Source organism: Citrobacter sedlakii NBRC 105722 (assembly GCF_000759835.1).
Taxonomy (GTDB): Bacteria; Pseudomonadota; Gammaproteobacteria; order Enterobacterales; family Enterobacteriaceae; genus Citrobacter_A; species Citrobacter_A sedlakii.
On record NZ_BBNB01000009.1, the window covers coordinates 1 to 55,965 of the forward strand.

At 54.1% G+C, this 55,965-nt stretch carries 57 protein-coding genes (1 of these 57 only partly in view); 20 read left to right on the forward strand and 37 right to left on the reverse strand.

Features of this window, described 5'->3' with window-relative positions:
• Positions 1 to 740: 740 nt before the first annotated feature.
• Positions 741 to 1,691 (forward strand): winged helix-turn-helix domain-containing protein, encoded by a 951-nt coding sequence (locus CSE01S_RS12855; protein WP_042289089.1) that lies wholly within the window; start codon positions 741 to 743, stop codon positions 1,689 to 1,691.
• On the forward strand, positions 1,663 to 2,136 hold the full coding sequence (locus tag CSE01S_RS12860) for a hypothetical protein (RefSeq protein WP_042289092.1): 474 nt from the start codon (positions 1,663 to 1,665) through the stop codon (positions 2,134 to 2,136). Before CSE01S_RS12855 ends, CSE01S_RS12860 begins: the two co-directional genes overlap by 29 nt.
• Before the next feature lie 53 nt (positions 2,137 to 2,189).
• On the opposite strand, the gene CSE01S_RS12865 is transcribed toward CSE01S_RS12860, so the two are convergent.
• The 12 genes from CSE01S_RS12865 to flgB are packed head-to-tail and all read right to left on the reverse strand — an operon-like array spanning position 2,190 to position 11,938.
• Positions 2,190 to 3,197, reverse strand: coding sequence for a hypothetical protein (locus CSE01S_RS12865; protein WP_052406295.1), 1,008 nt, complete (start codon positions 3,195 to 3,197; stop codon positions 2,190 to 2,192).
• A gap of 5 nt (positions 3,198 to 3,202) precedes the next feature.
• On the reverse strand, positions 3,203 to 4,117 hold the full coding sequence (gene flgL / locus CSE01S_RS12870) for a flagellar hook-associated protein FlgL (protein WP_042289093.1): 915 nt from the start codon (positions 4,115 to 4,117) through the stop codon (positions 3,203 to 3,205).
• A 21-nt stretch (positions 4,118 to 4,138) separates the two neighbouring features.
• Positions 4,139 to 5,509 carry a flagellar hook-associated protein FlgK gene (flgK, locus tag CSE01S_RS12875; RefSeq protein ID WP_042289096.1) on the reverse strand — a complete coding sequence of 457 codons (1,371 nt, stop codon included), beginning with the start codon at positions 5,507 to 5,509 and terminating at the stop codon, positions 4,139 to 4,141.
• A 3-nt stretch (positions 5,510 to 5,512) separates the two neighbouring features.
• Positions 5,513 to 5,902 carry a rod-binding protein gene (locus CSE01S_RS12880; RefSeq protein WP_042289098.1) on the reverse strand — a complete coding sequence of 130 codons (390 nt, stop codon included), beginning with the start codon at positions 5,900 to 5,902 and terminating at the stop codon, positions 5,513 to 5,515.
• Positions 5,902 to 6,993, reverse strand: a complete 1,092-nt coding sequence (locus CSE01S_RS12885; RefSeq protein ID WP_167333861.1) for a flagellar basal body P-ring protein FlgI — start codon at positions 6,991 to 6,993, stop codon at positions 5,902 to 5,904. Before CSE01S_RS12885 ends, CSE01S_RS12880 begins: the two co-directional genes overlap by 1 nt.
• An 11-nt stretch (positions 6,994 to 7,004) precedes the next feature.
• The gene (gene flgH, locus CSE01S_RS12890; protein ID WP_042289104.1) at positions 7,005 to 7,670 is read right to left on the reverse strand and encodes a flagellar basal body L-ring protein FlgH; all 666 of its coding nucleotides are present in this window, start codon (positions 7,668 to 7,670) and stop codon (positions 7,005 to 7,007) included.
• Between the two features lie 26 nt (positions 7,671 to 7,696).
• The gene (gene flgG, locus CSE01S_RS12895) at positions 7,697 to 8,482 is read right to left on the reverse strand and encodes a flagellar basal-body rod protein FlgG (protein ID WP_042289108.1); all 786 of its coding nucleotides are present in this window, start codon (positions 8,480 to 8,482) and stop codon (positions 7,697 to 7,699) included.
• 20 nt (positions 8,483 to 8,502) lie between these two features.
• Positions 8,503 to 9,234, reverse strand: coding sequence for a flagellar basal body rod protein FlgF (locus CSE01S_RS12900; RefSeq protein WP_042289109.1), 732 nt, complete (start codon positions 9,232 to 9,234; stop codon positions 8,503 to 8,505).
• Positions 9,234 to 10,424: a flagellar hook protein FlgE gene (gene flgE / locus CSE01S_RS12905; RefSeq protein ID WP_042289111.1), complete on the reverse strand. Its 1,191-nt coding sequence runs from the start codon at positions 10,422 to 10,424 to the stop codon at positions 9,234 to 9,236. Before flgE ends, CSE01S_RS12900 begins: the two co-directional genes overlap by 1 nt.
• Before the next feature lie 34 nt (positions 10,425 to 10,458).
• A complete protein-coding gene (gene flgD, locus CSE01S_RS12910; RefSeq protein ID WP_042289113.1) occupies positions 10,459 to 11,136 on the reverse strand; it encodes a flagellar hook assembly protein FlgD in 678 nt (225 codons plus the stop codon).
• A gap of 2 nt (positions 11,137 to 11,138) precedes the next feature.
• The gene (gene flgC, locus CSE01S_RS12915; protein ID WP_042289114.1) at positions 11,139 to 11,564 is read right to left on the reverse strand and encodes a flagellar basal body rod protein FlgC; all 426 of its coding nucleotides are present in this window, start codon (positions 11,562 to 11,564) and stop codon (positions 11,139 to 11,141) included.
• A gap of 23 nt (positions 11,565 to 11,587) precedes the next feature.
• Positions 11,588 to 11,938: a flagellar basal body rod protein FlgB gene (gene flgB, locus CSE01S_RS12920; protein ID WP_042289116.1), complete on the reverse strand. Its 351-nt coding sequence runs from the start codon at positions 11,936 to 11,938 to the stop codon at positions 11,588 to 11,590.
• Between the two features lie 78 nt (positions 11,939 to 12,016).
• On the opposite strand from flgB, the gene flgA reads away from it, so the two are divergent.
• The 5 genes from flgA to CSE01S_RS12945 all read left to right on the forward strand — a co-directional run bounded on the left by flgA (position 12,017) and on the right by CSE01S_RS12945 (position 15,540).
• The gene (gene flgA, locus CSE01S_RS12925; protein ID WP_042289117.1) at positions 12,017 to 12,805 is read left to right on the forward strand and encodes a flagellar basal body P-ring formation chaperone FlgA; all 789 of its coding nucleotides are present in this window, start codon (positions 12,017 to 12,019) and stop codon (positions 12,803 to 12,805) included.
• A 131-nt stretch (positions 12,806 to 12,936) separates the two neighbouring features.
• On the forward strand, positions 12,937 to 13,209 hold the full coding sequence (gene flgM, locus CSE01S_RS12930; RefSeq protein ID WP_042289118.1) for a flagellar biosynthesis anti-sigma factor FlgM: 273 nt from the start codon (positions 12,937 to 12,939) through the stop codon (positions 13,207 to 13,209).
• A 2-nt stretch (positions 13,210 to 13,211) separates the two neighbouring features.
• Positions 13,212 to 13,649 carry a flagella synthesis protein FlgN gene (locus tag CSE01S_RS12935; protein ID WP_042289119.1) on the forward strand — a complete coding sequence of 146 codons (438 nt, stop codon included), beginning with the start codon at positions 13,212 to 13,214 and terminating at the stop codon, positions 13,647 to 13,649.
• Positions 13,650 to 13,682: 33 nt separating this feature from the next.
• The gene (locus CSE01S_RS12940; protein ID WP_042289121.1) at positions 13,683 to 14,444 is read left to right on the forward strand and encodes a hypothetical protein; all 762 of its coding nucleotides are present in this window, start codon (positions 13,683 to 13,685) and stop codon (positions 14,442 to 14,444) included.
• 43 nt (positions 14,445 to 14,487) lie between these two features.
• Entirely contained in the window at positions 14,488 to 15,540 is a 1,053-nt protein-coding gene (locus CSE01S_RS12945; protein ID WP_233422706.1) for a CDP-glycerol glycerophosphotransferase family protein, read from the forward strand.
• Positions 15,541 to 15,579: 39 nt separating this feature from the next.
• On the opposite strand, the gene CSE01S_RS12950 is transcribed toward CSE01S_RS12945, so the two are convergent.
• From CSE01S_RS12950 to CSE01S_RS12995, 10 genes are read right to left on the reverse strand one after another with little or no spacing between them, the layout of a single operon-like run.
• A complete protein-coding gene (locus CSE01S_RS12950) occupies positions 15,580 to 16,002 on the reverse strand; it encodes an FAD synthase family protein (RefSeq protein WP_042289123.1) in 423 nt (140 codons plus the stop codon).
• A gap of 3 nt (positions 16,003 to 16,005) precedes the next feature.
• Positions 16,006 to 16,953, reverse strand: coding sequence for a hypothetical protein (locus tag CSE01S_RS12955; RefSeq protein ID WP_042289125.1), 948 nt, complete (start codon positions 16,951 to 16,953; stop codon positions 16,006 to 16,008).
• 26 nt (positions 16,954 to 16,979) lie between these two features.
• Positions 16,980 to 18,383 carry a glycosyltransferase family 2 protein gene (locus CSE01S_RS12960; protein ID WP_072014996.1) on the reverse strand — a complete coding sequence of 468 codons (1,404 nt, stop codon included), beginning with the start codon at positions 18,381 to 18,383 and terminating at the stop codon, positions 16,980 to 16,982.
• Positions 18,384 to 18,388: 5 nt separating this feature from the next.
• Positions 18,389 to 18,832 (reverse strand): flagellar export protein FliJ, encoded by a 444-nt coding sequence (gene fliJ / locus CSE01S_RS12965; protein WP_042289127.1) that lies wholly within the window; start codon positions 18,830 to 18,832, stop codon positions 18,389 to 18,391.
• Positions 18,833 to 18,841: 9 nt separating this feature from the next.
• Entirely contained in the window at positions 18,842 to 20,161 is a 1,320-nt protein-coding gene (gene fliI / locus CSE01S_RS12970; RefSeq protein ID WP_042289130.1) for a flagellar protein export ATPase FliI, read from the reverse strand.
• Positions 20,148 to 20,906 carry a flagellar assembly protein FliH gene (fliH, locus tag CSE01S_RS12975; RefSeq protein WP_042289133.1) on the reverse strand — a complete coding sequence of 253 codons (759 nt, stop codon included), beginning with the start codon at positions 20,904 to 20,906 and terminating at the stop codon, positions 20,148 to 20,150. The genes fliI and fliH overlap by 14 nt, the downstream gene beginning before the upstream one ends.
• A 3-nt stretch (positions 20,907 to 20,909) precedes the next feature.
• Complete coding sequence (locus tag CSE01S_RS12980) at positions 20,910 to 21,947, reverse strand: flagellar motor switch protein FliG (protein ID WP_042289135.1); 1,038 nt, start codon at positions 21,945 to 21,947, stop codon at positions 20,910 to 20,912.
• Positions 21,919 to 23,604: a flagellar basal-body MS-ring/collar protein FliF gene (gene fliF, locus CSE01S_RS12985; RefSeq protein ID WP_042289137.1), complete on the reverse strand. Its 1,686-nt coding sequence runs from the start codon at positions 23,602 to 23,604 to the stop codon at positions 21,919 to 21,921. The genes CSE01S_RS12980 and fliF overlap by 29 nt, the downstream gene beginning before the upstream one ends.
• A 10-nt stretch (positions 23,605 to 23,614) precedes the next feature.
• Positions 23,615 to 23,983, reverse strand: coding sequence for a flagellar hook-basal body complex protein FliE (fliE, locus tag CSE01S_RS12990; RefSeq protein WP_042289139.1), 369 nt, complete (start codon positions 23,981 to 23,983; stop codon positions 23,615 to 23,617).
• A gap of 19 nt (positions 23,984 to 24,002) precedes the next feature.
• Positions 24,003 to 25,037 (reverse strand): sigma-54 interaction domain-containing protein, encoded by a 1,035-nt coding sequence (locus CSE01S_RS12995; RefSeq protein ID WP_120714920.1) that lies wholly within the window; start codon positions 25,035 to 25,037, stop codon positions 24,003 to 24,005.
• Positions 25,038 to 25,550: 513 nt separating this feature from the next.
• Between CSE01S_RS12995 and CSE01S_RS13000 the strand changes: the two genes are divergently transcribed.
• The 7 genes from CSE01S_RS13000 to CSE01S_RS13030 are packed head-to-tail and all read left to right on the forward strand — an operon-like array spanning position 25,551 to position 31,849.
• Entirely contained in the window at positions 25,551 to 26,432 is an 882-nt protein-coding gene (locus CSE01S_RS13000; protein ID WP_042289143.1) for a flagellar motor switch protein FliM, read from the forward strand.
• Positions 26,425 to 26,823: a flagellar motor switch protein FliN gene (fliN, locus tag CSE01S_RS13005; protein WP_042289145.1), complete on the forward strand. Its 399-nt coding sequence runs from the start codon at positions 26,425 to 26,427 to the stop codon at positions 26,821 to 26,823. Before CSE01S_RS13000 ends, fliN begins: the two co-directional genes overlap by 8 nt.
• Positions 26,820 to 27,575 (forward strand): flagellar type III secretion system pore protein FliP, encoded by a 756-nt coding sequence (gene fliP, locus CSE01S_RS13010; protein WP_042289147.1) that lies wholly within the window; start codon positions 26,820 to 26,822, stop codon positions 27,573 to 27,575. The genes fliN and fliP overlap by 4 nt, the downstream gene beginning before the upstream one ends.
• 2 nt (positions 27,576 to 27,577) lie before the next feature.
• Entirely contained in the window at positions 27,578 to 27,850 is a 273-nt protein-coding gene (gene fliQ / locus CSE01S_RS13015) for a flagellar biosynthesis protein FliQ (protein ID WP_042289150.1), read from the forward strand.
• A gap of 6 nt (positions 27,851 to 27,856) precedes the next feature.
• Positions 27,857 to 28,630, forward strand: a complete 774-nt coding sequence (fliR, locus tag CSE01S_RS13020) for a flagellar biosynthetic protein FliR (RefSeq protein ID WP_042289153.1) — start codon at positions 27,857 to 27,859, stop codon at positions 28,628 to 28,630.
• Positions 28,630 to 29,766: a flagellar biosynthesis protein FlhB gene (flhB, locus tag CSE01S_RS13025; protein WP_042289156.1), complete on the forward strand. Its 1,137-nt coding sequence runs from the start codon at positions 28,630 to 28,632 to the stop codon at positions 29,764 to 29,766. Before fliR ends, flhB begins: the two co-directional genes overlap by 1 nt.
• Complete coding sequence (locus CSE01S_RS13030) at positions 29,753 to 31,849, forward strand: flagellar biosynthesis protein FlhA (protein WP_042289157.1); 2,097 nt, start codon at positions 29,753 to 29,755, stop codon at positions 31,847 to 31,849. Before flhB ends, CSE01S_RS13030 begins: the two co-directional genes overlap by 14 nt.
• 100 nt (positions 31,850 to 31,949) lie before the next feature.
• Here CSE01S_RS13030 and CSE01S_RS13035 read toward each other — a convergent pair whose 3' ends face one another.
• Positions 31,950 to 32,939 (reverse strand): lysozyme inhibitor LprI family protein, encoded by a 990-nt coding sequence (locus CSE01S_RS13035; protein ID WP_042289159.1) that lies wholly within the window; start codon positions 32,937 to 32,939, stop codon positions 31,950 to 31,952.
• Between the two features lie 168 nt (positions 32,940 to 33,107).
• On the opposite strand from CSE01S_RS13035, the gene CSE01S_RS23105 reads away from it, so the two are divergent.
• Positions 33,108 to 33,365, forward strand: a complete 258-nt coding sequence (locus CSE01S_RS23105) for a hypothetical protein (RefSeq protein ID WP_131729050.1) — start codon at positions 33,108 to 33,110, stop codon at positions 33,363 to 33,365.
• 408 nt (positions 33,366 to 33,773) lie between these two features.
• Complete coding sequence (gene hemP, locus CSE01S_RS23620) at positions 33,774 to 33,842, forward strand: hemin uptake protein HemP (RefSeq protein ID WP_072014999.1); 69 nt, start codon at positions 33,774 to 33,776, stop codon at positions 33,840 to 33,842.
• A gap of 273 nt (positions 33,843 to 34,115) precedes the next feature.
• On the opposite strand, the gene CSE01S_RS13040 is transcribed toward hemP, so the two are convergent.
• On the reverse strand, positions 34,116 to 36,716 hold the full coding sequence (locus tag CSE01S_RS13040; protein ID WP_042289161.1) for an autotransporter outer membrane beta-barrel domain-containing protein: 2,601 nt from the start codon (positions 36,714 to 36,716) through the stop codon (positions 34,116 to 34,118).
• A 474-nt stretch (positions 36,717 to 37,190) separates the two neighbouring features.
• On the opposite strand from CSE01S_RS13040, the gene CSE01S_RS22370 reads away from it, so the two are divergent.
• Entirely contained in the window at positions 37,191 to 37,409 is a 219-nt protein-coding gene (locus tag CSE01S_RS22370) for a SymE family type I addiction module toxin (protein ID WP_316244975.1), read from the forward strand.
• 392 nt (positions 37,410 to 37,801) lie between these two features.
• Here CSE01S_RS22370 and CSE01S_RS13045 read toward each other — a convergent pair whose 3' ends face one another.
• Complete coding sequence (locus CSE01S_RS13045; protein ID WP_042289163.1) at positions 37,802 to 38,566, reverse strand: lipoprotein YafT; 765 nt, start codon at positions 38,564 to 38,566, stop codon at positions 37,802 to 37,804.
• A 416-nt stretch (positions 38,567 to 38,982) separates the two neighbouring features.
• Positions 38,983 to 40,842, reverse strand: coding sequence for a bifunctional glutathionylspermidine amidase/synthase (gss, locus tag CSE01S_RS13050; RefSeq protein ID WP_042289165.1), 1,860 nt, complete (start codon positions 40,840 to 40,842; stop codon positions 38,983 to 38,985).
• Between the two features lie 195 nt (positions 40,843 to 41,037).
• Between gss and yghU the strand changes: the two genes are divergently transcribed.
• Complete coding sequence (yghU, locus tag CSE01S_RS13055) at positions 41,038 to 41,904, forward strand: glutathione-dependent disulfide-bond oxidoreductase (RefSeq protein ID WP_042289168.1); 867 nt, start codon at positions 41,038 to 41,040, stop codon at positions 41,902 to 41,904.
• A gap of 68 nt (positions 41,905 to 41,972) precedes the next feature.
• On the opposite strand, the gene hybG is transcribed toward yghU, so the two are convergent.
• From hybG to CSE01S_RS13100, 9 genes are all read right to left on the reverse strand, one after another.
• Positions 41,973 to 42,221 carry a hydrogenase maturation factor HybG gene (hybG, locus tag CSE01S_RS13060; protein ID WP_042289171.1) on the reverse strand — a complete coding sequence of 83 codons (249 nt, stop codon included), beginning with the start codon at positions 42,219 to 42,221 and terminating at the stop codon, positions 41,973 to 41,975.
• A gap of 18 nt (positions 42,222 to 42,239) precedes the next feature.
• Positions 42,240 to 42,581, reverse strand: coding sequence for a hydrogenase maturation nickel metallochaperone HypA (gene hypA, locus CSE01S_RS13065; protein WP_042289173.1), 342 nt, complete (start codon positions 42,579 to 42,581; stop codon positions 42,240 to 42,242).
• Positions 42,574 to 43,062 (reverse strand): hydrogenase-2 assembly chaperone, encoded by a 489-nt coding sequence (hybE, locus tag CSE01S_RS13070; protein ID WP_042289175.1) that lies wholly within the window; start codon positions 43,060 to 43,062, stop codon positions 42,574 to 42,576. Before hybE ends, hypA begins: the two co-directional genes overlap by 8 nt.
• Positions 43,055 to 43,549: a HyaD/HybD family hydrogenase maturation endopeptidase gene (locus tag CSE01S_RS13075; protein ID WP_042289176.1), complete on the reverse strand. Its 495-nt coding sequence runs from the start codon at positions 43,547 to 43,549 to the stop codon at positions 43,055 to 43,057. The genes hybE and CSE01S_RS13075 overlap by 8 nt, the downstream gene beginning before the upstream one ends.
• Positions 43,549 to 45,252 (reverse strand): hydrogenase 2 large subunit, encoded by a 1,704-nt coding sequence (gene hybC, locus CSE01S_RS13080; RefSeq protein WP_042289179.1) that lies wholly within the window; start codon positions 45,250 to 45,252, stop codon positions 43,549 to 43,551. Before hybC ends, CSE01S_RS13075 begins: the two co-directional genes overlap by 1 nt.
• The gene (gene hybB / locus CSE01S_RS13085; RefSeq protein ID WP_042289182.1) at positions 45,249 to 46,427 is read right to left on the reverse strand and encodes a Ni/Fe-hydrogenase cytochrome b subunit; all 1,179 of its coding nucleotides are present in this window, start codon (positions 46,425 to 46,427) and stop codon (positions 45,249 to 45,251) included. The genes hybC and hybB overlap by 4 nt, the downstream gene beginning before the upstream one ends.
• Positions 46,417 to 47,403, reverse strand: a complete 987-nt coding sequence (gene hybA / locus CSE01S_RS13090; RefSeq protein WP_042289184.1) for a hydrogenase 2 operon protein HybA — start codon at positions 47,401 to 47,403, stop codon at positions 46,417 to 46,419. The genes hybB and hybA overlap by 11 nt, the downstream gene beginning before the upstream one ends.
• A gap of 2 nt (positions 47,404 to 47,405) precedes the next feature.
• Positions 47,406 to 48,524: a hydrogenase 2 small subunit gene (gene hybO, locus CSE01S_RS13095; protein WP_042289187.1), complete on the reverse strand. Its 1,119-nt coding sequence runs from the start codon at positions 48,522 to 48,524 to the stop codon at positions 47,406 to 47,408.
• A 189-nt stretch (positions 48,525 to 48,713) separates the two neighbouring features.
• Complete coding sequence (locus tag CSE01S_RS13100) at positions 48,714 to 50,291, reverse strand: methyl-accepting chemotaxis protein (protein ID WP_042289189.1); 1,578 nt, start codon at positions 50,289 to 50,291, stop codon at positions 48,714 to 48,716.
• Positions 50,292 to 50,794: 503 nt separating this feature from the next.
• On the opposite strand from CSE01S_RS13100, the gene CSE01S_RS13105 reads away from it, so the two are divergent.
• Positions 50,795 to 53,395 (forward strand): autotransporter outer membrane beta-barrel domain-containing protein, encoded by a 2,601-nt coding sequence (locus tag CSE01S_RS13105; RefSeq protein ID WP_042289190.1) that lies wholly within the window; start codon positions 50,795 to 50,797, stop codon positions 53,393 to 53,395.
• Positions 53,396 to 53,474: 79 nt separating this feature from the next.
• On the opposite strand, the gene yghX is transcribed toward CSE01S_RS13105, so the two are convergent.
• Positions 53,475 to 54,362, reverse strand: coding sequence for a YghX family hydrolase (yghX, locus tag CSE01S_RS13110; RefSeq protein ID WP_042289192.1), 888 nt, complete (start codon positions 54,360 to 54,362; stop codon positions 53,475 to 53,477).
• Positions 54,363 to 54,443: 81 nt separating this feature from the next.
• Here yghX and CSE01S_RS13115 point away from each other — a divergent pair, with 81 nt between their 5' ends.
• Positions 54,444 to 55,484 (forward strand): aldo/keto reductase, encoded by a 1,041-nt coding sequence (locus tag CSE01S_RS13115; RefSeq protein WP_042289196.1) that lies wholly within the window; start codon positions 54,444 to 54,446, stop codon positions 55,482 to 55,484.
• Positions 55,485 to 55,557: 73 nt separating this feature from the next.
• Here CSE01S_RS13115 and CSE01S_RS13120 read toward each other — a convergent pair whose 3' ends face one another.
• Positions 55,558 to 55,965 carry the 3' portion of a TIGR00645 family protein gene (locus CSE01S_RS13120; protein WP_042289198.1) on the reverse strand. 90 nt of this gene lie beyond the right edge of the window, so only the last 408 of its 498 coding nucleotides appear in the window; the start codon falls outside the window, past its right edge; it ends in the stop codon at positions 55,558 to 55,560.

Here is a 55,965-nt window from a genome sequence, read left to right on the forward strand (position 1 = left end):
AGACGCCATAGATGAAGCACTGGTGAAAATAGAAAGGGACATTGTTTTCTCCTTGGGTGACCTGTCCGTCAGGCACTTTCATTGTTACTGGAAGAGTAAAACGGCCTTTTGACGGAAAAATTAAATTTTATTTTTAATCCACCTTTACATCCCGCAAGAAAAATATTTCGCCTATCTGATAAGCCTTGCTAATAATAGTAAGGGAGTTCTTCATCATTTTTCTAAGACGACTAAAAAGCGCAGAATCAAAATATAAGGCGACACAAAAAACAGCAAACTTAACCACTATTTTCGATAACCGTTTCCACTCCTATAAAACCCTTTTATTCCGTAAGGTATAGATTTATTCCATGAACATAGGATTCACATAAATACGACCTTTTTTAACATCAAGATCTTTTAACTATTGGAGTTAACTTTTGTCTAATTTTCTTAATCAGCGGCAAGATTTTTTACTACCAGAGGTGTTGCGCATCACACTTTTATCGCGTAAAAAGAGGCCATGGAAAAGATTATTCCTAGAGCTGACGACACGGGGAAAGGGGTAATCTTCCGCTTTTGTTCAAAGTTTATGCGTAACTTTTCGCAAAGAATAACTTATTCCTTTCTTGCTTTTTTGCATAAGCGGCAATTCATTATAACCCCCGGCTTGCCATAACAATTAAATAACACAGCATTGAACTTAAATTATGACAATACAAACTGACTGAACGGGAATGGTCACTACCATCAACTAATCGATGAATAAACGCTACTGCTCTGTAAATAACTGGCTGATTGATATTCCTTCAGGATCGATCCTCCATTTAACAACCGGAGAAAAGAAGCGCCTTGGTGAATATCAGCTCAAGCTGCTGGATATTCTGATGCAGGATGCAGGGAAAATCTTCACACGTGAAGAATTGACTAACCTGGTTTGGGAACGGCGTGTTATCGGTAATAACAGTCTTCCCAATGCTATCCATGCATTACGTACCGCGCTGGAGGATGACGGCAAACAGCAAAAAATTATCAAAACGATACCCAAAAAAGGGTATTTGCTGGAGCCGGAATATTGCCGCGTAATCGAGAAGGAAGAGAGTGAAGTTAATGAATCTACGCAAGATCCAGCTGAGCGAGAGACGGAAGAGGAAAACAAACCGGCGGTACCTGAAGACAGGGTGAATGAATCCGCCGCTATGCCGCCAGCGCCAGAAACACCGGCTCAGGAAGCCACCGTTCCTGTCGCTGCGGCGGCGCTGCCGCGCGCAAACCGGACAACCTTTGTACTGTTCGTGGTGCTGGTCATCGTCTGTACCACGTTGCTGACATGGTGGGTGGTGAAGCGTCAGGAGAGCGGAAACCTGACGGCGAAAGAGGTACAGCCTAACGTTTACAGCAATATTCATATTTACGCGATTGAACCGTCCGGCGATCTCTCCTACGGCGCGGAGAACCTGTACAGCAAACTGAAAGCCTCGCTCTATACCCTGAACCAGCAGATTAAAACGCAGTCTGTGACGATGACCGTCTATTTCAGCACCCGAAATTTCATGCTGAATTATACATTTGCGCTGAGCAGCCCCTGCGATAAGCAGCAGTTGGTGATGGCGGTTTATCAATGGCGGCTCGATGCAAACCAACTCAACAATCTGATCCTGCGCGAAACCCGGAGAAAGCTGAATGAAATGGCTATTTGTACAGAGAATTAATCTGCTGCTGAGCATCGCCATTCTCATCGTGGCGGTCTCGCCTTTTGTCTGGAACGCGCTAACATCACCAAGAATGATGCGCGGCGCCAACGTTGAAGGCACGTTTCAGATGGGATTTTATGATTTGAAATCGCAGAGTAAAGAGACTTACGACGCGCACCTGAAAACAACGCGGGGCACGATTCTGATCACGCTCATCAGCCCGAACGATAACCAGTTTGTGCTGAAAGGCACCTTTACCCCGACGCAAAGGCGAAACAACAGGCTCTATTTTTATCTGACGCCGATTTACTACAGCAAGGCGCAGAACCTGCTGATGGTCGACAACCTGGTGGATCAACTGATGCACACCATCTTCTGGATGGAGCCGCTTTCGCTGGGCGATCAGCCGCTGGTGGTCGGGGAAAGCGGGTCAATCTTTCTTTATCCACTGAGACGCTCATAAAGAAAGGTTTTTTCCCCCTGAACGACGCCTCCCCCGACCCGGAGAGGCGAGTTTTAGCCCAGCAAATTCTTCACCGTCGCCAGACGCACATTCGCCTGCGCGCCCAGTGCCTGTGAAAGCACGCTAAAGTTTTTCGTACCGCCGGCCAGCGCATCCCCCAGCCCACGCGCCGTCTCCAGCGCCTGCTGCGGCGTGAAAACCGCCGCCATATCGTTGATACGCGACGCCACACGATCCTGCTGCTGGCGCAGTCGGCTGCGCTGGCTGGTGATGTGCTCCAGAGTATTTTGCAGCTTTGCCGGCCCTTCCCGCTCGCGGCCTGCGGTCAACGCCAGCACCTCATCGCTGCTGGCGGTTTCCGCCTGCGGCGACAGCAAGGTAAAAGCATCGGCCGGATAGCGCCCCCCTTCACCGCGTACTGTAAGCTGCTGGCTGACGCGCCCCCAGCGGCTTTCATCCACGCTAAACAGCAATTGCCCGCTCCCGCTCTGCCGGGCGTGAATACCCAGCCGTCCCAGGCCAATATTCAGCTTCGTCAGGATCTGGCGCGGCGATGCTTCTGCGGGCAGCGACACGGCGCTCATTTCACGCTGGCGGCCGCCAAGACAGAACACCAGCGTCTCACCTTCGGGGTTACTGAGGAGTTTCTCACTGCCTGGCAGCGTAAAATTCACGCTGCTTTTATGTTCCAGCGAAGGCATGAGATGGCGATCGACCGTCCCCCCGGAAAGCTGCGTACGGCGGGTTAAGTGCTTTTGCAGCGCCGCCGCCTGGGCGGAAGCATCGCCGCGCAGGGAGGATTGGCGCAGCTGAAGCAGTTGTGTTTCCGTTTGCGCCAGATAACTGTCCGCCTGCTGTACCGCCGTCAGTTGCTGGTTAAGCTGCACGTTATAGCGCATCGGGCGACGGGAAAGCAGCGCCGACTCCGGGAACGCGCTGCGCGAAGAGACCGCTTCCGGCATGCGAACACGGGTAACGGTCTGTGGGGCATCAATAGTGCCGCGTCCGGCAGTGGTGGACGCGGGGGTCGTCAGCGACGAAGTTTTTAAACCAACCTGCATCGTGATTACATCATACTGAACAGATTAAGCTGACTGACCATGCTGTACGTCTTGTAGCTTATCTGCATCGATTGCGCGTAGAGCTGAAGATTGGTCGTCGCCGTCACTTCATCCGTATCGCCTAATTCACTGGCCAACTGGCGGTTCGCCACACTGACGTCCGTATGCGCGTCGCCGAGCAGCGTCAGACGGTTCTGGCGTCCGCCGAGGTCAGTGAAAATACTGGAGACGCGATCGCGCGCGCCCTGCACTGAGCCGAGCATGGCGTCTATCTCATCTTTATAGTCCGCGTAGCTGGCGTCCGGGTCCTGCATTTTTGCGCTAAGGGCTTTCAGATCGTTCAGCACCTTCAGATCGTTACCTGAGCCGGAAAACGCCTGCGCGACGTTGGTATTTTCGGTGATGCTCACGCCGTTGGCGACCTGCGTTTCACGCGTGCCGTCGTTGCCGCCGTAAACGTATTGTCCATTCTCGTCCAGAGTGACGGTTTTGCTGTCGGTTTTGGTGCCGGAAAAGAGATAGCTGCCATTTTCATTTTTGGCATTCATTGATGCCACCAGCGAGTCGATCATCGAGTCGATTTCCGCGCCGTAGCCCGCCATATCTTTCTGGCTGTGGGTGCTGTTGTTGGCCGACAGCAGCTTATCGTTAAGCGACAGAAGCTGATTATTGAGCGCGTTGACGTTCGACTCCTGAATCGCCAGCGCGCCGCTCAGGCGTTTGATATTGCTCTGGTACTGGGTGATCGCTGATTCTTCGCGGTTGAGCTGCACCAGACGGCTGGCGGCCACCGGGTCGTCGGAAGGCACGTTAATGCGCTTCAGCGTGGAGACCTGCTCCAGAAGTTTGCTCAGGCGCGTGCCGTTAGTGCCCATCTGTGTCAGCATGGCGTTGGAGTTATAGAGGCTGCTAATACGCATTGTTAATCATTCCTGTCGCGCTTAAAACATGCTCATCAGATCGGAAAAGATCTGATTACCGGTAGAGATAACCTTCATATTCGCCTGGTAAGCCTGCATGTAGATCTGAAGATTAATCGCTTCTTCATCCTGGTTTACCGCGCTGAGGTTATCGCGCTGATTCTGCGCCTGCTCGCGCACGGCGGCGGCGGCATCCATCTCGGTGGTGCTCTGGCGGCTGGCGATACCGATGGTGGAGATAATCGCCGCGGCCCCTTCGCTCAGGCTCATGTTGCCCATACCCGGAATAGTGGTTTTTTTGTTTTTCAGCTCAATCAGCTCGGCCAGATTGTCGCTGTTGCCGGGCTCATCTTTCGCGCCGGAGAGCGCCAGCTCTTCCGGGTTTAAGTCATTGACCTGCAACATTCCCGCCGGGTTAGACGGGTCAAAAGTGAAGAGCGCTTTCCCTGGATTGCCGTTCAGATCAAACCCCTTTTGCAGTTGATCGTTAAACAGGTCCGCCACCGTTTCCGCCATGCCCTGCACCGAGTCTTTCATCTGCTGCAGCGTGCCAGTTTCATAGTCGTGCAGCGCGCCGAGCTGGCCGCCAACGGCAGGGTCGAGCGAAAATTCGCTGGTGGAGAACTTCAGCGCCAGCGTCGAATTACCGTTCGCATCCTGACCGACGCGCAGTTGGCCGGCTGTTTTGCCGCTAACCAGCGGCTGGCCGCTGGCGAGCGAAACGGTATAGCTGCCGGATTTATCCTCCGTCACCTTCACGTCCGCCAGCGTACTGAGGGTTTTCACCAGCTCATCGCGCTGATCGCGCAGTACGCTGCTGTTACCGCCGGTCGAATCCATATCGGCGATCTTTTTGTTGTAGTCGGCGATGCTGCCGCTGATGGTGTTGATCTGATCGACCATCGCGCCGCGCTGAGTGGTAATCGACTCTTTCTGGCTGGTGATAAAGTTATTCACGCTGTTAAAGCGTGTGGCGAGGGCCCCCGCCTGATTGAGCAGTTGCTGGCGCAGTGCCGGAGATTCCGGCGTCTGGGTCAGTTCGCTCAGGGCATTGATAAACTCATCGAGCCCGTTACCGAGGCTGGTGGTGTCGGAACCCACCACTTTTTCCAGCGACGTGATGTACTGATTTCCCGTCTCGTAATAGCTGGCCTTGTTACCGGTCTGCCACACCTGATTCACCAGATACTGGCTGGAGATACGCCGAATGCTGTCCACCTGGACGCCGTTCCCCGCACTCATTCCCGCCTCACCCATCGGTCCGATAGCGCTTTGCACCGCTCCCTGGCGGCTGTAACCGCTCACCATCCAGTTGGCAACGTTCATCGAGGTTACGTTCATGCCGATCTGCGCGGCCTGAATGCCGCTGAAGGCAATATTAATCATACTCATGGGTTACTCCTGTTCACGCATGACCGGGACAACGGGCGTGCTGAGTTCTTTTGGCTGTCCTTTTAAAGCGACCAGACTTCCCGCATCCTTAAGCGGCGCTGTCGTTTGCGGTGAAAGCTGGCTGATAATCATCTGTGCGATGCCGGTGCTGCGCTGCGACGCGAGCTCAGAGGCGAGCTTATCGTCATAAAAATCACGCATCATGCGCTGCTGTTTGCTGTTGAATGGATTATCTTCCCCCAGCACATCGGCGGCTTTACGCATCTGCGACAGCATAGAGCGCAGCATCAGCGCTTCGAACTGCTCCGCCGCCTGCTCCAGGTTTTGCGGTTTCACCTGCCCGGTGATGTCGCCGGGCAGAATGGCACTTTGACGGGTAATAGCATTCAGCATCAGATGACCACCAGTTCAGCGTCCAGCGCGCCTGCTTCGTGCAGCGCCTGCAAAATCGCCATCGTGTCATCCGGCGCGGCGCCGAGGCTATTGATGGTGTTGACAATACTGCGCAGGCTAGTGCCCGCAGGGATCATCACCATCTGGCCGCTACCGCGGTTGACGTTCACATCGCTCTGCGGCGTCACCGCCGTTTGCCCCTGGCTGAACGCCCCCGGCTGACTCACGTTCGACGACTCACGAATGGTAACCGTCAGGTTGCCGTGGGAGACGGCGGCGGCACGCACCACTACGCCATCGCCGATCACCACCGTGCCGGTACGGGCGTTAAACACCACGCGCGGCGGCTGCTTCCCGGCGTTGATCTGCACATCTTCCAGCGTCGACATAAACGCCACGCGATCGCCTGCGCCCAGCGGCGCGCGAACGGCGACGTTGGTGGCGCTCTGGGCGGTCGCGGTGCCGGAGCCAAAAGCGCTGTTCAGCGCGACGGCAACGCTGTTGGCCGTTTTAAAGCTCGGGCGCTTGAGGTTCAGCATCACCACCGGCTCCTGCTGGAAATCGGTCATCACTTCACGCTCGACGGAGCCGCCATTCGGCACGCGTCCCACGGTCGGTGTATTGATGGTCACACTGGAGCCGCTATTGCCTTCGGCTTTCACCCCGCCGACCACCACATTGCCCTGCGCCAGCGCATAGACTTCACCGTCCGCGCCGCGCAGTTGGGTCAGCAGCAGCGTACCGCCGCGCAGGCTTTTCGCATCGCCAATCGAGGAGACGGTGACGTCAATGCTCTGCCCACGCGCATAGCCCGGCGGCAGCGTCGCGCTGATGGCGACGGCCGCGACGTTTTTCACTTTCGGGTCGATTTTCGCCGGTAGCTGAACGCCAAACTGTCGCAGCATGTTGGTCACCGACTGGCTGGTGAATTTGACCTGGTTTTTATCCCCGGTGCCGTCGAGCCCCACCACCAGGCTGTAGCCCACCAGCTGATTGCCGCGCACGCCCTGAATATCGACCACGTCGCCCAGGCGCTGGGCCATCGCCCCCATGCTCCAGATGAGCAGGCAAAAAAGTGCCACTTTACGCATTACGGACTCCATTAGATCGGAAACAGCGGGTGGTTGAAGACGCGCGTCAGCCAACCAGCGGAATTGGCGTCGCTCAGCGCGCCGCGTCCGGAATAGGAGATGCGGGCATTGGCGATGCGCTGTGAGGAAACGGAGTTGTCACGCTCGACGTCATCCGCCCGCACCAGCCCGGTCACGCGCATGTATTCATCACCCTGATTGAGTGTCAGCCACTTCTCGCCGCGGATCGCCAGCACACCGTTCGGCAGCACTTTGTAGACGGCCACGGTGATCGCCCCGCGCAGGCTGTTTTGCTGCTGCGAGGCGGCGTTGCCGTTAAAGTTACGGTTGCCGTCTATGGAGGCGGAGAGATTATCCACCGAGTGGCCGAACGCGTCCGGGATCCCCAGGGAAACATCGTTCTTTTTGCCGAAATTGGTGCGCGCCTGCTTGCTGGCTTGGGTGGACTCATCCAGTTTGACGGTCAGGATATCGCCCACGCGATAAGCGCGGCGGTCCTGTATCAGCGACCAGTTATAGCCGCTGTTGTACAACCCGCCACCGCGCACCTGCGTATCCGGCATCACGATATCTTCCGGCGGCGCGAAGGCCGCATCATCTTTTTGCACCAGCAACGCCGGGCTTTCACAGCCCGACAAAAACAGTGCCAGCAAAACCATTACTACCTGCTTTTTCATTACACTTTCACTTTACTGCCCGGTCATTACATCGACTGGGTGACAAACTTCAGCATGTCGTCGGCGGCGGAGACCATTTTGGCGTTCATTTCATATGCCCGCTGCACGGTGATCATATCGACCATCTCCTCGACGACCTGCACGTTAGAGCCTTCCAGCGACCCCTGCTCCAGTTGGCCAAACGCCTCTTCGCCCGGCACGCCTTCTACCGCTTCGCCGCTGGCGGCAGTTTCGCGATAAAGGTTACCGCCCACCGCTTCCAGCCCGGCCGGATTGACGAAGTTCACCAGCGTTAGCTGGCCGAGCTCAACCGGATCCGTTTCGCCTGCGACGGTCGCGGTGATGGTACCGTCTTTACCGATCTGCAGGTCCTTCACGTTTTCCGGCAGTTCAATTTGCGGCACCAGCGGTAAGCCCTGAGCGTTGGTCAGCAGGCCGTCCGGCGTTTTCTGAAAGTTACCGGCGCGGGTATAACCGATATCGCCGTTGGGCATTTCCACCTGGAAAAAACCCTGCCCGGTGATCGCCACATCCAACGCCTGCTCGGTGTTCTGAATGCTGCCAACGGTGAACTCTTTCTGCGTACCGACAATTTTCACGCCGGTGCCGTACTGGATACCGGTCGGCGCGACGTTGTTCTGATCCAGTTGGCCCCCCGGCGTACGCTGATTCTGATAGAACAGATCGGCGAACATGGCGCGATCGCGCTTAAACCCGGTGGTGTTGACGTTCGCCAGGTTGTTAGAAATGGCAGTCATTTTGGCGTCCTGCGCCGCCAGACCGGTTTTACTAATCCACAATGCGGGATTCATCTCTCATCCTTCTTTTAATATCAGGAGCCGCGAATCAGGCGGTTGCCCGCCGTCGCGAGATCTTCTGCGGCTTTCATCATTTTGATCTGCGCTTCAAACTGGCGGTTTAGCGCAATGCTGGAGACCATCTCGTCGATCGCCGACACGTTGGCGCTCTCCAGATGCCCGGAAGCCACCATCACCTCTTCATCGCGCGGGTTAACCGCCGCATTGCTCACCAGAAAGCCATCAGCATTTTTGCTCAGCTCACTGGCCGGCACGTTAACCAGCTTGACGCGATCGATATCCACCGGCGCGGCGATGTCACCGTCGTCGGGCACGATGGTTATCACCCCGTCCTCGCCGATGCTGACGGAGGAGAACGGCGGCAGAACTATGGGGCCGTTGTCACCTTCCACCGGCAGCCCGTTGATAGACAGCTCGCCATCGGCGTTGACGTCAATCTGGCCGTTGCGGGTATAGACCTCACGATTGCCGCTGCTCAGGGCGATCAGCCCCTCGCCCTTAATCGCCAGATCCAGGCTGCGCCCGGTTTCACGGACCGCGCCGGGGGTCATGTCCACGCCACCCTGAGTGGGCAGGGTCATATAGCGGGAGGCGTAACCCTCGCCGCTCACCTGCTGCGTGATCGCGCGATCGAGATCGCCGCGAAAGCCCTGGGTGTTGACGTTCGCCAGGTTATTCGCGTGGATCTCCTGCTGCGACAGTGTGCGTGATGCGCCGCTTACGGCGGTAAAAATCAATCGATCCATTACACCGCCTGGAAGAGCGCATTCATCATGTTGTCGTTAGTGCTGATCACCTTGGTGTTGGCCTGGTAGTTACGCTGCGCGGTCATCAGCCCGACCAGCTCAGAGGTCAGGTCGACGTTGGACTGCTCCAGCGCCCCGGCGGTAATCGAGCCCAGCAGGCCTGTACCTGGCGCGCCTGTCAGCGGTGCGCCCGAGCTGGCGGTTTGCGTCCAGGTGGTGCCGTCCTGCGACTGAAGGCCGTTGGCGTTGGCAAAGTTAGCCAGCACCAGTTGCCCTTGCAGCATACGTTCGCCATTGGAGAAGGTGGCGTAAACGCTGCCATCGGCATCAATCGCCTGGCCGGTACGCTCGCCGGAGGCATAGCCGCTACCCTGGTTTTTGCTCACCGAGAAATCAGAACCGTACTGCGTGGTGCCGTTGTAGCTCAGGTCGATGGAGAGCCCGGCCGCGCCCGGAATATCAACATTCAGGCTGGTCAGGTCGGTCGGTGTGGTCAGTATGCCCTGGTCGGAGAACGTCATTTCCTGGGCACTGTTTGGGATCTCGGTGTCGTCCATGTAGTAGTGGACTTCCCAGGTGTTATCGTCTTTCTTCACGAAATACTGGTTCAGGGTGTGTTCACGACCCAGAGAATCGTAGACCTGCGTAGTATAGGTATTGTTGTACGAGGTATTGTCCTTCGGGTCGAAGTTGCCGTTTGTCGGCACATCTGCGTTGGCGTCGAGGTTGGCGGTGAAGTCGAGGCTGTCGGTGGCCTTCGCCGGAATCGAGCCGCTGCTGATGGTCAGATTGCCGACGGTGCCGACCTGAAGCTGGCCGTTCGCATCCACCGGGTAACCCTGCAGGTACATGCCCAGGTTATTGATCAGGTTACCGCTGCTGTCGGTGCCGAAGTAGCCCGCGCGACTGTATGCCGTGGTGCCCGCGCTGTCGCGCACGACAAAGAAACCGTTGCCGTTGATCGCCAGATCGAGGGCGTTGCCGGTGGAAGAGATACTTCCGCCTTTGGTGATGCTTTGAGTGACACCGGAAACGCCGACGCCCAGTGGCTGGCTTTCAGCGTAAAGCGCGGAAAACTCGGCGCGGCCCGATTTAAAGCCTACGGTGCCGGAGTTGGCGATATTGTTAGAGATCGCGTTCAGCTGTTCGGTGACCGCGTTCAGGCCGGTGGTGGCAATGTTAAAGCTCATAAAAGTTCCTGTTTCATCATCTCGTGAAATCGCCTCAGACGGCGTTTTTCGAGGTTGTTCCAAATTGCGTAATGTTGTTGTAAGCGATGTCGCCAATACCGTTGATGTTCAGGACGGTGGCGCTTCCGTCGAGCGGAATGCGCACGTTGGTGACCGTTCCGCCCACTTCAATCGGCACCGTCTCTTCGCCGGTATCCGTGACCACGCTCAGAGTGTATTTCCCTTCGCTGAGCCCCATCTCCGCCGGGTCGATACTGAAATCCACCTGACCCGCGTCCTGTTTGCCCAGTTCAATTTTGTGCTCGACGCCCGCGGAATCTTTGACGATCACCGTCACTACGCCCGCGGCGTGCTGCAGCGTCAGACGCCCGTCCACAACCGTTTCGCCGTCGCTGTTGATGCTGTCGCTCTGCACCATCACGTGCTGGCCGACCAGATTGCCGGTGGTGAGGGTTTGCAGGTTGTCCATCAACACGGAACTGTTCGCCATCAGTTGGGACATGGTTTCCATCGACTGCACCTGAGTAAGCTGTGCCAGTTGGCTGACGTACTCGGTGCCATCCGTCGGGTTTAGCGGGTCCTGGTTCTGGATCTGTGCCACCAGCAGTTGCATAAACAGCGTGTTCATGCCAGCCGCGGTGTTGCCGTTGCCGGAGACGCTGCCGTCGAGGGAAGTCGCCTGGGCGCTGCGGGATGCGTTATCTACGTTCATGCTTAGGCTTCTCCAAGTCTCAGCAGGCTTTGCTGCATACTTTTCACACTGTTAAGCACTTCAACGTTGGTTTCGAAGCTTCGGGAGGCCGACATCATGTCCGCCATTTCTTCCACCACGTTGACGCCCGGGTAATAGACGTAGCCGTCGCCGTTCGCCAGCGGGTTATGAGGCTCGTAGCGTTCAACGGCTTCGCCGCTCTCCACAACGTCCATCACCTGAACCCGCGCGCCGGTCAGCGCCCGGCTGTGCATCAGTTCGTCGTTTTTGTAAATCGCGGCAAACACCGGACGGCGGGCTTTATAAACCCCCTCTTCGCTGGTTGCCGCTGTTTCTGCGTTGGCGAGGTTACTGGCGATGGTATTCAGACGAACGGTTTGCGCCGTCATCGCCGACCCCGAAACGCGATAAATATCGGTAAAAGCCATATTCCGTGATTACCTGCGTAGGATTACTTACCTTCAATGGCCTGCTTCAGGCCCGTAAATTTCATGTTTAAAAACGCCAGGCTCATCTGGTAATCCTGCGCGTTTTTGGCAAACTCAGCCTGCTCCACGTTCAACGATACGGTGTTGCCGTCCGAAGAGGGCTGATAAGGAACGCGATACATCTCCTGCGGCAGTGCGGTCTGCGAAAAACTCCGCGATGAACGTTGCATCTCTGCGGCAAAATCAATATCTTTAGCCTGAAAGTTGGGGGTATCGACATTGGCCAGATTGGCTGAAAGCAACTCTGCTCGGGAAAGTCGAAGTGCTACAGCCTGTGGATGAACGCCCAATGCTTTGTCAAAAGTAATACTCACAATTCACACCCTCGTGATGCTAAACCTGCGATGATTTGCTTACCCTATTAGCAAAATTCGTGCCAAGGTTTTAATATCATGATTTATAATCGTTTTAGTCATTTCCAGTCGCCAGAGGTGAAGCGTTGCTTCCGCTATGGCGTCTTCTCTTTCCTCCTGGCTTTCGCCGTCACCGCCAGTGCGGCAACGCCCGAAAAAAAAACCAACGCGCGTAAGCAGATCTACGTCGCGACGCAGCTCCACGCAGCCAAAATGATTTATCATGAAGCCAAACGCCGACAGTGGCCGGACTACCAGGCGGAGATGAATTTGTTTATCCCCTCCGAGGCATCGCACCTGGTAGTCTGCGCACAGGAACCGACCGTCACCCTGCCGGAGGGTGAACGTATCGATCTCAACCGCCTGCGTGTGGATGTACGCTGCGACGCGCCGCAGCGCTGGGACGTGGCGGTAACAGTAAAACCGGATATCTATCTTCCGGTGGTGGTCGCGCAAAACACGTTGGATCGCGGCCATCTGCTCTCCCCGGACGACATCACCATTAAGAAGCTCAATATCAGCGGCCTGCGCGGCAACTACCTGACCAACCCGGACGAGGTGATGGGGCTGACGGTGAAGCGCCGCATCCGCGATCGTCAGGCGATTGCCCTGACGCAGTTGGAAGCGCCGGTGCTGGTTGAACGCGGCCAGCGCGTGGTGATGATCGCCGAACAGGGCGGTGTGGAAGCCCGCACCGTGGGCGAGGCGATGAAAAAGGGACGTAAAGGCGAAATTATCAAGGTGAAAAATGAGAGCAGCGAACGCGTGGTGAGCGCCATCGTCGCCGACAGCGGGGTGGTGAAAATGGTCTACGCGGGCGGACGCTAAAAAAGTGCGAAATCGGTTTAAGTTTGCCCGACGACTGGCCGCTCTTACACAGTGAGGGCATCGGAAGCCCCACTTCCGCCAGGCAGGATTCGTCAGCAACCCAAACAAAATTCGAAAAAGAGAGCGTAGCGATGAAAGTAGCAGCAACTCAGTACAACCTGGCAGGCGCCATCAATAATGCCAGCACAGCCGGGCAGACCCAGACCGTCGCGCAGAAAGGCAACAAAATTGAGCGTAGCGCCGCCGTTGACCCAATGCTGGGCGATGCACAATCTCAACTGGCCACGCTGCCGGAAGTGGATATGGCGCGCGTCGCCGAGATGAAAGAAGCCATTAGCAGCGGCAAAATCGCCATTAATCTCGATTCCCTGACCGAATCGATGCAAAAATATTTCCAGAGGTAATTATGACTAACGCTGTCCAGAGCGTTAAGACCCTGATTCAGGGCATGGCCGCCGATCGCCAGCACTACCATGCCCTGCTGCGCCTGCTTGAAACGCAGCGCGAGCACATTGTCGCCCGCCGTGCCGCTGAGCTTGACGCGCTCAACGCGCAGGTAATGGAACAGTATCAACATCTGTCCATCAACAGCCAGCAGCGCTACCGCTTGCTGAAGTCACTGGGCATCCCTGCCAGCGCCGAGGGAATGCAGTCATTGATCGCCCGCCTTCCGCCCGCCAACCGCACGCCCGTCGCCGCACTCTGGCAGGACCTGCAGCAGCAGGCCACCCGCTGTTTTTCAGCCAATGAATACAATGGCTCACTGATGAGTATGCAGCAGGAGATCCTGTTGAACGTCTTAAACGTGAATGAGCCGGAGAACTGGTTATATCAGCAGGGGTAACGCTTCCCTATTTTTCATAAAGGCTAAACAACAGTGGATGAGAAAACGTTTAAATTCCGCCCCGATATTAATATTCATTATCGAATAAAAAAATCCAAGTATGATTGTCAGCATTTATTAATCGTGATGTCAGGGTTTAACTTACCGGACCCCACCATCTACGATTTTGACATTCTGTCACACTGCCGTTCGACTGTATTATGGATCAAAGATGATTTCAAAGGGTTGCCCGCTTATTACCTGTGCAACGACATGAAATTTGATATAGAAAACGGTGTCAGTCTGCTTATTGACGCGGTCATTGACAATGTGAAACCGGTTAATGTTTCTATACTGGGGGCCTCTAAAGGGGGCAGTGCGGCCCTGTATTATGGTATAAAACATAAAATTAAAAATATTATCACCTGCGTACCTCAATTTAGCATTGGTCGTTATGTTGCAGAAGGCCACTGGGAAGCCGTTGGCGCCGCCATGATGGGTGAAATAAGCCCTCAAAAAGTATTTGCTCTTGATCGTTATATTCCAGGCATCATCAGGCATGATAATGAGACTCAGCGAAACATCTACCTTTTCACGTCAAAACAAGACGTACAGTATGTTACCGAGATAGAACCCAACCTTTCTCTATTTGATAAATACCCTTTATTCAATCTCATCGAAACCTGTTCACCGCAGGTGACAAAACATACAGAAGTCACTCCCTATAACCTGCCGCTCATTCTGTCATTAATTTATCAATTTGAATCAGGTATTTTCCCTCAGTGGGGGCATATCTATAACGGCCATCACGCCTAATCAGTATTACCCGACAATCCTGTTTATATAAAAAGGAAAACAGATGCAACAGCAATCTGGCTGCGTAGCTTTTTACATGGAGACTTCTTTTCATTATGAAGTTTATCGCAATATCATATCTGTATTGCTGAGCAAAAATGTCAAGTGCGAGTTGCTCATAAATGACTTAATCGAAAAAAACTTCGTCGCTGAGATGGTTTCCGGTTTGAATAATATCAAAATGCCGGGACTCACCTGCACCACTCTATCATGTATTTTACAGACAGAGAAAAAATATCACTGTCTGATCACACCTTATTACATTCGGCATCTGAAAAATTCAGCGCATATTCATATTCGTGCGCTATATGGTCTGGCAAAAAATCAATGGAATCATGCACACTGGAACTCAGATTACCACTATATTCTTTGTTACAGCGACTATACCCAAACATCATTGAACGTGGGTGATAAAGCCATTGTTGTCGGCAACCCACGCTTTGATGACTGGCATAATAATACCTGGTCCAGGACGCTACTGGATGGCATAAAGATTGATCCGGCGAAACCCACACTTCTTTATGCGCCAACCTACGGCGATCTCAGTTCAATTCCTCACTGGGCCGAAAGGCTGGGTCGAATGAACAAAGAATATAATATTATTGCTAAACTGCATCACCGAACGCTTTATAAAGAGAGCGAACGAAACATGCTCAAACTGGTCCGCCGTTTTATTAAGAACATTGTCAGTGATAGCGCCACGACTTTTGCCCTGCTGGACTGTGCCGACTATGTCATTACTGATAATAGCGGTTTTATTTTTGATGCGATTAATGCCGATAAAAAAGTCATTCTTTTAAACTGGCCAGGAATGGAAAAACTGTTAATCAATCAGGCATCCTATAGTTCTGTAGACAGCCCGGAACAAAAAGTTCGCGAATTTATGCCCGTTGCCACAGATATGCAAGATATCAGACGATATTTGTCTGCTGACTATCCGTGGGAGAATCTCAATACTTCCCTGCAACAGATTAAAACGCATTATTGTGACGCGTTTAATGATGGCATGGCTGGCCTGCGGGCAGCGCTGGTGATCGTTGAGGCGTTACACGAATAGTGTTAAGAATAATCTGGCCCGACGCACGCAGGGCCAAACTCAAAAATTTTTAATCACATCGATGATCGAGGTCGTTGAAATGACGGGCGTCCGGGGTAAATAAATCACCTCAACGAGAGACGCGAGTTCATCAAATTTTCCCTGCCAGTCATTACCCATGACGAGCGTATCCGCCGCGTGTTGCTGAATATACCGGGATTTTAATTCCAGAGAGTCTTCAATAAAGACGTCATCGACATATTTTATCCCGGCCACGATAGCAAGTCGATCCTGCTCGTTATAGATAGGGTATCGCCCTTTTTTTCTGTAATTAAGCGCATCCGATGACACGCCAACCACCAGCCGTCCTCCCAGCGATTTTGCCCGGCGCAAAATATTCAGGTGGCCGACATGAAAAACATCGAACGTCCCAAAGGTAATAATTTTTTTACTGTGTTCAGGCTGGCGTACATCTGTATTCATACGTTATCTCAACAGCGATAATCCATGGAGCAACCGATAATCTGCTGTATATTGCGCCGGCGACGGGGAAGGATTTTTGCTCTGCCACGCCTCCAGCGCGCTGGCCAGCATCGCCACATCTTCCGGGGACAACTCCTGACGTTCGTCGCAACGAATGCTGCAGATCGCTTTTAAGCGGAAAAACGTCCGCGCCAGATTCAGAAAGGCTTCGCCATAGTTATCACAATGGAGACCGGGGAAAATGCGGCTGTAGAGCGCATAGAGTAAAATGTTATTGAGAAGCCAGGGCTGTTCGTTAAACAGCGGTATGGTCTGCCAGTGCGATTTGAGCGCGTCAAGCCGCTCCGCCAGTCGCGACGGCGACATAATCCCCAGCTCGCTCAGCTTCAGCGATATCACCATTTTTTCCGCCATCGGTAAATTCAGCGTCAGGCGAATCGCTCCCATCTCTTTTAACACTGCGCACGGGTTTTCCGGGATTTCCGGCAGCATCGTAAACTGCTGAGAGAGAATGCCCTGATCCGCCAGACTGGCAAGCTGATCACCCATCGACGCCAGTAACGCCGGGTCATGCTCGCCGTTATCCCGGTACTGCTGCGCTTTACTCAGCAATATGCCAATCGCGTAGAGACGCTCGTCATGTGACAGCGCCGGATGAATTGCCAGGTTGATGCACTGCTGATTCAGGACTTCACTCCAGCCAGAAAGAACTTCTTCTCCCTGTGCCGGTGCCTGTGACGTATGCAGTACAAATGCTTCCGGGTTGAGTACAATTTCACGCGCTGCCGTTTCACACGCCATATCCAGGCTTTCACGCTGCTGGTTTTTCATTTTTATGCTGATGTACGGCCAGCCCTGCGGCGCGTTGCGGCAGGCCTGGCATTCACAGACGCTGTCCCGCGCCATAAACCGTCTTACAAATTCAGGTTGGTAATGTTCAGTCAGTTCCATAGTGCTCTCTCAGGGGGATAATCGGTTTAGCGGTGTTTGCGGAAAAACCAGTGGGTACAGTCGATGACCTCACCGCTTTTCGGGTCCGGATGGTGTTGTAAAAAGGCGAAACCGGGACTAAAACCGAGCCATACGTCGCCACGCCCCATCACCCCGGCCCAGCAGCGGTCAAGGTTGACGTCCTGCGCCATCCCCTGGCGATAGGCGCTTAATAGTTCGCCATAATAGGGCGCATTGATCGCGTAGGCGCAGCCACACCCGGCGTTGAAGATACGCGCGACGCCCGGCATCGATTGCATCGGCGTGAAGTTTTCATAACGCGCCCCCAATGTCAGCCCGTGCCAGGCGACCTGCTCCAGCCCGTTCAGCAGTTTGTTGACGTAGAGGATCGTGTTCTCTTTTTTGACAAACTGAATATCGGCGTCGAGCAACAGCACATTGCGCCAGCCCTGCTGCTGCGCCTCCTCCAGTACCTGACAGTGGGTTTCGAGCTCAAGCGTCTGCTTCTCCACCGGCCAAATTTGACTGGCGCGAACGCCAAACGCCATCAGCGCTTCGCAGCGCGCCTGGAGCGCAGACGCCTGACCGCCATCAAACAGTACCGCGATTTTTTCAAAGATCGCCCAGTTCACTTGCGTATTTACCGGGGCATGGCTCAGGCGGCGATAGTGCGCCAGCAGGTTCGGGTCGCTGACAAAATCCTCAATCGTGAGATCCACCGGTGTGGAAGTGCTCATTACAAAGTCTTTATCGTAGGTATTGTGGCTATGCGAAATGCACAGAATGGCCTGCTTCGGGTCGATCTGCAGCACCGGCGTAGTAAACCCGTTCAGAAACGATGTCTCCTCGGCACGGGTCGCGGTATCGTCATAACGATGCTTTTTCAGGAAGTTGCGATGAAACCCAAAAGTACCGTTCAGCGCATGCCTGGGGCCAAAAGCATGGGTAAGATAAATTTTATTCAGATGGCTGTACCAGATATAGAGACGATCGGTGCCGGAGAAAAGCGCGTTGTTCTCCTGCATTTGCGCCACCTGATGAGAAATTTTATTCGGCGGGTAGTAGTCATCATCATCAAAGCAGAGGATGTATTCGCCTTTCGCCAGCTCGTTGAGCATATTGCGTTTTTGCCCAAGCACCAGTCGCTCTTCGCTGTGAATATAGCGCACGTTCGGGCACGCCGGGTCGACCATCATTGCAATGAGGTCAGCATTGCTCTGCGCAGAGTCATCAAGAATCACCAGCTCACGCTTCTCCGCCGGGTAGTCCTGGTATTGCCAGATATAAAGCAGATAGGGCAGAAATTCGCGACGGTTATAGGTAGGGCAGACCACGCTGATAAACGGCGTGTGCCGGGGAGAGACCGTCTTCTGACGTTTCATCAACGTGTCCATCAGCGAGGCGGACCCGGTTTTTTTTACGTTTGCCATCGTTCTTATCGTTGTCGTTGGAGGATCTGCTGGCGCATCCAGCACTGCGCGGAAATAGCGTCTGTGGTTTTCTGTTCGCGGCGCGTATGTTCAGCCTGCTTGTCAGCGCGTTTCGCATCCAGCACCAGCTCCAGGCTCTTCTCACGCCGCGACGCCGTCAGCAGCCTGCCCTGGATTTGCTGCGCTTCCAGGCGGGCCAGCGCCTGCTCCTGTTTCTGCCAGTCAATGACCCGCTGAATGTTGTGCTTATATTTTGACTGGTTGAACATCATTGCCGCGTTGCCGCCCTGAGCGGCTGACATCCCGGTGGCCAGCGAGGTCAGACCGGCGATATTCTTCTCAAAGCGCTGGCAGAGCTGGTTCTGTGAAGCCAGTTTGCCGGCTAAGTCATTCACCGCGCGATGTCGCAGCAGATGGAGTTGTTCCAGCGTTGATATCAGTTTGCTCATCGTTCAGCCTTATCCCGCTTGCGCCAGCGCGCACAAATCATTGACGACCGCGGCGATTGGCGCGGCATCCTGCACTTCCTGCTGTAAAAACTGGGTGATGGCGGGAGACAGGCGCACAGATCTGTCGGCCAACGCATCGGCACCCGCTACGTACCCCCCCAGCGGGATCAGCGGTTTAATATTTTGATATTCCGCGTAAAGCTGCTTGAGGGTACGGGCGGCGAGCTGATGCTCCCGCGTGGTTATCTGGCTCATACAGCGGCTGATGGACTGGCCGATATCGATAGCCGGATAGTGTCCGGCTTCAGCCAGATGGCGAGACAGAACGATATGCCCGTCGAGTACTGCACGGGCGCAGTCGACGATAGGGTCCTGCTGATCGTCCCCTTCCGCCAGTACGGTATAGATCGCGGTCATCGAACCCGCGCCTTCATTGTTACCGGCGCTTTCCACCAGACGAGGGATCATGCCGAACGCCGAGGGAGGATACCCTTTCGTGGCAGGCGGTTCACCCAGCGACAGAGCGATTTCACGCTGCGCCATAGCGTAGCGCGTCAAAGAATCGACCAGCAGCAGCACATCTTTACCTTTGTCACGATAGTAGCTGGCGATGGTGTGGCACAGTTCGGTGGCTTTCATACGCATCAGCGGCGACTCATCGGCCGGTGCCGCGACAATCACCGATTTCGCCAGCCCTTCGACCTTCAGCGAATTTTCAATAAACTCTCTCACCTCGCGGCCACGTTCGCCAATCAGGCCAACCACCACCACTTCCGCCTGGGTATAGCGGGTGATCATGCCGAGCAGTACGCTCTTGCCGACGCCGCTGCCCGCCATCAGCCCCACGCGCTGACCCTTGCCGATGGTCAACAGGCCGTTAATGGCGCGCACGCCCACGTCCAGCGGCGATTCAACCAGCTGGCGTTTCAGGGGGTGGATCTGCGGCAGTTGCTGCGCCAGCAGCGTATCGCCGCCCAGCTTGCCCTTATCATCAATCGGCTCGCCCAGGCCATTTACCACGCGGCCCAGCCACTGATCGCCAATCATCGCTCCTTCGCTTTTTCCGGCCGGAAAGACGCGCGCCCCGGCAATCAGGCCGGACGGCTGTTTGAAGGGCATCAGGTAGGTCACTTCTCGGTCAAAACCAACCACCTGCGCATCCAGGGTTTCACCATCCACGCTTTCCACGCGGCAGATCTGGCCTACGGCCAGGCGGCAGCCGACGCACTCCAACAAAATGCCGTTCACGCGCACCAGACGCCCGGCGACGCGCGCCAGATCTATCTGTTCGATCGATTTCAGCGCCTGTTCGAAATCAAGGCTGCTCATGGGTCACGTCCGACAGCAGGTTTTCTTTCAGCACATCGACACACTGATCCAGACGATGCTGACAGCCGACGTCTATTTCAGTGGTGTCGGTCACCACGCGGCATTCGCCCGGCTCCAGGGTGGCATCGGCTGCCAGCCCCCATTCGCGGGTTTTCTCCGGCTCCGCTTCGCTGATGCGCTGAAACTCTTGCGCATTCAGCAATACGCGTACCTGTTCCGGCGGCTGCGGCAGGCTGGTTAACGCCTCTTCCACCAGCGCCAGCAGTTGCGTGGGTTGCAGCGCCAGTTCGCAGCGGATCACCTGACGGGTCACTTTTTCCACCAGTTGCAGCAGCTCTTCGCGGCGGCGCTGCTCATAACGTTCAAGATAATGCTGTACTTCCGTGGCGATGCGCTCAAACGGTGCGGCGGCCTCCATAAACTGCTGGCGTGCCTGCTGTTTGCCTTCCGCCAGCCCTTTGCGCATCCCCTCGTCGAATCCGAGACGCACTCCCTCCTGGTAGCCCTCTTCTTTCCCTTCGGCCATCCCCAGGGCAAACCCCTGGTTCATGCCGTCCTGAAAACCCTCTTTTTTCTGCTGCTGGTATTCTGCGGGATCGAGCGCGCGCGTCCCCTCCTCTTCGCGCGGCGGACCGTTCTGCACCCAGCGTTTACGCAGCGGAGGGAATTTGTGCAGGCGCGGCTTCACCACCGCCTGGCGGCGAGGAGTCAGGGCATCAAGCGGCAGATTGCGACGTTTAAACATGCCTTACTCCACCGTCTGCTCGGCAAACAGCTGCACCTGGATTTCGCCCTCTTCGGCGAGCTGACGCACCACCTGCATGATCTCTTTGCGCACCTGCTCAATGCGACTGACCGGCACCGGCCCGAGACGCGAAGTGGTATTTTGCAGCAGCGTCACCTGACGCTTAGGCATAACGTTGAAAATCGCCTGGCGCAGAACCGGCTCGGTGCCTTTCAGCGCCACAGCCCAGTCCTCCAGCGGGATTTCATCCAGCAAATACTGCAAGGTCACCTGCGTCTGGCGACTGAGGATATAGAACTCATACATCTCATCTTTCAGATCGTCGACCACCTTCTCGTCGCGCTCGCGCAGCTGATCCAACAGGATCTGCTGGTTGCTCGGAATACGGTTGACAATGTTGGCGGCGTGCTTAATGCCGATCACTTTTGAGCCATGTTCAGAGAGCACCGCCACGCCGCGATCGATTAAGCGGTCGAGTTCGTCGATCACATCGCGGTTAATATCATCGAGGCGTGCGATGCGGTAGATAATCTCATCCTGGCGTTCGCGCGGCAGAACATTCAGCACGCTGGCAGCGATATCCGGCGGCAGGAAGGCGAGGAAAACTGCCTGCAACTGCAGGTGCTCCTGCTCAATCAGCGCCGCCAGCTGCGGAATATCCACCCACTGCAGGCGCGCCATGCGGTAGCGGATCTCATCGCCATAGATGCCGTTAATCACGCTGCGGGCAATTTCGCCACCCAGCGCTTTTTCCAGAATGCTGCGCAGATAGGTGCGCGACGCACCGTTGATCCCGCTCTGCTCGCGGTAATCCGAGAAGAAGTTGTTCATCGCCTGGCGCGCCTGGTTTACCTTTACATCATGTAAACGCGCCATGGTTTCGCTGAGCAGCACCACCTCTTCACGATCCATTTTTCTCATCACCTGAGCGGCGGCCTCTTCACCCACGCTCAACAGGAGGATTGCCGCCTGCTCCAGGCGGCTGCGCCCGGCTGCCCCGTCGCTGCTATGATTATTCCGGTTTACTGTTGCTTCGCTCATTGCTGTTGATCCATTGTTTCAGTACGTCCGCTACACGCTCGGTTTCACTCTGCGCCAGCACCTGGAGATATTCGACTTTCGCTTCCAGACCGGAGCTCTGCGGCGGCAGATGATCGTCATTATGGAAGCCCACTTTCGGCAGGCCATTCGACAGGCCGTCTTCCGCCATCACTCCCTCATGGCTCAGCAGAATGTTCTCTGGTTCTGCTTCTTTCTCGATGGCGACCCGTTCACGGCGGCCAAAGCGCTGCGCCAGCGGACGCACGCCAAACAGCAGGGTTAACAGCGCCAGCAGGCCAATGCCGCCATTCTGCCCCCAGTACTGCATGGACGGGTCCTGCCACCACTTCAGCTCCGGCATGACATTTCCTTCCGGCGCGGTAAAGGCCAGCACGTCCATCGTCAGGACATCGCCGCGCGATTTTTCGATACCGGCGGCGCTCTCCACCAGACGCGTCATAGAGGCCAGCTGTTCCGGAGTCATTTTCGCCAGCGCCGGTGCCGACTTGTTCAGCGCCACGGCGACGCTCATTTTTTCCAGCTTGTAGCCAGGGTGGCGGATATGGCGAATATCGCGGTCAAAGGCGTATTTACGCTGCTGCTGGCTGCGGCTGGAGAGCGAACGCGGGTCGGCGCTGTCGCCGTTCGCCGCGTTCGCGTCAGGCTGTACGCCCGCCGCCTGATTTGCCGCAGCCTGCGGCGCCTGGTTCACCGGGCGATTGCTCAGGGAGCCCGGAATGCCGAACGCCATTTCGTTGGTGGTGTTTTCCTGTGTGACCTGCTCATCGCTGACGAGCGGCTCTTTCCCAAGGCGCTCCTGCGTCTCTTCCACGCGGCTCAGGTTGACGTCCGGCGCAACGCTGATGCGAAAGTTGCCCGCGCCGACCAGAGAGGTCAGCAGGCTGGCGATGTTCTGGCTGGTATCGGCGCGGATGCGCTGCACCACATCGCTGCCCGGCCCCTTACCCGCCAGCGCGCCATCCGGCCCGTCGATGCCGGCCGAGAGCAGATTCCCCGCCTGGTCTACCACGCGGACATTCGTTGGCAACATGCCGGGCACGCTGCCGGAAACCAGTTGAACGATAGAAGCAACCTGCGCATCATCCAGCTTTTTGCCGTAGCGTAGCTGCACCATCACCGAGGCGCTGCTGCCCGGTTTGTTCGCCAGCACGAATGAGCTCGCTTCGCTGATCCCAAGATGCACGCGGGCATTTTCCACCGCTTCCAGCGCCATAATGCTTTTCGCCAGCTCACCCTCCATGCTGCGCTTGTAGCGCACGTTCTGAATAAACTGGCTGCTGCCCAGCATCTCTTCTTTGTCCATCAGCTCATAGCCCTCCGGCGTGAGCGCACTGATGCCCTTCGCCGCCAACGCCATACGCGCCTGAGAGAGTTTGCTTTCGCTGACCAGGATCTGGCCGTTGTCCGGGTTAATACGGTAAGGAATGGTTTCCGCCCCCAACACCTCCACCACCTGAGAGACCGGGAGATGCTCTTGCGAACCATAAAGCGCCACATAGCCCTGATTGCGGTTCCACAGGGAAAGCACGATGCCGAGCGTCAGTACCACGCCACCGACGATAGCCAGCAGTTGCGTTTTATTCAGGCCGGAAGGCAGTGAAACGGCGGGAAGACGAGATTTGATCTTGTTTAACACGATTAAAACCTTAGAGCGGAGTATTCATCACTTCGTCCAGCGCACTGGTGAGCTTATTGCGCACCTGCATCATGGCCGAGAAAGCCACACTGGCCTTTTGACTTTCGATCATTGCACCGGCTAAATCATCGCTCTGACCCATATCAATCGCTTTCTGTTTTGCGCCCGCGCTGTGCTGAATGGCATCAACATTATCGATAGCGTTATTAAGAACCTGACCAAAAGAAAGCGGTTCTCTGGCCGCGAACGCGCTGCTGGCGGGCTGTACCGACGCGTGCGCATCCAGTCCGCTGGCAGAGGCCAGCGCGGCGGTGTGCTGCATCCGGCTCAGTATCTCCGTCTGCGTCGGGTTCATGCCTGTTGCTCGTATTTCATCCATTACTCAATCCTTCCTGGCCTCAGGAGTCACATTCAAGGTCGATGCCTTCATCACGCATCGAAGCGAGGCGATAACGCAGGGCGCGGGGGGTGATGCCTAAAAATTCGGCGGTCTTTGATTTATTGCCTTTATGGCGCTTCAGCAAGTCGATGATGTACTGGTATTCCGCCAGACGGCCATGCAGCTTGACGTCACGGATCGCCGATGCGCCCGCACTCTCCTGCTCGCGGTAAGCGGGCATCATGTCGATGGCCGGGGTTTCCGGCAGCATCACCCGCGCAACCAGACCGAAATCAGCGGCGCTGACCTCTTCGCCATTGCATAAAATCATGCCGCGCTGAATCACGTTTTCCAGCTCTCGCACATTGCCCGGCCAGTCGTAGCCCAGCAACGCCTTACGCGCATCATCGCCAAGGCGTAAGCTCCCCTTGTGAAAAGCGCGGTATTTGGCGATAAAGCGCTGCGCCAGCGGCAGAATGTCCTGCTTACGTTCACGCAGCGGCGTAATATGAATCGGCACCACCGAAATACGGTAAAAGAGATCCTGGCGGAAACGGCCTTCCGCAATTTCCTGCTGCAAATCTTTATTTGTGGAAGCAATTAAACGAATATCCAGCGGAATGCGTTTATGGCTGCCAAGACGTTCGACTTCCTGCTCCTGTAATACGCGCAGTAATTTCGCCTGCAGCGCCAGCGGCATGTCGCCAATTTCATCCAGCAGCAGCGTGCCGCCGTTGGCCTGCTCAAATTTACCCGCCACGCTGGCTACCGCGCCGGTAAATGCGCCTTTTTCATAACCGAATAAAATGGCTTCCAGCATACTTTCCGGAATCGCCGCACAGTTAACCCCCACATAAGGAGCCTCGCTGCCACAGGCGTGTTCATGAATGTATTTCGCAACACACTCTTTACCTGTTCCCGTTTCGCCAGTAATGAGAACTGAAACATTATAGTTTGCAACACGGCGGGCTAACGACATTACGTTAACGCTGGCAGGGGAAACAGCAATAAAGCCGTTTTCATTGCGCTCTTCACGGTCAATGATAATGCTCATCAGGAGTACCAACAGAAAGAACAAATAAAAGATACCCCACTCTACTTTTATTAAACACATCGCCACAGAATATTATCCGTAGCACGCACAACAAGGCGAAAAACGAAATGTTAATAAAAATAAGTAGGATGTTAATCTTTCATAAAAGGGCATAATTTATGAAAGTGAGTGCAGTATACCCACGGACTCAGAATTGTCTTTTTTTTAATGGGTATTAAAATATTAATCATTTAAAAACAATAACTTATAAAAGTTATTAATCAATATAATCGCAGATAAATAATGGATTAATAACCCATTACCTATTGCAAATAAAAGCCTGTAATTGTCTAATCCTCTTCCTGATGAATGGAGTGTAAGTCTGCACCTCGCGAAGTTTCCCCGATGTTGTAGTAGAGCGACACGAGATTGTAAAAACTCAAATGCTTCCACGATTTTTTTGTAGATAGCGCCATTCAGATTAATAACGAGCGTTATTACTCGATTGACCATTACTATTAACCCGGAATAATCATGTACCCTGTCTCACAGCGAATCAGAATCCATAAGCACGATGATTTGCCCGATCTCATCAAACCAGAGATCAGCAAGCTCGGTCGCCCATGGCATAAACTGCCAAAGCTGATGAATGACTGCTTTGACATCCTTGACGCCAGACTGAGCATCTATTTTCTGAAGAAGCTCCGCGTCAATGCGGCGTTAAAGACCATGACGTTCGCGATAGACCAAAACTATAAAAACGCGCAAATATTCTCAACACCCTACGGTAATATTGCGTTTGTCATTGACCGTATTTTACTGCTGAATATTCTTCATGATTATTATGGGTTGAGCAAAGACAGTAATCATGTCGCGCCCGACGACACATTGCCGGTGACCAAAACCGAAGAACGCCTGAAAAGTAAACTGGGCCAGGAATTAACGTCATTAATTATCAGCAAAGAAACCTTCGGGGAAAATCTCGATATTAAAATCGATTATTCCACGGTCATTAGCCAATGGTCATGGTGTATTACCTTTACGCTCGAAGGGTATGACCACGGCAGCTTTACCGTGCTCCTCGACCATCATCATGTCGATCAGATGCTGGCGTCGCTGCGTACACCCGAAGCCAGCCAGAGCAGCGTGCAAAGCGCACCGCTGAGCCCGGCACAAATCGAGCGTCTTTTCGATACGCTGCCGTTGAAGCTGAATGGCCGTCTGGCCAGCCTTAACCTGACGGTCGCGCAGATCGCCGACATCAAACCTGGCGACATCATCCCTATCGCCGTAAATGAACCGTTACCGGTTTTTATCGGTAAAGAACAAATTTTTGAAGCCGCAATTGCAGAAGATCGCAGCAAGTTGTTCCTGTGCGATATCTATGACAAAACAACCGAGAAACACTATGAGTGATTTGCAACACGAACTGAGTCAGTCTCTCGATCTTGACGATCTGAACCTCAGCGATATGCCGCAGGAAGCCACCGTCGAAGGCAATATCCGTCTTGATTTGCAGTCGGAAACGCGCAGCGCGCCGATGACCGACATGCGTAAAATGGCCCTGTTCCGCCGTATTCCGGTCACACTGACGCTGGAAGTCGCCTCCGTCGATATTTCGCTGGCAGAGCTGATGACGGTCAATAGCGATTCCGTCATCGAACTGGACAAAATGGCAGGCGAGCCGCTGGATATCAAGGTTAACGGCATTCTGTTCGGCAAAGCTGAAGTGGTGGTGCTGAACGATAAATATGGGCTGCGCATTATCGAGTTTAACGCCAAAGAGCTTGGTGAGTTGACGCGATGAATCAGTCGTTTTACCGCAGCGGCATCGCCCTGTTGCTGCTCCTGGGTTTGCTGTTTGCCCAGCCCGTACTGGCGGCAAACGGTGATGTCACCCTCTTTAGCACCGCAACGACGCAGACAGGCCAGGATTACAACGTCAAAATTGAGATCCTGATCCTGATGACCCTGCTCGGCCTGCTGCCGATCATGGTGCTGATGATGACCTGTTTCACCCGCTTTATTATCGTCCTGGCGATTTTGCGCCAGGCGCTGGGGCTACAGCAGAGCCCACCCAACAAAATCCTGACCGGTATCGCACTGGCACTGACGCTGCTGGTGATGCGCCCGGTATGGACGACCATCTATACGGACGCCATCACCCCGTTCCAGAACGATGAAATCACGCTGAAGCAGGCGCTGGCAAAGGCGGAAGCCCCGCTGAAAAAATATATGCTGGCGCAAACCAACAATAAGGCGATGGCGCAGATGATGAGCATCGCGGGTATCGAAGGTGATGCCCGCGAACAGGATTTAACGGTGGTAACGCCCGCGTACCTGCTGAGCGAACTGAAAACCGCTTTCCAGATAGGTTTCATGATCTACATCCCCTTCCTGGTTATCGACCTGATCGTCGCCAGTATTCTCATGGCGATGGGGATGATGATGCTGTCGCCGCTGATCGTTTCGCTGCCCTTTAAGCTGATGCTGTTCGTGCTTTGCGACGGCTGGACGCTGATTGTCGGCACGCTGACCTCCAGCGTGCAGGGGTTATAACGATGATGAATATGGATACCGCCGGAGACATCATGGCCTCCGGCATTCATCTGGTGCTGTTGATCTCCGCCGTCGCGATTGTACCCAGCCTGATTGTCGGGCTGTGCGTCAGTATTTTTCAGGCCACCACGCAGATTAACGAACAGACGCTGAGCTTTCTGCCGCGCCTGGTGGTGACGCTGGGGGTGCTGATTTTTGCCGGAAAGTGGATGCTGACGCAGTTGGTGGACTTTACCACGCAGATCTTTCACCAGGCGGCGGGGCTGGTAGGCTAAACCGCAATGGGAATCGATATTCAGGCGCTGCTTACGCCATTAATGGCGCTGGTGCTGCCCTTCATCCGTATTCTGGCGTTTCTTCAGTTCGCCCCCGTGCTGGATAACAAAGCGTTTTCCCGCCGGATTAAAATCGCCACTGCGCTGGCGCTGTCCGTCATTATCACCCCTATGCTGCCAAACAACGTACTGTTGAGCGAACTGCTGTCGATACGCACCATTTTGCTGATTAGCGAGCAGTTACTGTGGGGCATTCTTTTCGCCAGCGCCCTCCAACTGGTGTTTGTCGCCCTGCAAACCGCCGGACATATTCTGTCTATGAATATGGGGCTCGGGATGGCGATGATGAACGACCCGATCAACGGCAACTCCACCACCGTGATTTCACAAATTATCTACGTGTTCTGCGGCCTGCTTTTTTTCGTTATGGATGGCCATCTGCTGATGGTGACGATTTTGTATAAGGGCTTCAGCTACTGGCCCATCGGCCAGGCTATCAACAACCCTACACTGACCCTGATCGCCCAGGGCCTCGGCTGGATCATGGCCTCCGCCACGCTTATCGCTCTACCGACCACTTTTGTGATGCTGATAGTTCAGGGCGGTTTTGGACTGCTGAACCGCGTGTCGCCTACGCTGAACCTGTTTTCGCTCGGCTTCCCGATCAGCATGCTGTTCGGGTTGCTTTGCATTTCAATGCTGGTCACGAATATTCCTGACCACTATCTCAACCTGACCACTGAAATTCTGGCGAAACTCGACGCCATAAGGGTGCACTAATGGCCTCTTCCGGTGGCGATAAAAGCGAAAAACCCACCCTCGGGAAGCTGCGCAAAGCGCGCGAAAAGGGCGATATCCCGCGCTCGAAAGACCTGACGATGGCCGTCGGTCTGGTGGCATCATTTTTCACCCTCGCGGCGTTCCTGCCCTACTACCGCCAGCTGGTCGGGGAGTCGTTTATCGCCGTCGGCCAGATGGGTTCGAAAATCGACGATCCGGGAGCGCTTAATCAGTTTCTGCTGCTGAACGTCTGGATACTGCTGCGTTTTATCGCCACCCTGCTCCCGATTCCGCTGGCGTGCATGGTCGCCAGCCTGATCCCTGGCGGCTGGATTTTTACGCCGATAAAGCTGAAACCCGACATCAAAAAACTGTCGCCCATCAGCGGCGTAAAGCGGCTTTTTTCCGCCAGCCACTATCTGGATGTCGGCAAGATGCTGCTCAAATGCGGCATTATTCTCAGCGTTCTCTACATGATGGTGCACGACTCCATGGACGGGCTGCTGCATCTTCAGCGCCTTTATTTACGCCAGGCGATCATGCAGGGTTTCGATATTTTCCATCACGTTGTCAGCTATTTTGTCGCGGTTATTGTCATCTTTGCTTTGCTTGACGTTCCCCTGAGTAAGTTCATGTTCACCAAAAAGATGCGCATGACCAAACAGGAAGTGAAAGAGGAGCATAAAAACAACGACGGTAACCCGCAGATCAAAGGCCGTATTCGCCAGTTGCAGCGCCAGATGGCGATGGGGCAGATCAGCCGAACCGTCCCGACGGCGGATGTGATTATCACCAACCCGACCCACTACGCGGTGGCGCTGAAATACGATCCACAAAAGGCGGAAGCGCCTTACATCGTCGCCAAAGGCATCGACGACGTGGCGTTGTGGATCCGTGAAGTCGCCGCCAGCCACGACATTGAAGTGGTGGAGTTTCCTCCGCTGGCGCGCGCGGTTTACTACACCACGCGCGTTAACCAGCAAATACCGGCGCAGCTTTTCCGCGCTATCGCCCACGTTCTGACCTATGTGATGCAGCTGAAATCGTGGCGCGCAGGCAACGTTGAGCAAAAACCCCGTCTGAACAGGCAGATAAACATTCCTCAGGAGGTCTTAAAAGCCAATGGCGAACAGTAAATTGCGCAACGCGCTCAGCGTGCTCCGTCAGTGGCACGTTGGCGTGCCTATCTTGCTTCTCTGCGTGCTGGCAATGGTTATTCTGCCGCTGTCGCCGCTGATGCTGGATATCTTCTTCACCTTCAACATCGTACTGGCGGTGATTGTGCTGCTCGTGTCGGTCAATATGCAGCGTCCGCTGGACTTTGCCATTTTCCCGACCCTGTTGCTTATCACCACCCTGATGCGCCTCACCCTCAACGTGGCATCAACGCGCGTGGTGTTACTGCACGGTCATGAAGGGGAAGGCGCGGCCGGTAAGGTGATTGAAGCCTTCGGCCAGGTGGTGATCGGCGGCGATTTCGTGGTCGGCTTCGTGGTATTTATCATCCTGATGATCATCAACTTTGTGGTCGTCACTAAGGGTGCGGAGCGTATTTCTGAAGTCTCCGCGCGCTTCACCCTCGATGCCCTGCCGGGTAAACAAATGGCGATCGACGCCGATCTCAACGCCGGGTTAATCAATCAGCAGCAGGCACGCACCCGCCGCCAGGAAGTGGCGAAAGAGGCCGATTTCTACGGCTCGATGGACGGGGCCTCGAAGTTTGTACGCGGCGACGCCATCGCCGGGATCATGGTACTGATCATCAACGTGATCGGCGGGATCTGCATCGGTATCTTTAAATACGATCTCGACGCCACCCACGCGTTCCGTCAGTACGTTCTGCTGACTATCGGTGACGGCCTGGTGGCGCAGATCCCGTCGCTGCTGCTGGCAACCGCCGCGGCGATTATCGTGACCCGCGTCAGCGAAGGCAACGACGTCAGCGACGAGATTAAAGCCCAGTTGCTCTCGAAGCCGAAAGTACTCTACACCGCCGCGTTCGTGATGTTTATTCTTGCCATCGTGCCGGGCATGCCCCACATCGCCTTCCTGAGCTTCACGGCGCTGCTGTTATTCGCCGCCTGGCGACAGAGCAAAGTGGTGCAGCCCGCACAGCCAGAAAGCGATATGGACGCCATTTCAGAGGCGCTCACGCCGGATGAAACGCCATCGATCACCTGGGAGAATATTCCGTTGGTGGAACCGATTGGCCTCAATCTCGGCTATAAGCTGGTAATGATGGTGGATGAGTCTAAAGGCAGCCCGCTTACCCAGCGTATTCGCGGCGTGCGGCAGGTCATTTCCGAACACTGCGGCGTGCTGCTGCCGGAAATTCGCGTGCGGGAAAACTTCCGCCTTAAGCCCGCGCAATACGCCATTCATATCAACGGGATCCGCACCTCACTGGGCGAAGTCCACGCGGATAAGCTGATGGCGATCCCCGGCGCGGAGCTGTATGGCGAGATAGACGGTGTGCTGGATACCGACCCGGCTTACGGCATGGCGATCGTCTGGATCGACCCGGAGCAAAAATCCAAAGCGCTGAATCTGGGCTATCAGGTGGTGGACTGCGCCAGCGTGGTGGCGACCCACGTTAATAAGGTCGCCCGCGAGCATCTGCCGGAGCTGTTTAACTATGATGATATTACGCATCTTCACGCCCGTTTGGCCCAGCAGGCGCCTAAGCTGGCGGAAGATCTCAACGCGGCGCTGAACTACAGCCAACTGCTGCGGATCTACCGCCAACTTCTGCTGGAGCAGGTGTCGCTGAAGGATATTGTGACGATCGCTTCCACGCTGCTGGAAAGTTCAGCCGTGACCAAAGATCCGGTTCTGCTCACCGCCGACGTGCGCTTTGCCCTGCGCCGCGCGATTGTGCACAGCATTAACGCGGACCGGCCCCAACTGGTGGCCTATACCATCGATAATGAACTGGAGAATATGCTGCTTGGCGCGCTCACCCAGGCGCAGCAGGCGGGAAAAGTGGCGCTGGACAGCTTCCCGGTCGACCCGAATATTCTGACGCAGCTACAAAACACCATGCCGATGGTCTACGAGCAGATGAAAGCGAAAAGCCTGCCGCCGTTGCTGCTGGTGACGCCGCAACTGCGACCGGTGATCGCCCGTTATGGACGCCTCTTCGCCAATGGGCTACATGTGCTTTCTTATAATGAAGTGCCGGATGACACAGATTTGAACGTGGTGGGTACGCTGGGGTAAAGGGCATTTGTGCGTATCGTTTCCCCTCCCTCCTGACCCGCTCTTAAAGAGAGAGTCATCCGTAGGTAATAAAGCCTGATGGCGTTTCGCTTATCCGGCTTTATTTATCCAGAAAACGCAGCTTCCACTCGGCGATAGTCCGGGTCATGGTGCGCGGATCGTTCCCTTTCGTGCTGAAATATTGCAGCTGTAGCTTACCTTTCTCATTCGGATAAACTCTCGCCGCCCAGATGTCGCTTTTCGTGTACATGATGATCGCCGTCTGGTTATTGGCGGCGCCCCGCACCCACATAGAGACCACCGTCGCGCCGATATTGTCGGTATCTTCCTGATACATATAAACATTGGCCGTGTCGACAAACTTTTGGTAGTCGCTTCCTACCAGCGTGCGAAAACGTTCATCCATCTTCGGATCAGAGAAAATCGCCAGCGACAGCAGCGTCGCTTTTGGCCGCGGATCGCTGTCGGCACGCTCATAGCGCCCGTCAATAAACGCACCGCTCGGCATTGAGAGCCCACAGCTCCAGTCCGCATTGCTGAAGACCTGAATCGCGCCGCTCTTGCGCGGAATAAACAGTAACCGGCAGTTATTGGTATCCGCGATACGCTCCACCAGCGCCATACCGTAAAGTTTGCGGGCCTCCGCCGCAAATTCATCCTTGTTCCGTCCTGACCAGACGCGAATGTCCGTTGTGACCGACCACTCCGCGCTGCGGCTAAACTGAATGGTGCCGCCGCTCATATTGGAGACGCTGACGTTCCACCAGCGCCCTTCCCAGTCAAAATCGGGCGCTACGTCCGAAATGGTGCTGATCCCTTCGTAATAAGCGCGTTCAATGCAGGTATCCGTCGTACAGTTTTTCAGCGATGACTCCCACTCCGCGTAACGCTGCTGCACGTCATGGTTACCGCTTTTTACCAGCATTGTACGGTAAATCACGCTCATCGTGCTGTCCAGCCAGTGCAAATTATCGTTGCCGCAAATGGTGTTTTCCAGCGGCGTCGAGGCGCGCAAACAGTTCACCGCAAACGCGCTGCTGGTGAAAAGCGAAAGGGTCAGGAGCAAACAATTAATCAGGCGGCAGGTCATTTTGCGTATTCTTTAACCAAAAAGGTCGCCCATTTTGGCGAAAACAGCGTTTATTTGCAATAAGTCGCATAAGTTAATTCCAGCGATAAATAATAATGCCATCAGCTTAAGCAATCGCCCCCGACGGTCGCTTATACGTCATATGTATTCTTTGTTGGAAGTTATGTTATGAAAATTGATAGCAGTAATTACACTCTTTCGGTGCTCTCTTCTTCACTTCAACAAGACGATTCCCGCCGCAAGCCGCTTGGCATCATTCGCAACAGCGGCCAGCTCAGCCCACAAAGTGGCTACTGGCAGCTCTCCAGCACCGTCGTTTCGGCCGTGGTAAATTTAAAAAAGGGAGAAATGCTTCCCTATTATCAGGGTTCTCCTGTTAAATGGACGTTAATAGAATACGATCTCGGTAAAGAGATAGAGATTTAAATTGCTCTGTTTTTATCTGACATATAGATAACACGTTTTCGTCTCCGCCAATAATCTCCCTGATAAGATGAATCAGTATTAAAACAACACGGTGTTGATACGCATGAAAGAAAACGGACGTAAAGAAGAATGATTACCTGACCAGCCCCTTCCCGGACAAACCGTGGCACCACGGAATATAAAAAATTGATCCAGCCGCCTTTTTTCTAAACAAAATCGCCTGGTGCATTCTCGCTTATCTTGATAATGCTTCTCGCTACCAAGTTGATTATCAGTTCCATAATAAATGCGCCAGGACTGAGCAACACATCAGCCGCTCTGACAACACATCGCGTTTCGTCGCGTCCTTCCCCCGTGAAACATCTGATCAACAGCAAAACGTTATCCGGCGACGAGGGCCCGGTATGAATTGCGTACAATAGCGAACACTATCAACTACGCCAGACGCATTCCGGCAAATTGATACTGACGAAATAAATCATCCCACTTCGCCCGCCACCCAGGTGACACCCATCCAGCACTATTTCATTTTCCTCAGGGAGAATTATTATGCTACGCCTGCAAACTTTCAGACTGAACTCCGGAGTGAAGGTATGCCGGGTTTTCTTGTCCATTAAGTCACCCGTTTTGTGTTGAGACGAGAATATCACCTTTAAACGGGTGGCCAAATTTACTGTGCCACTCCACAACACAGTACCGCATCGAGATACAGCGCCAGGCACTATGCCTGGCGCTGTTTTTCAGGTAGGTTTAGAAATTGACTTTAAGTCCCAGCATGGCGCTGGTATCACTGTAGCCCTTGTCGCCAATCTGTTGTGCAACATTCCCCCACAGATTTACATTGCGGTTGATCTGGCTTTCTACACCGGTTTTCAGCTCAGCAATGTTACGCGCTCCTGCCTGTTTGACATCCACTCCACCCATTGATACGCCAAAATCGCGTGTGTTGTGGATCCAGTTGGCTTCGATGAACGGTTCGAAAATTCGCTGTTTACCCTCATCAAGCTGACTATGACCTTTGATAAACAAACGGGTCCCCAGTCGGGTCTGGATATTTCCATCACCTTCACTTTCAACGCGCGTTCCGTTTTTCTCCGTGAAAGAGTCAGCTTTAACGCCCATCCATGTCAGTTGTGCAACAGACTGAACAAAATAGCTTTCCCGATGATTTTTCTCGCCAAGTTTCCATGTGTAACCAGACTCAACCGATGCAGTGAAGCCCTTCGATTTATAGTCTTCGGAAGCCAGGGAATTGCCGCTTACGGTATTGTCAAACCAGTTATACAGAAGCCAGGTATCAACATACCCCCCCGTCTTCTCGGCGTTATTTTCCAGCCATGTTCCGTAAATACCTGCGCTGTAGCCGTTTACACTCCCTTCGCTGTAGTAATGGCTGAATTTATTATGCGAGTTACTTTTCTGGTTGGCGTATCCGCCCATAATACCGAGGTGATATCTGTCTTTACCGTCACTGCTCCATTGCACAATATCCCCACCTAACTGGAGAACATAACGGTTCGCCTGGGTGTTGATTTGCCCACTGCTGTCTTTGAAACGAGTATGTCCTCCGACGTTTCGTATCCACATACCCGTAACTTTTTCTCTGTTATCTGAAACGGATCCGACATAATGTGGCTCACCTACGCGATCGTGCAGTCTATGCAGGAATAAGGTATTAGACCCCATAATGTTAGCCACATATTCTCCTCCTTCCGGACGAACTATCGGGGAAGGATTCGGTGTTGGCTTCGGAGTCGGGATTGGCTCCGGCGTTGGTTCCGGTGTTGGTTTCGGCGTCGGCTCTGGTGTTGGTTCAGGTGTTGGTTCCGGCAGGCCACTCACCAGATACCAGTTCTCGCCTTTACGGACAACATCATAATCATAAGCGCCGGCAACGATACGACCATATTTTGTGAAGGTGCCGATGGACTGGCCCCCCACATTGACTATTTCAATGCCCTGATTCGTCAGGTCACCCTGGCCGCCAATATTATTTATACTGACCTGAGTGTTACCAGCTTCTACATCGCCATGAACATACAGTTTATCAGTCGGAGAGTCATCACCGCCAAGAACAGTATTAAGCGTCAGAATGCCATTATTACCGGAATAATCCTCGATCACGTGCAGGAATTTAGGTGTAAATGATGAATGCTGGGTGGGGGCAGCATAGGTTAAATTCGCATCATTCAAATCCAGACGGGTAACCACCGAGTCCCCGGTCATATTCCAGATACTGCTGGTTCTGGACATATCCAGATAAATATAGCCATTATCCACGGTATTCAGGGAATTATCAGTATTCAGCTGTTTAGAATCGGCGGTGCCGGTAAATACTGAACCATGGGTCATCCGTAAATCAATCACCCCTAATGTTTCAGCCAACAGGTTACCATTGACGATATAGGTCCCTCTGGACTGCTGCCCGCCAAGCCAGGAAGAACCGATGTAAGATCCAAACCCGGTCGAATGCATGGCGTAACTTCCGGCGCCTTCCACATCGATATTAACGTTACGTGTCAGAAATATTTTTCCGCCTTCATAACTTTCAGTTCGGGCTCTGAGTAAACGTTGTCCCGGTGGTGCATATTTGTTGCCATCCTCCGCTTTCAGGCCCGCCGCCTGCTCACCCCGGGTAAGAACGGAGATGTCACCAACCTGTATCATTCCTGTTTTGTTCGCATACACCCCATGGGCTTCATCGCCGCTGGTTTGTACAGATACATTGTTACCCAGCATGATACGGGCCGTATGGTGATCGGGAATAAATCCCAAACTGTTTAAATAGTATGCAGAGCCGGCATAGATTCCATATCCGGCACCCCGTCTTAAGTTATTTCCTGCGCCTTCTGTGACAACGGAAATATTATCTCCGGCGGTTAATAGATTGTTTTTATTATTGCCCAGAGTAAGTTCAGCGGCGATCCCCATGCCATGGCGTGTATAAATTTCCATGTCGCCAGCGATGGTTACATTGGCGTATTCAAACTCCTGCAATAATATACCGGAGGAATATTCACCATACGTTTTAATATTCAGGTTGCCATCAATTGTCGTCGTGGCTATCCGCCCTATAATACCGTCAGAGTATTTTCCAGTAGTGGTAATGTTTATGTTATCTGGCGTTAAATGATGGACAGTTTGACGGAAGTCTAATCCATAGCCTTTGTCATTTGTTGTAGTATCAATAGTAACGCTTTGATATGAGTTAAGGGTGTTGTCAATATTGGTAAAAAGTCCTTGCTCGCCGCTACAGGTTAGTTGTTTCCCGTCGGTGGAGCTACAGACAGCTTCAGCAGCGAGCGCATTCCCCGAAGATAGCAGGACGATAAAAGAGAGTTTTCTAAGCATGATGCTCTGTTCCGTTTTAAGTTTATGCCTTAATGTCCCTTTGACTTATTGGTAAATAAAATTAATGCAATTAAGATAATTACCACTAATAACCTTAACAATAAGACGCCTATTTATATCAGAAATATCTTACATGAACAAATCATGTGCCTATGAGAAATTACGTTTTTAATCCGTGCTTATAGTGGGCTCTGAAAGAGGTTTGCAAAGTTCATGAGGGTCCACTGGACTGACCCCACCCGGTAGACGATCCTGCCTCTGGTGTCGAGCACGGCCGCACCGTCTGGCCCCGAACGTCCCATTCCAGGTGCTCGCGGATGACCTGCCGCTACCAGCTTCCCGGTTTCAGCCGTCGTTGCTCTGGTTAAACGGTTTCTGCATACCGGTTACTCATAGCGCATTTACTCCCCCATCGGGGGTGAGTATCGCCGTCTTAAAGACGGTTATGTCGGTATTTCCCGCACCAACCGTAAAATCAAAGTCCCCACCGGATATTCGCGCAGCCCCAGCGTGCACCTTAGGGGCGACTGGTTGGCAGAGGCGGGATCTGAGACCGGACGCGGACTGACGGTGAGGATTATGGACGGGTGTATTGTGTTGATGGCGGACGTAACGAGGTTCAGGAATGGCAGGATGAACTTTATCAGGTTAAACAGTCAGTTAAAGGGGTCAAAGACGGGATATTTAGTTTAGTGTACTGAACGGAGATTTTTATTTATTCCTCTACAAAACCATGAATATTTTATTTTTATGAAATGCGTAAGTAACTCTTTCTCTTATTATCTTTTGTTCATTAAAATCGCCAAATAGTGATAAAACAACAACATTGTCAGTGATCGAAGTTTCAAAAAGTGGATGTTCTTTTTCGTTATTATACTCATCAATAACCACTGTGATATTAATAATAATATTATCACTTACCGAGAGGCGCTAAATAATCATATTGCATCTTGCATTTCTAAAAATATATACCTATTCGACATTTTTCCCTCGTGGCTATGGATTCGATTCAGTACGAGAACACTCCGTCCTACTGATAATTTTTCTGATCGTCGCCATAATTCAACGTCTGATGTAGAGTTGATTTACTGATACCGGCTCACCAAATCTTTAACCGCTGTTGCATAGGTTTTTTGTTTAAGCTGAGTAATTTGTTGCTCCGTGGTAGCTGTGCCGCTATTACTCGTCAGCAAGGGAAGAACAGCCTCTTCATAGTTGACTGGCGTCCAGGTGGACCAGCCTCCTGTCGCCACATCCACGAGCGTAAAACGCACCAGGAAACGCAGCGAAGCCGCATCCGTCAGCTTCTCATTTTTATAGTCCGACCACGTCGTCGTTTTGGTTGTGGGATCGTATTTACCGGACTGCAATGTATCCTGATAAACAACGATCGCTTTCTGATGCCCCTTCGCGCCGACGTAACGCAGTGCCTGCATCCAGTTCATATTCTCACTGGCAACCACATCGCCGTTCTCATTTTTATTGCAGGAAATCACTTTTTGCCTGTCCGGAATCCCGGAAAAGGTCGCGACAGTATAATATTTCCCCATTTCTTGCTGCATCGCCGTTTCTGGCGCGCGGCTACCGGACTGTACGAGAATAACAGAGGAATTCAGCGGTACACGAAACTCATCCTCTTCCAGCGCCGCCTGGATATCCTCTTCGGACACCGCCAATGTGGTTTCGTTACCAAAAATATCCTTGTCCGACAGCAGCTGTGCTGAAGCATTTTTATTGACGCCGCTCTCCGCCCGCAGCCCCGTTTTCTTCGCATCGATGGAGGAGCGTGGCGCACAACCCGCCAGCAGGAATGCGACCACACATAAAAATATTGCTGACCGGGTATTCATAGTGCATGCTCCCTCATCTGGATCTGAATTCGTGTATTATTTCCCTGAAAAATCCCAATAATTATATACCTACAAAAGAAGCTGGCAAAAGAGAATTATTTCTGCAGATGAAACATTTATTGCATAAATAATAAATCAAAATTTAAAACGATGATGAATATACCAGCAAGACACGATTAAGAACTATTTCTCCCGTATAGGTTTAAAAAATTGATGAAGAAGTCTCTTTTTAAAAATAGCCTTAACTCTCTCTGATATTCCTGCCCCTGGGGAACGCCTCTTTATCCTGGTTGTTGCAGAATAACGCCGCGCCGGCGGCGGCTTCACGATGTAAAAAGCCCGCCCGAAGGCGGGTTTAGATTTATGTAGCGCTTACCGTATTGAGGCCTGCCGTCACATCGCAGGTCTGTAAGCGTCTATTCTTTCACGACAATCAGCGGTTCGATATCGCTCTCTTTTTTAATGACCAACGACTCGTCGCCGCGCAGGCAGGTGCCGCCGTAGTTGCCGCCAACAGTAAACGTGCAGACCTGAATGTACTTCCCGGCGACGTTTGGCAGACACCACAGTTGCTGATAAATGTTCTTCTGCTCGGCGAATTTCCCGCTGGTTTTATCCAGCAGTTCTTCCTGATGACTGACCAGATCGATATTGCTGCCGCAGCGTCCGGCAATCGGTTTCACCGCATAACCGGTTTGCGCCAGTTCGTCGTTCACTGTGAAATCGGTGTCCAGCAGATAGCGATGATGCGGGAACAGTTGCCACAGAATCGGCAGGATCGCTTTGTTTCCGGGGATCACTGTCCACAGTGGTTCAAACACCAGCACCTCCGGGCGCAGCAGGACGTCTATCAGGCGGACGTCCTGATTGGTATGCCCGGTGCGGATCGGCACAGCGGCGTATTCGGTTTCACTGACTTCGCGAATCTGCTCAATCGCTGTTTCCCAGGCCCACGTTTTCCAGACGCAGTTCACCAGGCGATCGTCACCGTCAATCAGTTGCCCCGCGTCGTCCCAGCGCAACTCATCCAGCCCGCGCAGGATTTTGCTTTCAAACCCGGCCTGGCGCAGCGCCTGCTGCATAAACTGGGCGTGGTAATTTTCCTCAATGTCTTTATCCTGCATGATATGCACGAAAGGCCGCGCATGGCTGTGTTTCCACGCCCCGGCCAGTTCATTGATCAGCCCTTCGGCGGGATTATGGCCCTGTCCCGTATAGCCCTGTTCAGCCCAACGTTCAAGAATCAGCCCCGCCTCGGTATGGCAGGAGGCGGAATCCGCGTTGTACTCGTAAACCTTCAGCCCGCGTTCATCCATGCAAAAATCCATACGACCGGTGATCATATGATGACGGCGACGCTGCCAGGACAAACGTAAACGCGGCCAGAGAATTTTGGGGATATCGAACAGCGCCAGCAGATTGTCATCTTTCAGCACCTTGTCGGTGGCATGAAGATACATCAGATGCAGTTCGTTGGTCGCTTTAATCAGCTCCTGCTCGGCGCTCTCGGTGATGGTGAAATACTGGTACGGATCCTGATTTATCACGTGTCCGTTAGCGGCCACATACGCCTTTTGCAGCGGATCGCGTTCATCCAGCCATTTGCCGTCGAACTGGCCTTTCTCCGCCAGACGCGCGCCGCGGATCTTCAGTGAGTCATTGGCATTCCCCGGCTGCGGCAGGCTGTGCTGCGTGTCGTCAGTCTGGATCATCCACCCCAGAATCGTGGTATCGTCGAAGGTATCTTTCAGCGTGTAATGACCCTTTTCTACCACCATCTCCAGCTCGCGCGTCCACTGCTGGCCGGGAGGGAGCGGCGTGTGGATGACGTTCTGCTCGGCGATACGGATCTTATCCTCCAGCAACTGGGTGATAATCGCCACATGACCGGTCTCGTTAAATTCACCGCCCTTTTGCCAGATTAACAGCGCCCCAGCGACCGGCGCGCGAGGCGAACCGTTAGGAAAGGCCTGCAGCGGCAGGATATTGTCGTTTACCACTTCGCGCAGGAAACGCAGTGAGAAGATCTCCCACGCCATACCGACATCGGTAAACACAACACCATAGTTAAGAAACAAAAAACGGCGGGCGAACTCTACGCACTGCCATTTATGCCCCATATACTCGTTGTCGATGTAGCTGCGAAACGCGGCGTCGTCGGCATAGTCCCGTGGGTCAAGGGAGCTGTAATCTGAAGAATAGATGGCTACACCACCGGGGGCATAGCCCAATAATGTCCCAAAGGGGGCATCCTGACTGCTCGTTCCTGTGCTCATCCAACTTACCTCAATCTGTACAGCCTGAGCGGCATCTGCTTGCCTGCCCAACAACATTCATCATCATACACCTCCGCGCAGCGGCCAGACGCCCGAAGGCAAAAAATAGCAGGGCGTAAATGTGCCAATCTGTTAAATGCCTCAATGGCGACCTGCTACACTGCTTCAACACAACCCATCAGAAGGCAGGTCAACATGTCAGATAACACTTATCAGCCCGCAAACGTCTGGACGTGGGATAAATCCGGCGGCGGCGCATTCGCCAACATCAACCGTCCGATCTCCGGCCCAACCCATGACAAGACGTTGCCCGTCGGTAAACACCCGTTGCAGCTCTACTCGCTGGGCACGCCGAACGGTCAGAAAGTGACGATCATGCTGGAAGAACTGCTCGCACTGGGCGTCACCGGCGCAGAGTATGACGCCTGGTTGATCCGCATCGGCGAAGGCGATCAGTTCTCCAGCGGCTTTGTTGAGGTCAACCCTAACTCGAAGATCCCGGCCCTGCGCGATCATTCGCAAAATCCGCCGGTGCGCGTGTTTGAGTCGGGATCGATCCTGCTGTATCTGGCGGAAAAATTTGGCTATTTCCTGCCGCAGGATCTGGCAAAACGCACGGAAACCCTGAACTGGCTGTTCTGGCTACAGGGCGCAGCACCGTTTCTTGGCGGCGGCTTCGGCCATTTTTATCACTATGCGCCGGTGAAGATCGAATACGCCATTAACCGTTTCACCATGGAAGCGAAACGTCTGCTGGACGTGCTGGATAAACAGTTAGCGAATCACCCCTATGTCGCGGGCGACGACTATACGATTGCCGATATGGCAATCTGGCCATGGTTCGGCAATGTGGTGCTCGGCAACGTGTACGACGCCGCGGAATTTCTCGACGCAGGCAGCTACAAGAACGTGCAGCGCTGGGCGAAAGAGATTGCCGCACGTCCGGCGGTGAAACGGGGAAGAATAGTGAACAAGACCAACGGTCCGCTGAACGAACAGCTGCATGAGCGGCACGACGCCAGCGACGTTGAAAACAAGACGGAAGATAAGCGACAGGGGTAAGTTCCTGGCCGGATGACGGCGCGCAGTGCGCCTTATCCGGCCAGGAAGGTCGCGAAATGAAAGCGGTATTACGCGCTGGTCACGTCGTAATCCATACGGCGCAGCGCGTCTAATGTAGCGTTGGCCTCATGCTCATCAATTATGCTCATCGCAAAGCCAACGTGAACCAGCACCCACTGCCCAACCAGTTCCGCAGGGTTGCCTTCGCAGATCAGGGCGATATTGACATCGCGCTTGATACCACACACTTCCACCTGCGCCAGTTGATGAATATCTTCACCCACCGCCAGAACCTGACCCGGAACGCCAATACACATAATTAACCACCCAGAGGTTTATTCAACTTCAATACTCTTCACTTTTAGCGAATCGCCGGTATCCACGCGCAGACGATCGCCATGGCAGCGCGGACATTGCGCATCGTGCCGGGCGATCTCAACCACCTGACTGCAATCCCAACACCATGCCTGCGCTGGCGTGTAGTCGATGTGCAGCACGCAGCCCTGCGCCACTGTCCCCTGGCAGACAATGTCAAAGCTAAAACGGACGGCGCTCTCCTCGACGCAGGAAAGCGCGCCAATCTCCAGCCACACGCCAGTGACTCGCTTAACGCCGTGCTGTTCTGCCTGCTGTTGAATGATCTCAACCGCGCTCTGGCAAAGAGACAGCTCATGCATTTTCACTACTCCGGCGGCCAAACAGCAATGCACGGCGGCTGGTTTGCGGCGCATCAGGATTACTGACCGGCAGCGACAGCAGCATCCGCGCGCAGTCGTCTGCCAGACGGACGCCCTCTTCCGCCGACATCGCGTGATTCAGCGGCGACATCAACGAGCAGGAGAGATATTGCGATACGCCGTCAAGCTCGCCAACGGTAAACGTCATATCGCCATACGGCAGACGCAGCCCGAGTTTTTCGCTCACCTTGCGTACCGGCCAGAGTTGATCCGGCCCGGGGAAAATCAGCGCGCTCAGCATCCACGGCGTGATGACACATCCCGTCCACTGTCCTTCATACAGCGTAAAGTCAGAGACATACACCGGCATATCAGGATGCAAAAAAGAGAGATCGTGCATTGAACGCTGCGCGATGGCGTCAAACGCGGCCTGAACCTGCGCCTTCGGGGCGGTCTGGAACCCTGAAATCTCCTCAGACATGGGCAGCCTCCCGGGGGATAGCGTCCACACCAGACTCGCGCAGCGCGGCAAGAACCTGCGCAAGCGCAGGTTCAATCATCGCTTCCACCGTCGGCGTTAAGCCAATGTGCGGCTCCAGCGACTCTGGAATGACGCCCACCAGGGTCAGCTTCTTCGGGAACTCGCCGGTAAAACGCAGGGCCGACAGAACGTCGGCCAGGCCAAGCTGGTGCGGGGAAATTTTATTGGTAAACAGCGCAGGCACTTCATCGTCCCGCAGGACCATGATCGTACCCGGCGTGTTTTTTCTGGACACAATGGCGTCCGCGATAATCAGATGATCGCGGTTCGCCATGTCACCCAGCAATTCCATTCCCGCCGTGCCGCCATCGAGGACCTCTACGTAATCCGGCAGTACGTATCGCTGCGCTAACGCTTCAACGATCCGCACACCGATGGCTTCATCGGTCAGCAAAATATTGCCGACCCCTAAGACTAAAATCCGCATTACAGAACCTTCACAGAGACCACTTCGTTCCCGTCAGCGTCGACAACATGCACCGCGCACGCCATACAGGGGTCGAAAGAGTGAATAGTACGTACCACTTCCAGCGGTTTTTCCGGATCGGCAATCGGCGTACCCACCAGCGACTGTTCATACGGGCCGACATCGTCGTTAAAGTTACGCGGGCCTGAGTTCCACGTTGACGGTACGACCGCCTGGTAGTTGCTGATAATGCCGTCTTTGATCACCATCCAGTGAGAAAGCATCCCGCGCGGCGCTTCAAGGAAGCCGACGCCTTTGAACTCGCCAGTGGACGGAATATCCGGCTTCACAAACGTAGTGTGATCGCCTTTACCAATGTTGGCGATCAGCGCGCCGTACTGGTTCTGCAAAATACCCTGCAGTTCGCAGCAGTGAACGGTACGGCCAATAATGCGCCCCAGCGTGGAGTGCAGTTGCGCCACTTCCAGCGTTTTACCGGTCAGCTTCTGGTAGATAGCGACAATTTCATTCAGCTTCGCCTGCGTGGACTCGCGTCCCGCCGCCAGTTTAACCAGCATATTCGCCAGCGGTCCCACTTCGACGGTTTTGCCGTAGAAGGTCGGCGATTTCACCCACGAATATTTACCGTCATCCGCCCAGCCGTTGTATTCCGGGATGGTGGTGCCTTCCCACGGCGCCTGCGGCGCTTCGTCTTTATACCAGGCGTGCTTCGCGCTCTCCTGGATACCCTTGATCAGGTATTCATCGGAGTGAGAGCTGATTGGACGGTAGGTCGACAGATCGGCGTTTTCAATGTAGCCGCCAGGGAACAGGAAGCTGCCGTTTTTGCCGTCGGTCGGGAATTCCGGCGCGCTCAGGTAGTTCACCGCGCCTTTACCCCGTTCCAGCCATTCCGGATAAAACGCGGCGATCACCGCGGTATCGACCTTATACACTTGTTCAACGAAGTCGCTCAGCTTGTCGATGAATGACTTAATGTACATCAGGCGTTCAAGGTTCAGCACGCCCAGACCGTCGAGGTTGATCGGGTTGGCTACCCCGCCCACCGCCAGGTTCTGAATGTGCGGCGTTTTACCGCCCAACAGCGCCACCACACGGTTGGCGTCACGCTGGCATTCCAGCGCCTGCAGGTAGTGCGCGACCGCGATCAGGTTCACTTCCGGCGGCAGTTTCATCGCCGGATGTCCCCAGTAGCCGTTGGCGAAAATGCCCAACTGACCGCTGGCAACCAGATCTTTGATCTTGTTCTGCACTTTCGTGAACTCTTCCGCGCTGTTCAGGTGCCAGCTGGAAACGCCTTTCAGCAGCGCTTCGGCTTTTGCCGGGTCGGCATTCAGCGCGGAGGTGATGTCCACCCAGTCCAGCGCGGACAGCTGGTAAAAGTGAACGATGTGGTCATGCGTGGTATGCGCCGCCAGAATAATGTTGCGGATATACTGCGCGTTCACCGGCACGTCGATGTTCAGCGCGCTTTCCGCCGCACGCACCGAAGAGATGGCATGTGTGGTCGTACAGACGCCGCAAATGCGCTGCACAATCATCCACGCGTCGCGCGGATCGCGGTTCTTCACGATCTCTTCCATGCCGCGCCACATGGTGCCGGACGCCCATGCTTTCGATACAACGCCATTTTCGATTTCGCAATCGATGCGTAAATGCCCCTCGATACGGGTTACCGGATCAATAGTAATTCTCTGGCTCATGCTTTGCTCGCCTCATGACGATTATGATCGTTTTGTTTTAAAGGAGGAAGTATCGGCAGTAGACGAATGAGAACGATGTAAGCGCAAATCTCAATAGCCACAAAACCAATAGAAATCAACAGTTCTTCCCAGGTTGGGAAGTAGTGGTAGCCGCCGCCTGGATTGAAGGCCACCAGCGAATAGGAGAGTCGCCAGGTCGCGCAGCCCAGCAGCGCGCTCAGCGCAGACAGGTACAACATCCGCGAATCGTTGCGCAGTTTCGCCACGCGCAGCACCACCAGCGGGAAGACCATCAGCACGACTTCAATCCAGAACATCAGGGAATAGAGGTCGCCTGCGAACGCGTACGATAACTTGTCGCGATAGATCAGCTCGCCAAAGCGCAGCACGACGAATATCGCCAGCAGTACGCTGATGGTGTTCGTCAGTTTGATAAACAAGCTCTTTTCATCCGGACCGTTGCCTTTCAGACCCGCCTGAACCAGCGAACCTTCAAAGATAACGATTGAGAAGCCCATGATAAAGGCGGTTAGCACCGAAAACAGCGGCAGCATTTCGTAGCTTTGCCACAACGGATGCACCTTGTAGCCGGCCGAAATCATCAGCGATCCCATTGAGGACTGGTGCATGGTCGGCAGCAGCGCGCCGAGGGCGATGATAAAGAACATCACCTTGTTCAGACGCTTCAGCGACACTTTCCAGCCCAGGCGTTCGAACACCGCCGGGGCAAACTCCAGCGCCATCACGCCGATGTAGATGGTCATACAGACCGCCGTCTCAAACAGTACCGAGTTCACATTGAAGTGACCCGGAATGTAGAAGTACGGCAGGTTCCAGTAACGCCCCACGTCAATCGTGATAGACAGACCGCCCAGCGAATATCCAAACAGACTGGCCAGCAGCGCCGGACGCACCAGCGGGTGGTATTGTCCCCGGTTGAAAACATACACCGCCCATGCCAGCGCCCAGCCGCCACAGGCAAAGCCAGTGCCGATCAGCAGGTCGAAGGCGATCCAGACGCCCCACGGGAAGCCGCCGTTCAGATCGGAGACGGACCCCAATCCAAACACCAGACGCTTCACGATAAGAAGCATACAAAGGATGATTAGCGGCCCGAAAATAATGACCGGTTTACTGATAATTTTGCCGCCCAGCGGTTTAGGATCATGACTCATGATCGTCTCCTCCGTCGTGATGGTCGTTTTTAGTGTTACGACGAACCAGCACGGATAAGCCCGCCAGCGCAGCCAGGGGTAATATCATGCCTTTATACAGCGTGTGTTGAACGTGTTCGGATCGCGCGCCGGTAGAGAGGTCATCCAGCTTCGGTAGATCCAGATTTTCGTAAGGTACCCCGGTCAGCACCAGCACCTGCGTACCGCCGCCCTCTTTTTCGCCATACAGATGCGGGTAATACTTCGGCACGGTATGCACGTAGGTGTCGCCGGTTTTCAGGGTCTGACGCGGATAGTGATACTGACTGCCCGGTTCAAGCGAAAGACGCTTTTTCGCCTCGGCCATCAGCTCTTCGCGAGTGCCGAAGATCACCGCGCCCGCCGGACACACTTCCACACAGCCTGGAAGACCGCCCTTATCGAGTCGCTCAACACCTTTCTGGTTACACAGTTCACACTTGTGTAGCGCGCCAAACGGGTTGTTGTAGTCGTACTTCGGCACGTTGTACGGACACGCGACCATGCAATAGCGGCAACCGGTACAGACGTCTTTGTTGTAATGGACGATGCCGGTTTTCGGATCTTTTTTCAGCGCGGAAACCGGGCAGACAGAGACGCAGTTAGGGTCGACGCAGTGCATACACTGTTTCTTAATGTACGCATAGCCGTTATCGACCTGGTCTTTGTTCACGCCGTCGCCGCTACGCCACACCTGAATAATGTTATTGGTGTAGGGCGACAGTTTGTCGTTGTTTGACCAGGTCTGTTCCCCTTCGGGGTTACGCGCCGGAAAGTTGATGTCCTGACATTTAGTCACGCAGGCCTGACAGCCGACACACAGCGTCGAGTCATACAACATACCGAGTGAACCGGGGATCGGCGGGCGGTTTTGCGCAGCCGCATGGCTGACAGACGGCGCGGCGCCTAACAGCAATGCCCCGCTGGAGGCTGCTTTAATAAAGTTACGTCTGTTCACGGTTATTCTCCCCGTGAGTCAGCGTTATCTTTCTTTTGCTGACGACCCAGTTCACGCACCGCCATCACGCTGACGCCTGCCACAAGTCCGACGACGCCGCCGAGTAAGCCAATGGCGCCGGCAGAGACGTTGCCGCCTTCTTTCATATTTACGTCTGGTTTTTCGGAACGCGGTGTCTGGTTTTCCACGTGAGCAAGCTGGTGAATGCCCTTATGGAATCCCACGCCCTCTTCGTTACAGCCGTAGCAAGGATGCCCGATCGCCACCGGCCACACGCCGCCTACGTCGCAGAACTGCAGCGTGGAGCAGTTGCCCCAGGTTTCCGGTCCTTTACAGCCAAGATGATAGAGGCACCATCCTTCACGGTGACCTTCATCGCCGAACTCTTTGGCAAAGCGACCGGCATCGAAGTGCGGACGGCGCTCACAGTGCTCGTGGATCAGGCGGCCATAGGCGAAGGTGGGACGATTTTTCGCATCCAGCTTCGGCGGCTTACCGTAAGTGATGATGTGCGCGACCGTCGCCAGGAAGTTATGCGGGTTCGGCGGACAGCCTGGAATGTTGATCACGGTTTTGCCTGGCAGTACTTCCTGCAGACCCACCGCGCCGGTTGGGTTCACGCCCGCAGCGGCGACGCCGCCCCAGGCGGAACAGGAGCCGATAGCGATAATCGCCGCCGCGCCTTCCGCCGCTTTGCGGATATGGTCCACAATCGGCTCACCGGCAACCATGCAGTAAATACCGTTATCTTTTAAGGGAATGGAACCATCGACGACCAACACATACTGCCCTTTATACTTCTCAAGCGCGTTGTGTTTATTCTCTTCAACCTGATGGCCGAACGCGGCGGAAAGCACCTCGTGATACTCCAGAGAGATGGTCTCCAGAACAAGGTTTTCTACCGTGGGGTGGGTCGCACGAAGGAGGGATTCGGTACACCCCGTACACTCCTGAGCGCCAATCCAGATAACTGGCGGGCGCTGCGGACGGGATACCGATTCGGCCATTTCTGCGGCGGCTTTGCTGCTGAGCCCCATGGTGGCGGCGAGTGCTGCACAAAGCTTCATGAAATCACGACGGTTAACGCCGTGAGAATTAATGAGAGTATTATCTCCAGTCATTTTATAGTTATTCCGTTGCGAAGACCTGGCTTTTATTTTGCATCAATCGCGCAAACGTTATTGCGATCGGTGCGCCATTTACCACATTTTTATTATGGTTATGTAGTCTATGATACTGCGCAGGAATACTAAAACGAAGGGAGTAGCCGGTAGTGTAATTAATAAAACCGGCCCAATACCCCTTTCGGATCAATGTTCGGTTCGAAAGTCAGCGTTATCGCTTTGCGAAAGACGGAATTTTTGCACCGAACGCTGAAGTTCTTCGGTTTGACGCTCCAGCGCGGCGGCGGCGGCAGAAACCTGTTCCACCAACGCGGCATTTTGCTGCGTGACGCCATCCATCTGCGTAATGGCGACGCCAACCTGCGAAATGCCTTTACTCTGCTCTTCTGAAGCCGAAGCGATTTGCTTCATTATGGCCTCCACTTCTGACACCCCGCGCAGAATCGCCTCCATGGTCGAACCGGTGTCTTTCACCAGTTGCGCCCCCTGATCGACACGGCGAACGGATTCGGCGATCAGCGTTTCGATCTCTTTCGCGGCATTCGCGCTGCGACTTGCCAGGTTACGCACTTCACCGGCAACCACCGCGAATCCACGCCCCTGTTCACCGGCACGCGCGGCTTCGACCGCCGCATTGAGGGCGAGAATATTGGTCTGAAAGGCAATACTGTTAATCACGGTGGTAATTTCGGCAATCTGCTTCGAGCTGGCGGAAATGCCGTTCATGGTGTCCACCACGTCTGACACCAGCGAACCACCCTGGCTGGCGGTACGGGAGGCCGAGTCCGCAAGCTGGCTGGCCTGACGCGCGTTATCCGCGTTCAGTTTTACCGTCGCGGTTAGCTGTTCCATACTGGCGGCGGTCTCTTCCAGCGCGGCGGCCTGCTCCTCGGTACGCGATGAGAGATCGTTGTTGCCGCTGGAAATTTCGGTCGCTCCCCGCCAGATATTATCGCTGCCTGCGCGAATCGCGCTGACCGCCTCGCGTAAACTGTCCTGCATCGCTCGCAGTAGGGGCACCAACTGGCCCACACAGTTACGCCCAATATCGTCAATCGGCTGGCTGAGATCGCCCTGGGCTATCTGGCGAAACTGCTGACGGATCCGCCCCAACGGTTTCACCAGCATCGCCACAAGGTAGCGGTCGGTAAAAAACAGGATCGCAATTCCCAGTATTACCGCGCTGACGATCAGCGTGCGGATCACCGCCGTTTTGCCATCGACCATAACCCGGGTTTGATCGAGCATGACCGCAGCGGCGATATTGAACCGCTCTGCGCTTGCGCCGAAGGCGCGGCTCAATGCTGGCGTCACGTTATTCGCCTGCGCACTCCACGCGGTCAGCGTGCCCTGCTGCGCAAGTTGCATTTGCGGCGTGACGCCTTTATCGAGCAGATGCTGCCATTTAGCCAGCACATCGGCGGCAACCTGGGGATCCATCGGGCCTGGAGAAAGGGTTTTCATCTCCTGTAACTTTTTACTCATGTTATCCAGCGCCTGTTGTACGGGCGTAAAATCGGGCGTCCCTCCGCCGATTTTAACGTCCATGGCGCGGCTGAGACGGGTCACGAAGCGAAAATACTGATCGTTGCCCTGGCTGAGCACCGTCATCTGGCGAACAAGATGGCGATCCACCTCGTTGCCCTCCGCGACGCGAGAAAGAGACCAGGTGCTGTAAAGCCCCACACCGACCCACATTAAACAGAAAATGCCGAGGATCGTCAGCATGACAACCCGGATAGTGAAATTGCGAAGCATGTACATATGTTTTCCTTGCCGTGAGGGAGAAGTCGCCCAGAGGCGCGTCTAACCTCGTTATCGGCAGGAAGCGGCGAAGGTATAATTTTTCGCGCGTAATTTTATAAAAATTTTTACTCCACAAGAAAGTTAATGAAAACGATAATCGCCGGGCGAGAAATCCACATTGCGTTAACGTGTTTTTATCTTTCAATAGTTGTAAAAATGTAAAACAGCCGCGCAGTAAATTACCGAAATACCCCTAAAGAATTATTGGGTTTGAGGCATTCTTTTGAACTATATCGATGTTGCTGGATAAAATTGGCATAAACAGCTTATTATTTCAGCTAAAACATTCACGAGAAAAATGTATTCATGATAATTAATTTATCAGACCGCGATTAAAACATTATTTTTTCTTAAAACCATTTTAAGATTTTATTACATCACTCTCCTTTCAGAAGATTCTTAAATGAACGCATTTCCATTAAAAAGAAAGCGGATTTATCTTGATATTAATGGAATAAAAAATGCGCAAATTAATGAACCGCACGTTGCTCTCGCAATGTGTATTAGTGGCTTTAGCTTCCTTCAGTTCCTGTGTTTCTGCTGCCTCCAGCACGCAGTGCGTTGGTGACGATACGTCGCAAACCTGCGGTCTACGGGCTGCAAAGTCCAAGGACGGTATTAACGTTTACCAACAAGATAACGGTGTCGCTAACGCCGTAATGGCGGACCCAACCTCCGGGTCGATCTTCATGAACGGGCATTTCAACACCGGAGAAACCCAATCATTAACTGTCAACGGCACCGATATGACCGGCAGCTATATTCAGGGAAGCAATGGCGGGACGGCAAATATCACCGTCACCAACGGCGCGAAAGTGGATATGATTGAAGTCGGCAATATTAAAAAGACCACGAACACTACCGTCACCGTTGATCATTCAACCCTGAATGGCGAAAACGACGATGTGCTTTATCCGAATAAAAAAGACTACATGATGGGTGCGTCTATCTATCTCGATCCGCAGGATAATGGCTATCATACCGCCAATATTATTAACGGCAGCGATCTGCACGGCAGTATTATCAGCGGCGGTAATGGGGTTCAGACAATATCCATGAGCGACAGTTCATTGGATAAAGGCGGTATTTATGCCGGTAGCGAAAAATCGGATACGACACTCTCGCTCACCAATGCCTCCGTCGACGGTACCGACAGTGAAGTGGCGCAGGATGTTGAAAAAGCGTCACAATTTTTGAGTAAGACAATCTTTAAAGATCTCAACCTTGACGCGTTTGGCGACGTTACCGTCGCCATGCTGGGCACTACCCACACCAGCCTGACGATGAATAACAGCACCGTGACCGGCGATATTGGCGTCGTGAATGAAAAAGGGTACGCCAGCCTTTCACTCACCAATCAAAGCGTGATTAACGGGAACGTCACTCTGGCCGGTGATTCCACCAATTCCCTTCTGCTGGACAACAGCACCATCAACGGTGACGTCAACACCAGCGCCAATAAAGGCAATACCACCATCACGCTGCAAAACAACGCCAACGTCAACGGCGATGTTACCACCGGTAAAGGCGACGACACGCTGGTGCTGACCAATCAGTCTCACGTTAACGGCAACGTGGACGGCGGCGACGGCAGCGATACGCTGTCCATGGACGCGGGCAGTTCGATCACCGGTCAGATAAGCCAGTTCGAAACGGTAAACACCACCAGCGATAACAGCATCAGCATCGACAAAATCAACGACGCAACCACCTGGGATCTGCAAAACGGATCAAGCCTGATCGCCAGCACCACCGGGAGCAATGCCTCGGTCAGCATGAGCACCGACAGTTTCGTTAACTTCGGCACGATCACTGGCAGTAATAACGCCGTGGTGGTCAACAGCATCACGCCGTCTGCGATCAATCGTTCCGGCGTTCTTCTTGGGACATTTACGACCACCGGCACTGCTGCGCCGCAGGACTATGCGGGCGCCACGTTCACTAACGGCCAGCAGACAGTGGAAAATCGCAGCGGCGCGTACAACTACGACAACAGTCTGGACATTGTCGCCGCCGACAGCGCGCCACAGGCCATGCTGAAAGCCAGTGACAGCCAGAGCTGGAATATTCTGTTTAACAGCGCGCAAGGTTCGCTGGCCAGCGACGTGCAGGGGTTAATTGCCGGTCTGGATGCGGCTGAACAGGCGGGTCATCAGGTCGCTGACGACATCAGCAATCACATGAACCAGGTACATCTGGCCAGCCTGTTGGGCGAACAACAGGAGGGAGCGCAGGTATGGGGCGATTTCCTGTACCAGAACGGTAATTTCAGCAACGATGTCGACTACAAGAGCGTTACCCAGGGCGCGCAGGGTGGTGTGGACTGGACGGCGCATTTAACTAATGGCGACAGCGTCACTGGCGGTATCGCCCTGGCCTGGACCCGCAGCCGCGTGCAGGACACCAGCGACAGCGCCGACAGCTTCAAGGACAGCGTGTACGGGAATTACTACAGCCTGTACGGCGGATGGCAGCAGGCGCTGAATGGCGATACCTGGGGACTGTTTGCGGACGGTAGCGTCAGCTATGGCGATATGCGTTATTCGCTGTCTGCCAACAACGTCACCGGCAATACCAGCGGGATGACAGAAGCGCTGAACGGCTCGACCGACGGAAGCCTGTATATGGCGCAAGCGCGTACCGGCGTAAACGTCCTGCTGCCGGGCGAAACCCTGCTGCAGCCGTATGCCACTCTGGGCTGGGATCAGACCAAAGCCGACGGCTTCTCCGATCAGGAGATCACCTTCTCTGACAGTCAGGTGTCTTCCTGGAACGGCGGCGCTGGCGTCCGTCTGACCACCACGCTTCGCGATCTGAACAAAGGCGTACAGCTGATGCCGTGGATTGACGCGCGCTTCCAGAAAGAGTTCAGCGACGATACCGACATCAAGGCGGCGGACTATCACAACACCACAGGCCACAACAACACGATGGGCATTTTTGGCGCAGGCATCAACGCCACCATCGCCCACAACGTCACGTTAAATACCGGCGTGTATGTGGGAACCGGTGATGTGGATAACGACGCCAGCGTCCAGGCAGGGATGAGCTATAGCTTCTGATGCCTGAATTGCCGGGTGGCGGCTTCGCCTTACCCGGCTAACCCCACCAAAAGCCCGGCAGGCGTCGCGTCGCCGGGCTTTAGCGCAAATACGTCTCAAACCACGCCAGCGTGCGCTTCCAGGCCAGTTCGGCCGCGGGTTCGTCATAGCGTGGGGTTGAGTCGTTATGAAATCCGTGATTTACGCCGGGATAAATCCAGGCTTGATAAACCTTATTATTCGCTTTCAGTGCGGCCTCATAGGCGGGCCAGCCTTCATTAATATTTTTATCCCGCTCGGCATAATGTAGCAAAATCGGCGCGTTGATCTTCGGCACGTCCGCCGCTGCGACCTGGCGACCATAAAACGGCACCGCGCACGCCAGCTCCGGATACGCCACAGCGGCGGCATTTGATACCCCGCCGCCATAGCAAAAACCGGTGATCCCGACCTTGCCCGTAGCGTCTGGGTGTTTCTGCATAAACTCAATGGCGGCAAAAAAGTCGTTCATCAGCTTCGTCGGATCGACCTTTTGCTGTAAGGCTTTTCCTTCTTCATCGTTTCCGGGATACCCCCCAACCGAGCTTAAACCATCCGGCGCCAGCGCTATATAGCCCGCTTTCGCCACCCGCCGCGCTACATCTTCAATATAAGGATTCAGCCCGCGGTTTTCATGTACGACCACCACAGCCGGAACCTTACCCGTCGTTTTTGCCGGTTTTACCAGATAGCCGCGCACATCGCCGTGCCCGTTTGGCGACGGGTAGTGGATGTACTCCGGCAGGATAGCGGGATCGGTGAATTTCACCTGCTCAGCCAGCGCGTAATTGGGTCTGAGCATGTTGAACAGCGCCAGCGCCGTCACCCCGCCGGCGGCATATTTTGCCGCGAGGTTGAGAAACTCTCGTTTTGAGATCTTCCCGTGCGCGTAATAGTCGTAGTAGTCGAGCAGTTCTTGCGGAAAATCTTTCGCGGTCAGACGGGCCATCGCATATCTCCAGGATTTGTGATTTGATAAGCATAGAATGAAAACGCTGTTTCGAAAATTCATCACAAGAAAGGAGACATCATGTCCTGGAACGCCTCCCCTGACCGCTACGACACTATGCTTTACCGCTACTGTGGTAAAAGCGGACTCCGGCTGCCCGCCCTGTCGCTCGGCCTGTGGCACAGTTTCGGCCACGTGCAGGCGCTGGATTCTCAGCGCGCACTGCTGCGTAAAGCTTTCGATCTGGGTATTACCCACTTCGACTTAGCCAATAACTATGGTCCGCCGCCGGGCAGTGCGGAAGAAAATTTCGGTCGCCTGTTGCGCACCGATTTCGCCCCTTTTCGCGACGAACTGATCATTTCCACCAAAGCCGGTTACGACATGTGGCCTGGTCCCTATGGCTCCGGCGGCTCACGTAAGTACCTGCTCGCCAGCCTCGATCAAAGCCTGAAGCGCATGGGGCTGGATTACGTTGATATCTTTTACTCGCATCGCGTGGATGAAAACACGCCCATGGAAGAAACCGCCTCAGCGCTCGCCCACGCCGTACAAAGCGGTAAAGCGCTGTATGTGGGTATCTCTTCTTACTCACCGGAACGCACGCAGAAAATGGCGACGCTGCTTCGCGAGTGGAAGATCCCGCTGTTGATTCATCAGCCTTCCTATAACCTGCTGAATCGCTGGGTGGATAAAAGCGGCCTGCTGGATACGCTGGCGGAAAATGGCGTTGGCTGTATCGCGTTTACCCCGCTGGCGCAGGGACTGTTAACCGGTAAATATTTAAACGGTATCCCGGAAGGCTCACGGATGCAGCGCGAAGGGAAAAAAGTGCGCGGCCTGACGGAAAACATGCTGACGGAAGCGAATCTCAGCAGCCTGCGCCTGCTCAACGCCATGGCGCAACAGCGCGGTCAGTCGATGGCGCAAATGGCGTTAAGCTGGCTGCTAAAAGATGAGCGCGTCACTTCGGTACTCATTGGCGCGAGCCGCCCTGAACAGCTGGAAGAAAACGTACAGGCGCTGAAGAATCTGGCGTTTACCGCCGAGGAACTGGCGCAGATTGATAAGCATGTCGCGGACGGCCAACTGAATCTGTGGCAGGCGTCCTCCGACAAATAAACCGTCATCGCCGTCGGGCGAGACACCCTGCCGGATGGCGCTACCGCCATCCGGCGCGAGGAGTGAAGATCGCTTACTCGTGTTTATGCCGGGTGAGTCTGTCGAGATAACCCATTACAAACGCCGACAGCACAAAGGTGAGGTGGATAATCACATACCACATCAGCTTATTGTCCGGCACGTTTTTCGCGTCCATAAACACGCGCAGAAGATGGATAGAAGAGATCGCCACAATCGACGCGGCCACTTTGTTTTTCAGCGAGGTCGCATCCATTTTCCCCAGCCAGTTGAGCTTTTCCCGACCTTCTGAGATATCCAGCTGTGAGACGAAATTTTCGTAACCGGAAAACATCACCATCACCAGCAACCCGCCGACGAGGGTCATATCCACCAGCGACAGCAGCACCAGAATCAGGTCCGCTTCCGCCATCGAAAAGACGTTAGGCAGGACGTGAAAGATCTCCTGAAAGAACTTCAGCGC

Excerpts from the sequence above, each read along its gene's own strand:
- CSE01S_RS13075 (WP_042289176.1), bottom strand. The coding sequence starts at position 43,549 with ATGCGGATTTTAGTCTTAGGGGTCGGCAATATTTTGCTGACCGATGAA.
- fliI (WP_042289130.1), bottom strand. The coding sequence starts at position 20,161 with ATGAGCAGCCTTGATTTCGAACAGGCGCTGAAATCGATCGAACAGATA.
- CSE01S_RS12885 (WP_167333861.1), bottom strand. The coding sequence starts at position 6,993 with ATGCGTAAAGTGGCACTTTTTTGCCTGCTCATCTGGAGCATGGGGGCG.
- flgM (WP_042289118.1), top strand. The coding sequence starts at position 12,937 with ATGAAAGTAGCAGCAACTCAGTACAACCTGGCAGGCGCCATCAATAAT.
- CSE01S_RS12880 (WP_042289098.1), bottom strand. The coding sequence starts at position 5,902 with ATGCTGAATGCTATTACCCGTCAAAGTGCCATTCTGCCCGGCGACATC.
- CSE01S_RS12955 (WP_042289125.1), bottom strand. The coding sequence starts at position 16,953 with ATGGAACTGACTGAACATTACCAACCTGAATTTGTAAGACGGTTTATG.
- CSE01S_RS13115 (WP_042289196.1), top strand. The coding sequence starts at position 54,444 with ATGTCCTGGAACGCCTCCCCTGACCGCTACGACACTATGCTTTACCGC.
- CSE01S_RS12865 (WP_052406295.1), bottom strand. The coding sequence starts at position 3,197 with ATGCAGGTTGGTTTAAAAACTTCGTCGCTGACGACCCCCGCGTCCACC.
- CSE01S_RS12900 (WP_042289109.1), bottom strand. The coding sequence starts at position 9,234 with ATGGATCGATTGATTTTTACCGCCGTAAGCGGCGCATCACGCACACTG.
- flgK (WP_042289096.1), bottom strand. The coding sequence starts at position 5,509 with ATGAGTATGATTAATATTGCCTTCAGCGGCATTCAGGCCGCGCAGATC.
- hybO (WP_042289187.1), bottom strand. The coding sequence starts at position 48,524 with ATGACTGGAGATAATACTCTCATTAATTCTCACGGCGTTAACCGTCGT.
- CSE01S_RS13035 (WP_042289159.1), bottom strand. The coding sequence starts at position 32,939 with ATGACCTGCCGCCTGATTAATTGTTTGCTCCTGACCCTTTCGCTTTTC.
- flgG (WP_042289108.1), bottom strand. The coding sequence starts at position 8,482 with ATGAATCCCGCATTGTGGATTAGTAAAACCGGTCTGGCGGCGCAGGAC.
- flgA (WP_042289117.1), top strand. The coding sequence starts at position 12,017 with ATGATTTATAATCGTTTTAGTCATTTCCAGTCGCCAGAGGTGAAGCGT.
- hybC (WP_042289179.1), bottom strand. The coding sequence starts at position 45,252 with ATGAGCCAGAGAATTACTATTGATCCGGTAACCCGTATCGAGGGGCAT.
- yghX (WP_042289192.1), bottom strand. The coding sequence starts at position 54,362 with ATGGCCCGTCTGACCGCGAAAGATTTTCCGCAAGAACTGCTCGACTAC.
- CSE01S_RS12935 (WP_042289119.1), top strand. The coding sequence starts at position 13,212 with ATGACTAACGCTGTCCAGAGCGTTAAGACCCTGATTCAGGGCATGGCC.
- CSE01S_RS13000 (WP_042289143.1), top strand. The coding sequence starts at position 25,551 with ATGTACCCTGTCTCACAGCGAATCAGAATCCATAAGCACGATGATTTG.
- CSE01S_RS12950 (WP_042289123.1), bottom strand. The coding sequence starts at position 16,002 with ATGAATACAGATGTACGCCAGCCTGAACACAGTAAAAAAATTATTACC.
- CSE01S_RS12980 (WP_042289135.1), bottom strand. The coding sequence starts at position 21,947 with ATGAGCGAAGCAACAGTAAACCGGAATAATCATAGCAGCGACGGGGCA.
- CSE01S_RS13030 (WP_042289157.1), top strand. The coding sequence starts at position 29,753 with ATGGCGAACAGTAAATTGCGCAACGCGCTCAGCGTGCTCCGTCAGTGG.
- hybG (WP_042289171.1), bottom strand. The coding sequence starts at position 42,221 with ATGTGTATTGGCGTTCCGGGTCAGGTTCTGGCGGTGGGTGAAGATATT.
- CSE01S_RS12995 (WP_120714920.1), bottom strand. The coding sequence starts at position 25,037 with ATGAGCATTATCATTGACCGTGAAGAGCGCAATGAAAACGGCTTTATT.
- hybE (WP_042289175.1), bottom strand. The coding sequence starts at position 43,062 with ATGTCTGAGGAGATTTCAGGGTTCCAGACCGCCCCGAAGGCGCAGGTT.
- flgC (WP_042289114.1), bottom strand. The coding sequence starts at position 11,564 with ATGGCTTTTACCGATATTTATCGCGTTTCGGGGTCGGCGATGACGGCG.
- fliH (WP_042289133.1), bottom strand. The coding sequence starts at position 20,906 with ATGTTTAAACGTCGCAATCTGCCGCTTGATGCCCTGACTCCTCGCCGC.
- flgE (WP_042289111.1), bottom strand. The coding sequence starts at position 10,424 with ATGAGCTTTAACATTGCCACCACCGGCCTGAACGCGGTCACCGAACAG.
- flhB (WP_042289156.1), top strand. The coding sequence starts at position 28,630 with ATGGCCTCTTCCGGTGGCGATAAAAGCGAAAAACCCACCCTCGGGAAG.
- fliP (WP_042289147.1), top strand. The coding sequence starts at position 26,820 with ATGAATCAGTCGTTTTACCGCAGCGGCATCGCCCTGTTGCTGCTCCTG.
- CSE01S_RS13100 (WP_042289189.1), bottom strand. The coding sequence starts at position 50,291 with ATGTACATGCTTCGCAATTTCACTATCCGGGTTGTCATGCTGACGATC.
- flgD (WP_042289113.1), bottom strand. The coding sequence starts at position 11,136 with ATGAACGTAGATAACGCATCCCGCAGCGCCCAGGCGACTTCCCTCGAC.
- gss (WP_042289165.1), bottom strand. The coding sequence starts at position 40,842 with ATGAGCACAGGAACGAGCAGTCAGGATGCCCCCTTTGGGACATTATTG.
- CSE01S_RS12855 (WP_042289089.1), top strand. The coding sequence starts at position 741 with ATGAATAAACGCTACTGCTCTGTAAATAACTGGCTGATTGATATTCCT.
- CSE01S_RS12960 (WP_072014996.1), bottom strand. The coding sequence starts at position 18,383 with ATGGCAAACGTAAAAAAAACCGGGTCCGCCTCGCTGATGGACACGTTG.
- fliR (WP_042289153.1), top strand. The coding sequence starts at position 27,857 with ATGGGAATCGATATTCAGGCGCTGCTTACGCCATTAATGGCGCTGGTG.
- yghU (WP_042289168.1), top strand. The coding sequence starts at position 41,038 with ATGTCAGATAACACTTATCAGCCCGCAAACGTCTGGACGTGGGATAAA.
- CSE01S_RS12860 (WP_042289092.1), top strand. The coding sequence starts at position 1,663 with ATGAAATGGCTATTTGTACAGAGAATTAATCTGCTGCTGAGCATCGCC.
- fliQ (WP_042289150.1), top strand. The coding sequence starts at position 27,578 with ATGATGAATATGGATACCGCCGGAGACATCATGGCCTCCGGCATTCAT.
- hybB (WP_042289182.1), bottom strand. The coding sequence starts at position 46,427 with ATGAGTCATGATCCTAAACCGCTGGGCGGCAAAATTATCAGTAAACCG.
- fliN (WP_042289145.1), top strand. The coding sequence starts at position 26,425 with ATGAGTGATTTGCAACACGAACTGAGTCAGTCTCTCGATCTTGACGAT.
- hypA (WP_042289173.1), bottom strand. The coding sequence starts at position 42,581 with ATGCATGAGCTGTCTCTTTGCCAGAGCGCGGTTGAGATCATTCAACAG.
- fliE (WP_042289139.1), bottom strand. The coding sequence starts at position 23,983 with ATGGATGAAATACGAGCAACAGGCATGAACCCGACGCAGACGGAGATA.
- fliJ (WP_042289127.1), bottom strand. The coding sequence starts at position 18,832 with ATGAGCAAACTGATATCAACGCTGGAACAACTCCATCTGCTGCGACAT.
- CSE01S_RS13105 (WP_042289190.1), top strand. The coding sequence starts at position 50,795 with ATGCGCAAATTAATGAACCGCACGTTGCTCTCGCAATGTGTATTAGTG.
- CSE01S_RS23105 (WP_131729050.1), top strand. The coding sequence starts at position 33,108 with ATGAAAATTGATAGCAGTAATTACACTCTTTCGGTGCTCTCTTCTTCA.
- CSE01S_RS13045 (WP_042289163.1), bottom strand. The coding sequence starts at position 38,566 with ATGAATACCCGGTCAGCAATATTTTTATGTGTGGTCGCATTCCTGCTG.
- flgL (WP_042289093.1), bottom strand. The coding sequence starts at position 4,117 with ATGCGTATTAGCAGCCTCTATAACTCCAACGCCATGCTGACACAGATG.
- CSE01S_RS12945 (WP_233422706.1), top strand. The coding sequence starts at position 14,488 with ATGCAACAGCAATCTGGCTGCGTAGCTTTTTACATGGAGACTTCTTTT.
- CSE01S_RS13040 (WP_042289161.1), bottom strand. The coding sequence starts at position 36,716 with ATGCTTAGAAAACTCTCTTTTATCGTCCTGCTATCTTCGGGGAATGCG.
- flgH (WP_042289104.1), bottom strand. The coding sequence starts at position 7,670 with ATGAAAAAGCAGGTAGTAATGGTTTTGCTGGCACTGTTTTTGTCGGGC.